46 protein-coding genes (1 of these 46 running past the window's edge) are annotated in these 57,671 nt (G+C 35.8%); 16 read left to right on the top strand and 30 right to left on the bottom strand.

The features are described from left to right. The 5 genes from G525_RS0115775 to G525_RS0115755 form a co-directional block, all read right to left on the bottom strand. Nucleotides 1-343, bottom strand: partial view of an alpha/beta hydrolase gene (locus G525_RS0115775; RefSeq protein ID WP_027127016.1) — the 5' portion only. It extends 314 nt beyond the left edge of the window; only the first 343 of its 657 coding nucleotides appear in the window; it begins with the start codon at nucleotides 341-343; its stop codon lies off the left edge, out of view. Between the two features lie 7 nt (nucleotides 344-350). Beyond that, nucleotides 351-674, bottom strand: coding sequence for a DUF4870 domain-containing protein (locus G525_RS0115770; RefSeq protein ID WP_027127015.1), 324 nt, complete (start codon nucleotides 672-674; stop codon nucleotides 351-353). 1 nt (nucleotide 675) lies between these two features. Next, nucleotides 676-1,929 carry a dihydroorotase gene (locus G525_RS0115765; protein WP_027127014.1) on the bottom strand — a complete coding sequence of 418 codons (1,254 nt, stop codon included), beginning with the start codon at nucleotides 1,927-1,929 and terminating at the stop codon, nucleotides 676-678. Further along, nucleotides 1,926-3,851: a BatA domain-containing protein gene (locus G525_RS0115760; RefSeq protein WP_027127013.1), complete on the bottom strand. Its 1,926-nt coding sequence runs from the start codon at nucleotides 3,849-3,851 to the stop codon at nucleotides 1,926-1,928. The genes G525_RS0115765 and G525_RS0115760 overlap by 4 nt, the downstream gene beginning before the upstream one ends. Nucleotides 3,852-3,958: 107 nt before the next feature. Continuing rightward, the gene (locus tag G525_RS0115755; RefSeq protein WP_027127012.1) at nucleotides 3,959-4,966 is read right to left on the bottom strand and encodes a glycosyltransferase family 2 protein; all 1,008 of its coding nucleotides are present in this window, start codon (nucleotides 4,964-4,966) and stop codon (nucleotides 3,959-3,961) included. A 151-nt stretch (nucleotides 4,967-5,117) separates the two neighbouring features. Between G525_RS0115755 and G525_RS0115750 the strand changes: the two genes are divergently transcribed. Next, a complete protein-coding gene (locus G525_RS0115750; RefSeq protein ID WP_027127011.1) occupies nucleotides 5,118-7,007 on the top strand; it encodes a M61 family metallopeptidase in 1,890 nt (629 codons plus the stop codon). 57 nt (nucleotides 7,008-7,064) lie between these two features. Here G525_RS0115750 and G525_RS0115745 read toward each other — a convergent pair whose 3' ends face one another. The 3 genes from G525_RS0115745 to G525_RS0115735 all read right to left on the bottom strand — a co-directional run bounded on the left by G525_RS0115745 (nucleotide 7,065) and on the right by G525_RS0115735 (nucleotide 10,773). Then, complete coding sequence (locus G525_RS0115745; RefSeq protein ID WP_027127010.1) at nucleotides 7,065-8,546, bottom strand: S10 family peptidase; 1,482 nt, start codon at nucleotides 8,544-8,546, stop codon at nucleotides 7,065-7,067. Between the two features lie 203 nt (nucleotides 8,547-8,749). Continuing rightward, nucleotides 8,750-9,940, bottom strand: a complete 1,191-nt coding sequence (locus tag G525_RS0115740; RefSeq protein WP_027127009.1) for a sensor histidine kinase — start codon at nucleotides 9,938-9,940, stop codon at nucleotides 8,750-8,752. 59 nt (nucleotides 9,941-9,999) lie between these two features. After that, on the bottom strand, nucleotides 10,000-10,773 hold the full coding sequence (locus tag G525_RS0115735) for a TIGR02757 family protein (protein ID WP_027127008.1): 774 nt from the start codon (nucleotides 10,771-10,773) through the stop codon (nucleotides 10,000-10,002). 203 nt (nucleotides 10,774-10,976) lie between these two features. On the opposite strand from G525_RS0115735, the gene G525_RS22310 reads away from it, so the two are divergent. Together G525_RS22310 and G525_RS22305 are read left to right on the top strand one after the other, a co-directional pair. Then, nucleotides 10,977-11,120, top strand: a complete 144-nt coding sequence (locus tag G525_RS22310; RefSeq protein ID WP_157491955.1) for a hypothetical protein — start codon at nucleotides 10,977-10,979, stop codon at nucleotides 11,118-11,120. Beyond that, complete coding sequence (locus G525_RS22305) at nucleotides 11,107-11,280, top strand: hypothetical protein (protein ID WP_157491954.1); 174 nt, start codon at nucleotides 11,107-11,109, stop codon at nucleotides 11,278-11,280. Before G525_RS22310 ends, G525_RS22305 begins: the two co-directional genes overlap by 14 nt. 5 nt (nucleotides 11,281-11,285) lie before the next feature. On the opposite strand, the gene G525_RS0115720 is transcribed toward G525_RS22305, so the two are convergent. Next, a complete protein-coding gene (locus tag G525_RS0115720) occupies nucleotides 11,286-11,945 on the bottom strand; it encodes an ABC transporter ATP-binding protein (protein WP_027127007.1) in 660 nt (219 codons plus the stop codon). A gap of 244 nt (nucleotides 11,946-12,189) precedes the next feature. Between G525_RS0115720 and folE the strand changes: the two genes are divergently transcribed. After that, a complete protein-coding gene (folE, locus tag G525_RS0115715) occupies nucleotides 12,190-12,786 on the top strand; it encodes a GTP cyclohydrolase I FolE (RefSeq protein ID WP_027127006.1) in 597 nt (198 codons plus the stop codon). 51 nt (nucleotides 12,787-12,837) lie between these two features. After that, nucleotides 12,838-13,110, top strand: coding sequence for a hypothetical protein (locus G525_RS0115710; protein WP_027127005.1), 273 nt, complete (start codon nucleotides 12,838-12,840; stop codon nucleotides 13,108-13,110). 38 nt (nucleotides 13,111-13,148) lie between these two features. Here the strand turns inward: G525_RS0115710 and G525_RS0115705 are convergent, their stop codons facing one another. The 8 genes from G525_RS0115705 to G525_RS0115670 all read right to left on the bottom strand — a co-directional run bounded on the left by G525_RS0115705 (nucleotide 13,149) and on the right by G525_RS0115670 (nucleotide 20,800). Beyond that, on the bottom strand, nucleotides 13,149-15,365 hold the full coding sequence (locus tag G525_RS0115705) for a TonB-dependent receptor (protein ID WP_027127004.1): 2,217 nt from the start codon (nucleotides 15,363-15,365) through the stop codon (nucleotides 13,149-13,151). Nucleotides 15,366-15,422: 57 nt separating this feature from the next. After that, complete coding sequence (locus tag G525_RS0115700) at nucleotides 15,423-15,761, bottom strand: hypothetical protein (RefSeq protein ID WP_035479909.1); 339 nt, start codon at nucleotides 15,759-15,761, stop codon at nucleotides 15,423-15,425. Then, nucleotides 15,758-16,255: a DUF6787 family protein gene (locus G525_RS0115695; protein WP_027127002.1), complete on the bottom strand. Its 498-nt coding sequence runs from the start codon at nucleotides 16,253-16,255 to the stop codon at nucleotides 15,758-15,760. The genes G525_RS0115700 and G525_RS0115695 overlap by 4 nt, the downstream gene beginning before the upstream one ends. Before the next feature lie 37 nt (nucleotides 16,256-16,292). Further along, on the bottom strand, nucleotides 16,293-16,724 hold the full coding sequence (locus tag G525_RS0115690) for a DUF6146 family protein (protein ID WP_027127001.1): 432 nt from the start codon (nucleotides 16,722-16,724) through the stop codon (nucleotides 16,293-16,295). A gap of 132 nt (nucleotides 16,725-16,856) precedes the next feature. Further along, nucleotides 16,857-17,489 (bottom strand): DUF937 domain-containing protein, encoded by a 633-nt coding sequence (locus tag G525_RS0115685; protein WP_027127000.1) that lies wholly within the window; start codon nucleotides 17,487-17,489, stop codon nucleotides 16,857-16,859. 93 nt (nucleotides 17,490-17,582) lie between these two features. Beyond that, complete coding sequence (locus G525_RS0115680; RefSeq protein WP_027126999.1) at nucleotides 17,583-18,545, bottom strand: D-2-hydroxyacid dehydrogenase; 963 nt, start codon at nucleotides 18,543-18,545, stop codon at nucleotides 17,583-17,585. A gap of 56 nt (nucleotides 18,546-18,601) precedes the next feature. Continuing rightward, a complete protein-coding gene (gene serC / locus G525_RS0115675; RefSeq protein ID WP_027126998.1) occupies nucleotides 18,602-19,666 on the bottom strand; it encodes a 3-phosphoserine/phosphohydroxythreonine transaminase in 1,065 nt (354 codons plus the stop codon). A 75-nt stretch (nucleotides 19,667-19,741) separates the two neighbouring features. Further along, nucleotides 19,742-20,800: an acyl-CoA reductase gene (locus G525_RS0115670; RefSeq protein ID WP_027126997.1), complete on the bottom strand. Its 1,059-nt coding sequence runs from the start codon at nucleotides 20,798-20,800 to the stop codon at nucleotides 19,742-19,744. 185 nt (nucleotides 20,801-20,985) lie between these two features. On the opposite strand from G525_RS0115670, the gene G525_RS0115665 reads away from it, so the two are divergent. The 5 genes from G525_RS0115665 to G525_RS0115645 all read left to right on the top strand — a co-directional run bounded on the left by G525_RS0115665 (nucleotide 20,986) and on the right by G525_RS0115645 (nucleotide 28,128). Next, nucleotides 20,986-21,339 (top strand): 4Fe-4S dicluster domain-containing protein, encoded by a 354-nt coding sequence (locus G525_RS0115665; protein ID WP_027126996.1) that lies wholly within the window; start codon nucleotides 20,986-20,988, stop codon nucleotides 21,337-21,339. 156 nt (nucleotides 21,340-21,495) lie between these two features. Next, on the top strand, nucleotides 21,496-22,590 hold the full coding sequence (ychF, locus tag G525_RS0115660; protein ID WP_027126995.1) for a redox-regulated ATPase YchF: 1,095 nt from the start codon (nucleotides 21,496-21,498) through the stop codon (nucleotides 22,588-22,590). Between the two features lie 529 nt (nucleotides 22,591-23,119). Continuing rightward, complete coding sequence (locus G525_RS0115655) at nucleotides 23,120-24,985, top strand: DNA topoisomerase IV subunit B (RefSeq protein ID WP_027126994.1); 1,866 nt, start codon at nucleotides 23,120-23,122, stop codon at nucleotides 24,983-24,985. Then, a complete protein-coding gene (locus G525_RS0115650) occupies nucleotides 24,975-25,457 on the top strand; it encodes a hypothetical protein (RefSeq protein ID WP_027126993.1) in 483 nt (160 codons plus the stop codon). The genes G525_RS0115655 and G525_RS0115650 overlap by 11 nt, the downstream gene beginning before the upstream one ends. 7 nt (nucleotides 25,458-25,464) lie before the next feature. Beyond that, on the top strand, nucleotides 25,465-28,128 hold the full coding sequence (locus tag G525_RS0115645) for a DNA gyrase/topoisomerase IV subunit A (RefSeq protein WP_027126992.1): 2,664 nt from the start codon (nucleotides 25,465-25,467) through the stop codon (nucleotides 28,126-28,128). Nucleotides 28,129-28,624: 496 nt separating this feature from the next. Here G525_RS0115645 and G525_RS0115635 read toward each other — a convergent pair whose 3' ends face one another. From G525_RS0115635 to G525_RS0115600, 7 genes are all read right to left on the bottom strand, one after another. Next, nucleotides 28,625-29,389 (bottom strand): 4'-phosphopantetheinyl transferase family protein, encoded by a 765-nt coding sequence (locus G525_RS0115635; protein ID WP_027126991.1) that lies wholly within the window; start codon nucleotides 29,387-29,389, stop codon nucleotides 28,625-28,627. Next, entirely contained in the window at nucleotides 29,382-33,359 is a 3,978-nt protein-coding gene (locus tag G525_RS0115630) for a non-ribosomal peptide synthetase (RefSeq protein WP_035479905.1), read from the bottom strand. Before G525_RS0115630 ends, G525_RS0115635 begins: the two co-directional genes overlap by 8 nt. Before the next feature lie 72 nt (nucleotides 33,360-33,431). Further along, on the bottom strand, nucleotides 33,432-40,073 hold the full coding sequence (locus G525_RS0115625) for a type I polyketide synthase (protein WP_027126989.1): 6,642 nt from the start codon (nucleotides 40,071-40,073) through the stop codon (nucleotides 33,432-33,434). 535 nt (nucleotides 40,074-40,608) lie between these two features. Then, a complete protein-coding gene (locus G525_RS0115620; RefSeq protein ID WP_027126988.1) occupies nucleotides 40,609-41,409 on the bottom strand; it encodes a hypothetical protein in 801 nt (266 codons plus the stop codon). A gap of 66 nt (nucleotides 41,410-41,475) precedes the next feature. Continuing rightward, on the bottom strand, nucleotides 41,476-42,336 hold the full coding sequence (locus G525_RS0115615; protein WP_027126987.1) for a class I SAM-dependent methyltransferase: 861 nt from the start codon (nucleotides 42,334-42,336) through the stop codon (nucleotides 41,476-41,478). Between the two features lie 570 nt (nucleotides 42,337-42,906). After that, on the bottom strand, nucleotides 42,907-43,299 hold the full coding sequence (locus G525_RS0115605) for a hypothetical protein (RefSeq protein ID WP_027126986.1): 393 nt from the start codon (nucleotides 43,297-43,299) through the stop codon (nucleotides 42,907-42,909). Nucleotides 43,300-43,393: 94 nt separating this feature from the next. Continuing rightward, a complete protein-coding gene (locus G525_RS0115600) occupies nucleotides 43,394-43,759 on the bottom strand; it encodes a helix-turn-helix domain-containing protein (protein ID WP_027126985.1) in 366 nt (121 codons plus the stop codon). A 321-nt stretch (nucleotides 43,760-44,080) separates the two neighbouring features. Between G525_RS0115600 and G525_RS0115595 the strand changes: the two genes are divergently transcribed. The 3 genes from G525_RS0115595 (at nucleotide 44,081) to G525_RS0115585 (ending at nucleotide 46,382) form a co-directional block, all read left to right on the top strand. After that, on the top strand, nucleotides 44,081-45,238 hold the full coding sequence (locus G525_RS0115595; protein WP_027126984.1) for a M14 family zinc carboxypeptidase: 1,158 nt from the start codon (nucleotides 44,081-44,083) through the stop codon (nucleotides 45,236-45,238). Between the two features lie 64 nt (nucleotides 45,239-45,302). Continuing rightward, nucleotides 45,303-45,782 (top strand): Lrp/AsnC family transcriptional regulator, encoded by a 480-nt coding sequence (locus G525_RS0115590; RefSeq protein WP_027126983.1) that lies wholly within the window; start codon nucleotides 45,303-45,305, stop codon nucleotides 45,780-45,782. 87 nt (nucleotides 45,783-45,869) lie between these two features. Then, nucleotides 45,870-46,382 (top strand): DinB family protein, encoded by a 513-nt coding sequence (locus tag G525_RS0115585; RefSeq protein ID WP_027126982.1) that lies wholly within the window; start codon nucleotides 45,870-45,872, stop codon nucleotides 46,380-46,382. Here G525_RS0115585 and aroB read toward each other — a convergent pair. Continuing rightward, the gene (gene aroB, locus G525_RS0115580) at nucleotides 46,377-47,444 is read right to left on the bottom strand and encodes a 3-dehydroquinate synthase (protein WP_027126981.1); all 1,068 of its coding nucleotides are present in this window, start codon (nucleotides 47,442-47,444) and stop codon (nucleotides 46,377-46,379) included. The genes G525_RS0115585 and aroB overlap by 6 nt on opposite strands. 98 nt (nucleotides 47,445-47,542) lie before the next feature. Between aroB and G525_RS0115575 the strand changes: the two genes are divergently transcribed. After that, complete coding sequence (locus tag G525_RS0115575; RefSeq protein WP_027126980.1) at nucleotides 47,543-48,709, top strand: proline dehydrogenase family protein; 1,167 nt, start codon at nucleotides 47,543-47,545, stop codon at nucleotides 48,707-48,709. 150 nt (nucleotides 48,710-48,859) lie between these two features. On the opposite strand, the gene G525_RS0115570 is transcribed toward G525_RS0115575, so the two are convergent. From G525_RS0115570 to G525_RS0115555, 4 genes are read right to left on the bottom strand one after another with little or no spacing between them, the layout of a single operon-like run. After that, nucleotides 48,860-51,223 carry a GumC family protein gene (locus tag G525_RS0115570; protein ID WP_027126979.1) on the bottom strand — a complete coding sequence of 788 codons (2,364 nt, stop codon included), beginning with the start codon at nucleotides 51,221-51,223 and terminating at the stop codon, nucleotides 48,860-48,862. Nucleotides 51,224-51,248: 25 nt separating this feature from the next. Further along, nucleotides 51,249-52,022 carry a polysaccharide biosynthesis/export family protein gene (locus G525_RS0115565; RefSeq protein ID WP_027126978.1) on the bottom strand — a complete coding sequence of 258 codons (774 nt, stop codon included), beginning with the start codon at nucleotides 52,020-52,022 and terminating at the stop codon, nucleotides 51,249-51,251. A gap of 44 nt (nucleotides 52,023-52,066) precedes the next feature. Then, entirely contained in the window at nucleotides 52,067-53,956 is a 1,890-nt protein-coding gene (locus tag G525_RS0115560; RefSeq protein WP_027126977.1) for a polysaccharide biosynthesis protein, read from the bottom strand. Further along, complete coding sequence (locus tag G525_RS0115555; RefSeq protein WP_027126976.1) at nucleotides 53,953-55,077, bottom strand: DegT/DnrJ/EryC1/StrS family aminotransferase; 1,125 nt, start codon at nucleotides 55,075-55,077, stop codon at nucleotides 53,953-53,955. Before G525_RS0115555 ends, G525_RS0115560 begins: the two co-directional genes overlap by 4 nt. 334 nt (nucleotides 55,078-55,411) lie before the next feature. On the opposite strand from G525_RS0115555, the gene G525_RS0115550 reads away from it, so the two are divergent. After that, nucleotides 55,412-56,383 carry an ATP-grasp domain-containing protein gene (locus G525_RS0115550; protein ID WP_035479903.1) on the top strand — a complete coding sequence of 324 codons (972 nt, stop codon included), beginning with the start codon at nucleotides 55,412-55,414 and terminating at the stop codon, nucleotides 56,381-56,383. Further along, on the top strand, nucleotides 56,367-57,023 hold the full coding sequence (locus G525_RS21215) for an HAD family hydrolase (protein WP_035479901.1): 657 nt from the start codon (nucleotides 56,367-56,369) through the stop codon (nucleotides 57,021-57,023). Before G525_RS0115550 ends, G525_RS21215 begins: the two co-directional genes overlap by 17 nt. A 431-nt stretch (nucleotides 57,024-57,454) precedes the next feature. Here the strand turns inward: G525_RS21215 and G525_RS21210 are convergent. After that, the coding region (locus tag G525_RS21210; protein ID WP_035479898.1) for an integrase core domain-containing protein at nucleotides 57,455-57,671 on the bottom strand (217 nt) is incomplete at its 5' end.

Genomic DNA, 57,671 nt, shown 5'->3' with positions numbered 1-57,671 from the left:
CTTGACTAAATCCTAAAAGCGTCACGCTGTCCTTATTTATCGGATAGGTTTCTTTAACTTCATCAATAAACTTTGCAATCAAATCGCGCGATTTCAAAGCTTGCTCGTTGTCATTCCATTTGTTCATTTCAGCATCAAAATTAATCGCGTACCATGCATTTCCATAGGGTTGCATAGGGTAGGGTGCTCTTGCCGAAATCACAAACAATTCTTCAGGTAATTCAGAGGCAAAACTAAAAAGATCATTTTCATCACTGCCATAACCATGGAACATGATGAGTACAGGTGCACCTTCTTTTAAAGTTGAAGGCCTTGTGATGTGGTGTAAGGAGAGTGCAGACATAAGTAAATTATATATTTTTAAACCATTCTTGGAATTTCTCGCCAAAAACAGGGATAGGTTTAGATTCTTCTTTTATGGCAAAATAAATTGCATATACCCAGCAAGCAAAAGTGATAATCCAAAAGGCAGTGCCCAAAAGACTGTTGACATATTGTTCTACCAAATTTGAGAAAATGAGCATGATCATTAAACCAATCATTTGTCTAATGTGGAATAGTACAAATGGATTTCGCTTTTCCAAATTCATGATAATGGCTATAATCAGACCAATAAATGTGATGTAACAAAGAATGGCCAATGTTTTGCCATCTTTTATAATAGAGTTTTGCATGCTACTTTAATACCAGTTGGTTATTTGAAAATACGCCATAAACTTTCCCTTTAAGTTGATACCCTTCAAAGATGGCGTTTTTTGAGGTAGAAAGAATCATTTCCTTCGTGAAAGCATAATTTTCAGTTGGATTGAACAAGGTCAACTTTGCTTTTTCGCCCTCTTTAATAATTGTGGATTTCATTCCAAAGCGCTTCTTGCCTTTTGTTAATAAGTCAATGGTTTTTTTTATGGTAAAAACCGTGTTCAAAGCGCCAAACGCAGATTCCAAACCTATGCTGCCGTTCTTAGCATAATCAAATTCTATTTTTTTATGTTCAATATCGATAGGATTGTGGTCACTGGTCACCATGTCAATAGTCCCATCTTTTAATCCTTCAATAAGTGCATCGCAATCTGATTGTGTTCTTAATGGTGGCGTCACTTTAAAACGTGTATCGAAGGTTTTTAATTCATCGTCAGTTAAAATTAAATTATGAATAGCTACACTGCAGCTCACATTCAATTTTTTGGCTTTTGCATTTCTGACCAATTCTACTGATTTGGCTGAGGAAATAGTCGGGATATGCAGTTTTCCGCCCGTATATTCCAATAAAAACAAATCGCGTACGATCTGTAGTTCTTCGGCAAGCGCAGGGTTGCCTTTTAATCCCAAAGAAGTACTCATTACATTTTCATTCATAACTCCAAGTCCAGAAATCTTTGATTCCTGTGGAAATGAATAGATCAATCCGTCAAAATTACTGGCATATTGAAGCGCCAATTTCATTAGATTTGGATTTCTGATGGGTTTTTGGTAATCATAGTAAGCAATAGCCCCGGCGTTTTTCATATCGAATAATTCCGCTAAATCTTCGCCATCACTATTTTTTGTCAAGGCACCAATAGGATGCAGATTGACCACATTGCCCAATGCTTTACTTTTTAAGAATGAAATATCGGCATAGCTATCAATTACAGGATTCGTATTTGAGTTGACGGCAACATCTGTAAAACCTGATCGTGCAGCCGTTTTAAGACCGTTTTCAATGGTTTCACGTTCTTCATAGCCAGGCTCTCCAAAACTAACGCTGCTATCAAACCAGCCTTGGGAAACATGTAGGTTGTCTAGGTTAATTTCCTTGATGTTATTCGGATTTTTGATTTGTTTTGAGATTTGGGTAATCACTCCCTTTTCAATAAGAATATCGCAGGTTTCGTTGTGAAAATCGCTTTTAGAGTCTACTATGGTGGCAGATTTTATGAGTACGTTCATTTAAGAAGTTTTAAGATGAGCATTTCAATAATTAAAAAAGCTATTGCAAAAATAACAAACCATTTCCATAGCTCATTAACATTTGAGATACTTTTTATGTCATCGATTGTTGAAGCGATAGAACTATTTTTTGTGCTGTTGGTCACTTGCGAAAGATTCATATAATTAAGATGGCTTTCATCTCTGTTATAATTATAGCTCAGGTGCTGAATAACGTCATCTTTATTCGTGACTGCAAAAATGCCTGCAGTAGCCGGTGATTCTTCAGTAATTAATTGAACCTTATGACTAAAGGTTTGCTGCAATGGGATAATGGAAGTTTCAGGGTTTACAAGTCGTAAAACAGCGTCTTGATGCACGGTTGTATGGATGTCAATAGTGTTTTTAGTGCCAATAGAATAATATAAGCGTGGTAATTTTAAACTTTGCTTACCGATATTATAAAGAACGGGCACGATGAGAGGTGAGTTTTTAAAATTGGAGTTACTCTCATTTAATGCAGCCGAGAACGTGTAAACACTATTTGAATGATTTAAAAATGCAGCATTATCTTCAAAACTCAATATGTTTTCTCCTCCTGAATTGGACAAATTATAAAATAAATTCACTTTTGGATATTGAAAATTATCCACTTTTTTATCGAAAACATTTGCTAGAAGTGGATGAGAGAAATTGATTTTAGTAATCCGTTTTTCTATTGAATTTTTGGAAGTAAAATTCGGTAACAAAAAATTATTAAATAATTGATTATAAGAATTTAAATCAGTTTGATCTGAAGGAATAATTAAAATACTGCCACCATCATTTGAAAATGAACTTAAAGAGGTGATAAGCGCATTGGGTATGCTTTTTAATTCATTAAGGACAATTAAATTTTGATCCACAATACTATTATAATTCAGCTCATTGTAATCGACAAGGGTCAAATCAAATTCGTCATCGGAATAGAGTTTTTTTAAGAAATCAGATTTTGCTTCGCTAATCACCAATACTTTTATCCGTTTCGTTTCATCCAAATTAAAATAGAATGTGTTGTCATAGGTCAAATTGGCATCATCAATCGTGATTTTTCCTTTAAAAGCTTTATTATTAGGAATTGTGAAAACAGTTGCTGCCTTATCATCTAAGGCCACCGCCGATTTCGCTAAAAGTTGATCGTTTTCAAACAAAGAGACTGACATGGTCTCAATAGGATTCCCTTGGTTGCTCAAATTGACAGTCAATTCCAGTGTTTCTACATTGATTTTGGAAATGTATAAAGAATCAATACTCACATTACTATCGTGTTTGGGTTGTAATTGCACCAGTCGATAATTGACAAGACTATCTTTCTCAATTGCTAAAATTTCATTCCTTTGTTGAAAATCTGAAATTAGGACCAAGTTTTTGATGCTACCCTTGTCCTTAGAAAATGATTTCTTTCCTTTTATAAGAACAGCTTCATAATCTAGTTGATTGGAAGAATAGGAGAGTTGCATTAACTCGTTTTTGACAGCTTTAAGAGTTGTATTTGGAAAGTTAAGGTCGTTGGTAAAAATACTTAAATTCTCATTTTCATCAAGATGCTCAATTAAATCCTGAATAGCGGTGTTTAACAAGGGGCCATTTTTACCTTTGGTCTGCATGCTAAATGAATTGTCCAAATAAATGACAGTTTCACTTTTCGTATTAAAACTATCAGTACTGGCCTGATAGGGCTGAGCAAAAGCAATAATGATACACGCCAAAAGCAGTAATCGTGTCAATAAGGTCAGCCATTTTTTAATTTGGGAACTCTTTCGGGTCTGTAAAGTAATATCCTTAAGAAACTGGACGTTGGTAAAAGCGACTTTTTGATACTGTCTGAGTTGAAATAAGTGGACAATTATAGGAATTATGAGCAGCAGTAACGCGTATAGGATTTCCGGATTTTTAAACTGCATTCCTTTTTTTTTGTTTTAGAGGTCGATCAAGCGTGTCAAATATAAAAAATACACGAGGATTTGCGCCTTCTGATTTTGAGAAATTTAACGTTTATAACTATAGTTTACTAACAAAAGAAGAAATAATCTAGAGCTTTTTCCAAGTGATGGTTTTCTAAAATGGACCTAATTTGTTTTTGTGAAGTTTTATTGGCTACAGTGATGATAATTTGCGGGTTTTTAAAATGGCTTAAAGCAGAGACGGAATAAAGTTCTATTTTATAGATATGTTTTCCAATTTTCTTCGGATTGTTGCAAATCCATAGAAACGGCATTTTGTTTTTCTTAAGAAGTTTAGCGCAAAATTTCCCCTTAAAACCTGCGCCCCATAAAACTAAAGGTCGATTAATATCTCGATCCAATTTTATAAAATAATCTACTTTTAACTTTAAAAAATGGTTGGCTGCGTAATGGTCATCAGTTCTTGAGGTCCTTGAACTGTAATCTCTCCAATGATGGAGGACTTGATCCGTTGGAATGCATTTTAAACTGTGCTTGTAGAATCTAAATGCCAGATCATAATCTTCCGGATAGGTCGTGCTGTCGAAAGCGCCACATGTCATAAAATCCTCGCGATATACCATCCAACATGGTGAAGGAATGACACATTCTTTATAGATTTCAGAATAGTTTGTACCTTTTTTTGTCAGTCCGTTGAGCCATTGTTCGTAATTGGAATACCCTTCGCCAAGGTGGTCTTCACTAAAATAATTCACTAATCCGAGAGCAATGCTTCCTTTACCGTGGATCTTTAAATTTTGGGACATCACTTCCAGTTTGTTGGGAGTCATCACATCATCACTGTCCATTCGGGTGATCAACTGGCCTGAACTCTTGTCAAGTGCTAGCCTTAACGCCTCAATAATTCCTTCGCCGGAATTTTTAAATACTTTAATCCGAGCATCTTTTTGAGCAAAGTCAGCCACTAAATTATAACTCTCGTCTGTGGAATGATCGTCAACAATCAGTAGTTCCCAATGCGTGTAGGTTTGGCTGATTATAGATTGGAGGCATTCGTCCAAAAATCGGGAACTATTTTTAAAGGGCGTCAATATACTAATCAATGGCTGCTGCATGCTGCTAAAATACAATTTCTAATTTAACATAAACTTCACTAAAAGGAAGGTTGGGCATTGTAGTTTTGTCTCATTCTGAAATGCTCATTATTTTCCATGTTCTTAAATTGGAAGAGCATCGAAGCCTATATAATTTTAAACTTAAACGACTATGAAACATTTATTATCAACATTGGCGTTGACCGTGCTCCTTGTTGCTTGTGGCCCATCAAAAAACACAAGTAATGATTTAGCAGTAAGCAATCCTATTGTAACCAATATCAATTTAACCGCGGTGAGCAATGATAAAGTTCCTGTGGTGATCAATCCAGGACGGTTTACTGAAGAAACCGTAACCTATTATTTGCCAAAAGTGGTACAAGGCACCTATAGCGTCAGTGCATTTGGAAGATTTGTAGACGATTTTAAAGCGCTTGATTATAATGGGAACCCCTTAGAATTTACCCATCCTGAAGAGAACACTTGGGTGATCAGCAATGCCCAGCAACTTGATAAAATTGTGTATAATGTTAATGATACTTTTGATATAGAAGACGAAGGTGGTATAGGTGGAGAAACACCTTTTTCACCGGCAGGAACCAATATAGAGCCTGATAATTATGTCTTGAACTTACATGGGTTTATTGGGTATTTCGATAATTTAAAGAATAATCAATATACTTTGGATGTTACCGCTCCCGCAACATTCAAACACAGCTCTGCACTACAGGCGAATGCTTCTAAACCAAATGCAGATGGCACTGCAATTACAAATAGCTATTTTGCACCGCGCTATTTTGACATTACTGATAATCCTATGATGTACGGCGATTTGAGCATTGAAGAGTTTATGGTGGATGACATAAAGGTTGTATTGAGCGTGTATTCGCCAAACAAAACGCATAGTGCAGCAGATTTAAAGCCATCTATGTTTAAGATGATGAAAGGCCAAAAAGCTTATTTGGGTGATATCAATACCACGCCACGTTATGATATTTTCTTGTATTTGGCAGATGATTCTGAAGGTGCACCAAAAGGTTTTGGAGCTTTGGAGCACCATACCTCTACGGTGGTTGTTTTAATGGAAGGCATGTCAATTGACGCTCTTGAAGAATCAATGATTGATATCGTATCTCACGAATTTTTCCATATTGTGACGCCACTTTCTGTGCATTCAGAAGACGTCCACTATTTTGATTATAACAACCCGACATTCTCTAAGCATTTATGGATGTATGAAGGTATAACCGAGTATTTCGCGCAACACTTTCAAGTTTATGAAGGCTTGATCACGAATGATCAGTTTTATGCACAACTGATGGAAAAAATCCAAACATCAGGATATTTTGATGATACCATGAGTTTTACCTTAATGAGTGAAAATATTTTGGACGCGCCTTATGCGGATAATTATATTAATGTCTATTCAAAAGGAGCTTTGATTGGGATGTGCATTGATATTTTGATGAGAGAGGAGAGTAATGGACAACGCAGCATGATCTCTTTAATGAAAGAACTTTCAGGACGTTATGGAACAAATAAACCATTTAAGGATGCTGAATTGATTGCTGAAATTTCCGAAATGACCTATCCGTCTGTAGCAAGTTTCTTAAAAAACCATGTTGAGGGCACAACGCCAATAGATTACAATGTGTTTTTCAATAAGGTGGGATTGACTTTAGGTGATAAGAAAATTGAAACCTCTTATATTCAAGATGGCAGTGGATTTATTTTTGACGGTGACCGCGAGAAAATGACCTTGAATTTTTCAGAAGGTGTTGCCAATAATAGTTTTTGGACTGAAGAAGGCCTTTTGCCTGGAGATATTGTGAAAGAAGTAAGCGGTAAAATTTTATCACTCGAAAATGCACAGGCACTCATTGGCGAAATGTACCAATGGCAACCTGGTGCCGATTATAAGATTAAAGTTGAACGTGACGGAAAGGAACTGGAGTTTAAAGGCAAATTGAAACAAGCCTATACCATCAGTAAAAGTTTGATAGAAGATGAAAACTCAACAACAGCTCAAAAAGAGCTTCGTGAAGCGTGGTTAAAAGGATAGACGACCTTATAGCAAATAAAAAAAAACCTGATGAAGTGAATCATCAGGTTTTTCTGTTTAGTACTTTGCCGCTTTTCCATTAGGAGCAGAGTCTAATATGAATTGCCGTATATCCTCTGTAGCAGTTTTTAGATCTTCCTTTCTTAGGTACATCATATGCCCACTTCTATAGCCTTTAAAGGAAACACGGTCATTCAATGTCCCGCTAGGATCCATTTGTGCTACCGTATATTTAGCCGCAAAATACGTAGTTGCACCATCATAATAACCGGATTGCACCAATACTTTTAAATAGGGGTTTTGAGCCATTGCTAAGCGTAAGCCATCTCGCGTATTATCATTTTGACGGTCCCAAGGATGGACGTCACCAAACATATTATATTTAATATCAGTTTTGAATTTGAGTTCCTCACGAATGTAATAATTTATGGCTGGCGTAAAGGAATGTAGCCAAGAAGTTAGTTCTGAATTATAATCAGGAGAATTTCCTGCGGCCATTTTATCAATTCCTAAATACCGTGAATCCAATCTACCTATCGTAAAGCCTTTATCACGCAACAATTCTTTCCAGAAGAAATTTGTCGGAACATTTAAATTATGATCAATGACTGCTGATTTATCCAAACCCGAATACAAACTCATTTTTTCGGCAATCTGATTTCTTTCTTCATCTGAAATAAAACCGCCTTTTGCAATGGCTGGCATCAAGTTGTTGATCGCATAGGTTTCAACCTCTGGTAGGATATCCAATAAATCCTTTTGCTGTAATGCAGGCGAAAGTGCTTTTTGATACCAAGCTGCCGCAGTAAAATAGGGAAGATTTAATGCCGAATAAATAGGCTGATCGGTAGAATAGATCTTATAATCGGCTGGTGACACTAAAATGACACCGTTGAGATACATCCATTGGCTATTTTGTAACTCTCTTGACAATCCCATAACTCTCGGACCACCATAACTTTCACCGATTAAATATTTTGGCGATTCCCATCGGTTTTTTCTTGAAACAAAAGTGTTCATCCATTCCGCTAAGTATTTTATATCGGCATTGATGCCAAAAAATGTCTTTCTGTCTGGCAGTTTTCCATCCTTATCTTCAACCATTCTAGAATAGCCGGTATTCACAGGGTCGATAAAAACAATATCGGCAACGTCTAAAATAGAATGTGGATTGGGTTTAACGCCATAAGGTTGTACAGGGTAACCTTCATCGTCAATATTTAAAATAACTGGCCCTGTATATGCAATATGCATCCAAGCAGAGGCAGAACCTGGTCCGCCATTAAAAGAAAAGATGATTGGTCTTTTTTCCTTTTCGCTATTACTTTTTTTATAATAGGTATAAAATAAGGTCGCAATAGGTTCGCCTTTAGCGTTCCAAACGGGTTGTGTGCCTGCCGTGGCTTGGTAAGAGAGATTTTGACCATTAATAACAACGGAATGGTTGGTAACAACCTTGGTGTCTAAAGGTGTTTTTTTGACTTGCGAAAAAAGCAAGCTTACAGAAAAGGTAGCAAGTAATAAAAAGTAGTTCTTCATAAAGTTAAAATTTAAAACCTTTAAAGATAAATGGATTTATTGGAAGCTATTTTGAAAAACTGTTAAAATAGAAAATCTATCGCGAAGCCATAAAAAAAAGCATAATGTGCCACCTATTTCCAATTAAAATAAAAATCAGCATGAATGAAGAAACTGATAAGAAAAACCACAATGCACTCGAACAAACCCGATCAAGTATATCTTTATTTTGCAATTGTAAAAGTAAAGACACTTCCTTTACCCAAATCAGAGCTTACATTAATTTCGCCTCCTAATTTATTCACCAAGTTTTTGATTGTACTCAGTCCAATGCCAGTGCTTGGTTTTCTGTTTTTATCAGGAATGGTGGCAAATAACTTAAATATTAAACTCTGCTTGTCTTTCTCAATTCCAATCCCATTATCTGAAACCGAAAATTTATGGAATTTCGGCTCTTCTGCATAGGAAATGGTGATTGCGCGGTGTTCATTTTGATTATATTTGAGAGCATTATCCACCAAATTAATCAATATTTGTGTTAATGCTGACTTATTGATGTTTTCAATGTCATCTTGTCCAGAATGCGTAAGACTATCATTTTTAGTGAGCAAAAGCTGCTTAATATCCTCAGTTAATAAGGAGAGTTGAACGTCTTCCTTTTCTGCCTTGAGAAGTTCGTCAGCTTTATAATGCAATAGGATGCCATCGATATAGTCTTTGAGAATCAAGGCTGAATCTTCAATATACTCCAGGTATTCTAATGAAGAATCGGAATGCTTGCCTTTGAGATCATCTTTCAAAAGATAGGTCAATGAAATAATATTGGCTAAAGGCGATTTCAAATCATGGGACACATGACTAGCAAATTGTTTTAATTCGATATTGTGTTTGGTCAATTCGTATTTTGCAGTCTCCAATTTCAAGTTTTGGCGTCTTAATTCCATTGAATTGACCACCTGTTTGCCCAACGTAATGAGTGCGTATTTTTGTGAATCAGTTAAAACCCTTGGTTTGTGATCAAAAATACACAAGGTTCCCAATGCATAACCTTCTGGATTTATGAGCGGTACGCCAGCATAAAAAATAGCACTTGCAGCTTCAATTAATGGATTGCCGATAAACCGTTCATCCAATCGGGCATCTTTAATTATAAAAATAGGTTCATTTGCTAAAATAGCATGCCCACAAAATGAAATATCTCTAGGAGATTCCTTAAACGGCACGCCATGGTGAGATTTAAAATAATTGCGATCCTTGTCGATAATTGTAATTAAAGATACAGGCGCATCACATATGGTAGCCACAAGACTGGTCATATTGTCGTAATCTTCTTCTGAAAGGGTATCCAGCAATTGATATTCAGAAACGATTTTCAAGCGTTGGAGTTCATTAGCGGGTAATTGGGGGATTTGCATGTGTGTTTTTTTTAGTAATCTTTCGTTTTTATAATCCAAAAATAATTATACAATATAGTTTAAGGTTTTGAAAAACCTTCAAAAACGCCCAAACCAAAAAGAGCGAAATCGTATTTTACCGGGTCATTTTTATCTAATTTCCTTAAGGCCTTGTCTAATTCATCCAAGCCTTTTGCGTCATTTTGCGGTCTTTTCAATAACCCTAAAGACCGGGCAACATTTCCTGAATGGACATCTAGAGGGCATGAAAGTTGGGAAGGAGATAGGCTTTTCCAAATTCCGAAATCCACACCGTTGTTATCATTTCTGACCATCCATCTTAAAAACATATTGATACGCTTTGCTGCCGAATTTCTGAAAGGATCACTCACATGTTTTTGCGTTCTGGGCAAGTGTTCAATTTCAAAAAAATGCCTTTTAAATTGATGAATGGCTGATTGCGTTGAAAAGCGTTCTGAATGTTTAGAAAAAACAGATTCTAGACCGTTGTGATTAGTATAGATATGGTTTAAACTCTTTATAAATTGAATAAAATCGTCTTCGTTGAATGTTCTATGGACAAAATATCTTAATTTTTCTAAATCAGAAGATTCGTGATTTTTCACAAAATCGTAAGGTGAGTGGTCCAGCATGAGCATCATTTTATTGGCGTTGGTAATAATGCTTTTTCGGTTTCCCCAAGAAATGGTTGCCGTTAAAAACCCAGCAATTTCAATATCTTCCTTTTTCGAGAATTGATGCGGAACCTGAATGGGATCACTTTCTATAAATCGTGGATGATTATACTCAGTAACTTTAAGGTCTAAAAACTCTTTTAATTCTTTTTTCTTCAATGGATGCTATGATTTTTCATTCTTTACCCTATGGTTGCCTATAGCGCAATTTCCTTGCCACATTATTTTTCTTAAGCCGTCTAAACCTGATTAGGCCAATTTCATTTAACGCTATCAAAACAATTTTAAGCTCAAATCAAATTTGTGTTTTTGGAATGGTTTAAATTAGTTAATTTAGAGCAATTCATTAAATTTTGATACAAATGAAATCTATTATAAAATTCGGTTTAAAATCAGCGGTTGCTCTTTTTGTGATTGGCATTGGCACCAAGTTGGGCAAGGACGCTATAAATGATTTAAAACAATTTCAGGACGATCGTAAAACCTCAAGCAATGGAAGATACTAATGATATCGTTGATTCAACGTTAAATGTCGTAAGCAACTCAATAAATAATTTTGACAATGTTTTGGGCCATGTGCCACTATATAAAAGTGGTCACAACATTGGTGGTGCCATTAGTAAACTCATTGATTCTATCGTCGATGTTATTCCAGATTTAAAGTAGTTTACTTATACGATTTTTCCATCTACCATTACTAATTTTCTGTCGGCCATATCTGCCAATTCCTCATTATGGGTTACGATGACGAAAGTTTGGCCAAACTCATCACGCAATTTGAAGAAAAGGTTGTGCAAATTTTCAGCACTCTCACTGTCTAGATTCCCTGAAGGTTCGTCAGCAAAAATTAGTTCTGGATTATTGATCAGCGCTCTAGCTACGGCAACACGTTGCTGTTCGCCACCGGAGAGTTCACCTGGCTTATGGTTATATCTATGGCTCAATCCTAAAAAGTTCAAAAGCTCTTTCGCTCGTTTTTCAGCGTCAGCTTTTGCTGTTTTCTTTATAAAAGCTGGAAGACAGACATTTTCCAACGCTGTAAATTCTGGCAACAATTGATGAAATTGAAAAATGAATCCAATATGCTCATTTCTAAACTTGGCGAGATTTTTATCTGACAAGCCTAGAATATCAACATTATTGATATGAAGAGTGCTATGATCTTTGGACGACGCTCTATCTAAAGTACCCAAAATTTGCAACAATGTCGTTTTGCCTGCGCCGGAAGCACCTACTATGGATACAATTTCTCCTTTTTGAATGTTAAGATGCACACCTTTAAGAACATGCAAATCATTGTAATATTTGTGGATATTGGTTGCTTTTATCATAGACTCATAATTGCAAGCAAGTTAGCATTTTGTTTGCTTTTGTACAATTATGGACTGGTATTATTATTAAAAGGAATCCAGACATATCAATATAAATTTATAATCATATAAACATGTCATAATTAATATTTTCGCGTCCAAGAGGGTTAGAGAAACATTTAAGAATTGGACCTAAGTTAAAAAATTTAATGGTTTTAATTTCCACATAATTCCTTTACATTTATCATTAAATAATTTAGAACCGATGGGATACAAGCATTTTGAAGAATATAATATCAAAGTTACTGAAGATGTTAAACAGAGATACGAGCGCATTATTGAAGACCTAGGTGAAGATATTACCCGAGATGGGCTGTTAAAAACTCCTGAACGTGCTTCCAAGGCCATGCAATTTTTAACACAAGGTTATAGTCAAGATGCCACGGAGATTTTAAAAAGTGCTATGTTTAAAGAGTCCTACAATGAAATGGTCATCGTTAAGGATATTGAAGTTTATTCCCTTTGCGAACATCATATTTTACCATTTTTCGGAAAAGCACATATTGCCTATATTCCAAATGGACAAATTGTCGGTTTGAGCAAATTGCCAAGAATTGTGGATGTATTTGCCAGGCGACTACAAGTGCAAGAGCGTTTGACCCAGCAAATTTTAGACTGCATCAACGAGACGTTAAAACCGCAGGGCGTTGCTGTTGTTATTGAGGCATCGCATATGTGTATGATGATGAGAGGTGTACAAAAACAGAATTCAGTGACGACAACGTCCGGGTTTAGAGGTCAATTTGAAAAGATTGAAACCCGCAATGAGTTTTTAAAATTGATCAGTAATAAATTCTCTTGAGCACTTTTGGTATATTTCTTGTTATAATTACATTAAATAAAAATTTAAACAATGAAATTAGATAACCTAAGCAAAAACAAAAAGTTTGTTCTGGGCGTCATCTTTGATGCCATTGGAATGATCACTTTTGTTGATATCATTTGGGCACCTATATCTGGTTACCTTATGACTAAAATGTATGCAGGTAGAAAGGGGAAAGTTGCTGGTGTGTTTTCTTTTATCGAAGAAATATTACCAGGATTTGACATAATACCTTCTTTCACCATTATGTGGTTTTATATCTATGTATTTAGTAAAAAGGCTAAAGTAATAGAAGTAAGATAAAAAAAATCCCTTTCAGCAGTTGAAAGGGATTTATAATTTTATAACGTATAGGTCAGGCCTACATTGATATTTCTACCTATATCGTAGATCCCGTCCGATTTTAATCTTGAAAGATGATTAATGTACGTTTTGTTAGTGAGATTACTTCCCGAAACTCTGATATCCAAATTGTTTTTAAAGAGATTGACCGTACCACCAAAACCAGCACTTAAAAGATTATAGCCATCTGTTGCGGTTTCAAAATTGCTTATATTCAATTGTTTGAAATACGTATTCAATCTCATAAAGGCATATATCTTGTCAATCGATTTGGTATTAAATTCCACCCTTAAAGTATTGGATAGTGAATTGGCAGGAATGAGCGGCAAATGACCTGCATTTTTTTGCTTTCCCGTAACTGTTTCAAAACTGCTTTCAAGATGAAGCCAATCTAACGGATGCGGATGGATGTGCAAGCCAATTTCACCACCAAACAAATTGGCATCTTCCTGTAAATAAGTGTAAACCGGTGTGTTTTCAATAAGTTCTCCGTTTGGTGAAATGAAAATATAATTGTTCACTTTATTATAGAAGGCGTTGGCAAAAATTTCAATATGCTCACTTTTATATTCCAAAGCTAAATCTGCTTGAAAATTTTGTTCATTTTTCAAATTTTCATTCCCAATTTCATAGCGATTGGTGCCTTCATGCGTGCCATCAGAAGTCAGTTCAGCTAAATTGGGAGCACGATAGCCTGATGCAAGATTCAGCCTAAAAGTGATTATTTCTGCCAACTTTGTCTTATAGCCTAGTGCACCATTAAAGCTTGAAAAATCTTTATTTATGCCCGAAAACACATCTATATTTCGGTGATCATAACGTGCGCCGATTTGAATATCTGACTTTTCAAAATGAATGTGTGAGGTCGCCAAAATCCCAAAATCATTGGTGGTTGCATCAGGAATCAATTGTTCTTCACCATAATTGGTATTGCTCTGACTCATGCCTTGAATGCCAACAATCGTTTCAAACTTCCCAAGAGTTGGTAGATTGTATTTCACATCATAATTGAGAGTCTTCAACTTCATTTGCAGAGCAGCCTCCAAATCTTCATGGGCTTCATGGTCATGGTCGACGCTGTCATCATGATGGTGATGGTGGTCTTCAAACTCCTTTCTATCGTTATATAACAATCCTATGGTGAAATCCAAACTTGAATTATTGAAAAACACACTAGATTTGGAGCTTAAGACATGGTTGGTAACCTCTTGGAATGGGAGCAATGGGGTTTTGCTTGTAGTTTGCTCACCAAGCTCTCCGGGAATCCCAAGTTTAGAATGGTTGACATTATATCGGAGTTCGGTTTTAAAGCCTGATTTTTGATAGCCTAAGCCTGTTTTAAAATCCTGTTCTCTAAACCGGCTGTTTGTCACTCTGTAGTCCGCAGTGTTATAATCCGCATGCTCGGCAAGACTTCCCCTAAACAAAAATTTGAAGCGCTCTCCAGAGGCTTTGAAGCCTGCATTTGTATTAAAGCCTTTTGTACTGCTAAAATAATTATAGCTGGCATCTGCAGTCTGAGTATTTGCTCTTGCAAATTTTTCCGGATTTAAATATAAAACACCGCCTAGTGCATCACTTCCGTAGAGTAGGGAAGCAGGCCCTTTTATGACTTCTACGCTTTCAATTCCTGCATCGCTTAAGCCAAGCCCATGCTCGTCACCAAATTGTTGGTTTTCCAATCTCACGCCTTGAGTATATACTAAAACCCGATTGGAACTTAAGCCTCTAATTACCGGTTTGCCGATGCTGACACCTGTAGTGATACTTTCAACGCCTGCAATTGTTGTGAGGCCATCCGCCAAGGTTACTGCGCCTTTTGCTTTTAGATTGGCAATAGTTTTTCGTTCGACTTTCATCACATTTTCACTTTGTAATTTATGAAAAGGAGTAGAAATGATGATTTCTTCCATTTCTATGGCCGACGGAATCAAAGCTAGAATTAAATCGCCAGAAGTAGGAAAGGTAATAGTTTGTGAAAGTGTTTCATAACCCATTATAGAAACTACAACGGCGTAAGCCCCATTTGGAATGTTTGTAAGTGTAAAATTACCTTCATCGTTAGTTGTGGCACCTTTTTCAAGTTGTGGTAAATAGATGTTTGTAAAAATTAAAGGTTCCTCTGTCTTTTTGTCCATTACGGTGCCTGTTAAATTGTTTTGGGCGTAAATAGATGGAATGGCCAATAGTAGGAATACATTGAAAATATATTTCATAGATATGTTTTTGATTAATTTAATAAAGAAGACCTTCTGAACTTATTTCAGAAGCATTTAAATTAAATTAATCCCAGGTGGGCCGCGAAGTGTAAAGTGAAGTCTTTGGTATTCGCTAAGAAAGGTGTATTCTTTCGTGCTAAAAACGTTGATTGGCGTATAATCAATAAAAACAACAAAGTTTTCAGGAATCGTAAAAGGAATATTGAGTTTGAACTTATAAAATTCACAATCAATATCCAATGAGTGAAAATGTGCATTTGCTTCACCATAACACACCTCATGCTGATGATGCTCGAAAATATGGCTTAACTTAACGGCAGAAGGTAACAGAAGTGTTAACGCTAAAATGAACGTCAAGCATTTAAATAGAATATGTTGTTTAAGAGAACTCATTCATTTAAGAATTTTTTGAATCCGAACCGACCCAACATTTTCTTTTCAAAATCCCAAAAAAATCTGAACTGGCCAAATAACCATCCAAAAAAGACCAACATAATTTGATAAAAGATGATGCCCACAATAATGTATAAAATCCAATACACTGTTGTGTTCAGATTTTCTTTAGTTATGCCAATGAAGGCCATTATAGGTTTTCCAATGAATACCGAAGAGGAACCTGTAATTGCAAAAACAATAAATACCCGAATCATTTCCCAACGATATTTTAGGATCCATTTTTTTTCCAGTTTTTTAAATAGGAACAAGGTTAATTTCAGGAGCAAAGAAAAGAGAACAACCGAAAGAATAATAACCAAAAACAAATTAATGCTACCAACAATCAGATTTGCTAATCTATAAGAGCAATAGCCCAATATGAGAATACCCAAGGCTGGAAAAACTAATTGCCAGTTTTGCTGTATTTGCCAGTTTTTTTTGAAATCCTCCATTCTGCTTTTTTGCGCTGCAAAGATACTTTAAATTCCTTTAAATACGAGGGGTAAAAGGTCCCAATCTTTGCTTGTAGGTTAACTGAAAGTAGATGAAGTAATTGTAGAGCTTGTAGTTGACCTCGTAACCATAATCTATTTGGGGTTGATAATCGATTTGCTGTTCGTATAAACTGCTGTTATATCGAAATGGCTGCAAGACGCGTTGATTCCATTCTGAAACGTAAATTCTATTTCTGTTCTCCATGTATTGTTGAGAATAGAACCCCTCTGGTTTTGCCGTAGAAACAAGCCAGGAATTGAACCCTGGTTCTATGATTAGAATTTCATATTCTAACGAATCGTTTGCTATTCTAACGGTATCCTGAACTTTTTGATTACCATTCGAAGTCGTTTTTGCAGTGGATTTAGAACTGTTGCAAGACACAACAAAAAGACTTAAGAGGATAAGTGTAGCAACTGCTTTCATGATAATTTGTTTGCTTCTATAATTTACAAAAATTTACAAATCATGCCCAATAATTCATTCATAGTACGGGCCTTACAAAAAATCGGGCATTTATCCGCACGATTTTAATATAGTGATTATTGCAACCTCCAATTAACTGAACAGTCCTCCAATAACACCGCCTAATCCGCCTTTCTTTTTATTGTCTCCCATAACCATGCCTGCAACATCGTCTATTACGCTACCATCGCCGTCTGCATCAAGTATAGATTCGAGAAAACTACGCTCGCTTTTTGGAGAATTGTCCTCTAGAAGACCACCCAATAATCCACCAAGCCCACCTGGACTATTGACGTTTTGTTGTCTGGCTTGGTTGCCAAGCATTCCCATTAATATTGGCGCGGCAACTTTTAAAATTTGCGCAACAGTTCCATCATCAATTCCTGATTTGGCACTGATGGCATTCTCAACGTTGCTCTGTTTATTACCGAGAACATGTCCTAAAATGTTACTACCATCGGTCATGACGCTGTCATCAACGCCACCTCCAAATAATCCGCTAAGGTTATTTAAAATACTCCCGTCATGGCCATTGTTTAAAGCATCCAGCAATCCTTGGGCTCCTTCAGGCGAAGCTGCATTGCGCTGCATTGCCGTCATTAATACAGGCAGCCCCATAGTTAAAACCTCATGTGCTTTACTTTGGGGCTGATTGGCTTGGTCAGCAACGCCACTTACAATTGATTTTCCAAGATCACTATTTAAAAGATCCAATATTCCAGACATAATTAACTGATTTTAAATTTGAAATGTCAAAATACAAAAAATGCTTGCCATACACTGTATAACAAGCATTTTTATAGTTAAGATGTTAATAACTTAAGCGCTTTCAGTTTTTAACAAGTTGACAATTTGTGATGCCAATTCGGTTCCTATTCTATCTTGAGCTTCATTTGTGGCAGCACCAATATGTGGCGTTAATGACACTTTTCCGTTCATTAGAACAGTAATGGCCGGCGTTGGTTCACTTTCAAAAGTGTCCAATCCTGCAAAGGCTACTTTTCCACTTTCGAGAGCTTTTACAAGCGCAACTTCGTCAATAACTCCGCCTCGAGCTGCATTTACAATGCCTACACCGTTTTTCATTTTTTCAAACTGCTTATCCCCAATTACATAATCCTGTTGTGCTGGAACATGTAAAGTAATAAAGTCAGAGTCTTCAAGAATTTCTTTCATTGGTTGGGTAACAATATCAAAATTGATAAATTGCCCGTCATAAAAATCAACCTTAATGGTTGCTTTATCGACATACATATCGCAAGCAATGACCTTCATGCCAACTCCTAGCGCAATTTTAGCAACTTCTTGACCAATACGTCCAAAGCCTACAATACCTAAAGTTTTTCCTCTCAGTTCTGAGCCTTTGGCATAATTTTTCTTAAGTGAGTTAAATCGTGAATCGCCATCCAATGGCATATTTCTGTTGGCATCGTGCAAAAATCTTACACCGCCAAATAAATGGGCAAACACCAATTCTGCAACTGATTGAGACGAGGCCGCTGGAGTATTGATTACATGTAGTCCTTTGCTGCGAGCATAGTCAACATCAATATTATCCATACCTACGCCACCACGACCAATAATTTTAATACTTGGGCAAGAATCAATAAGATCTTTTCTAACCGTCGTAGCACTTCTTACCAATAAAACATCAATTTTGTTTTCGTTGATGTAATTAATCAATTGTTCTTGGGCAACCGTAGTTGTAATTACTTCAAATCCTGCTTCATTTAATGCGTTGATTCCGCTTTGTGAAACGCCGTCGTTTGCTAATACTTTCATGATAATTTTCGTTTATTAGTTTTTTAGTTTTTGAAGACTACCTACGGCAGTCTTCTTTATGCTTTTGTTTCCAATTCACTCATCACTTCTACCAGTGCTTTTACACTATCCAAAGAGAGAGCGTTGTACATGGAGGCTCTGTATCCACCGACACTTCTGTGACCATTCAATCCGCTGATACCGGCTTCTTTCAACATTGTATCAAAAGTTTCCTTCAAATCGTCATTCACTAAGTTGAAAGTGGCGTTCATCATAGAGCGATCATCCTTAACAGCGAAACCTTTAAATAAAGGATTGAGGTCTACTTCTGAATAGATCACACGAGCCTTCATTTCATTCACTTTCTCAATAGCTTTTATACCACCTAAGTTTTTAAGCCATTCTAAGGTTAACATAGAAGTATACACTGCAAAAACAGGAGGGGTGTTGAACATGCTGCTTTTTCCAATTTGTACTTTATAGTCTAAAATTGAAGGTATTTTGCGAGATACTTTATCTAAAATATCTTCTTTAACAACTACTAGAGTTGTTCCTGCAGGACCCATGTTTTTTTGTGCCCCGGCATAAATAAGATCAAATTTGGAGAAATCCAATTGGCGTGAAAAAATATCACTACTCATATCACATACCATTGGAATTGGTGAATTAGGAAACTGTTTGATTTGCGTTCCAAAAATTGTATTGTTAGAGGTGCAGTGAAAGTAGTCATAATCCTTAGGTATGGTATAGCCTTTAGGTATGTAGTTGAAATTGGCATCTTTAGAAGATGCTATCTCTTGAATATCACCAAATAACTTAGCTTCTTTAATAGCGTTTTCGCTCCAGGTTCCTGTATTCAAATATCCTGCGCGTTTTTCTAGCAGGTTTTGGGCAACCATAAGGAATTGCATGCTTGCACCACCTTGTAAAAATAAAGCTTTATAACCTTTGCCTTCAAGTCCCAATAATTCCAAAGCCAAAGCTCTTGCATTTTCCATGATATCCACAAAATGTTTGCTTCTATGTGAAATCTCCAATAAGGACAATCCAATATTATTATATTCGACAACAGCCTCAGACGCTTTTTTTAAGACCTCTTGAGGTAAAATTGAAGGTCCGGCGCTAAAATTATGTATTTTCATTGTTTTTGGTTTTTGAAAGTTACAAAGGTGCTAAATTCAAAGTGAAATGGTGGTAAGAAATTGATAATTTATCCACTATATTTTTAGTAAAAATGCAATAGTGTCCACATTGTCAGCATAGTCCCACAACTGCGGATGTTGTGTCTGTCCGAAAGCTAGAGAGTCTTCCGTAACGCCTTTAGAGACTATACATTGAATGTTATTGTCGTTGGTTATTAATAGAGATTTGAGCGCCTCTATATCGTTATAGTATTCGTAAAACAACGTTGCAATTGGAGAGCCATAACTTTGATCTTCTTTGATCATTAAAAAACCATTTTCCAACAGATCAAATTCGCTCATCAAATAAACGGCCTTATTGTAATCGTAGTTATTAGCGTATTTATGTTGATTGATAATAGGGTGCCATTCATACAGTCCATTGAAGAAGGCATTAAAATTATAACCTGCCGGTACAAATAATTTAGAAACATTCCTGCAGCCTAAGCCATAATACCTAAAAACATCCTCAGATAATGCTTTTAACTCTTCGTCAGATTCGTCACCGGTCAATATGGCGACAGAATTTCTATTCTTTCTAATGATTGAAGGTTTTCCTTTAAAATAATACTCAAAATAACGTGCGGTATTATTGCTTCCCGTGGCGATTACAGAATCAAAATCCGTTAGTTTTTCCTCTGTAAAAGTTATCTTTCCTTTAAATTCGGGTTCTACATATTCCAAATATTTTGCTAAATAGGGGAGTAGATGCTTGTCATTTGACGATTGCTTTACAATGACGTGATGCCCAGAAATAAGTACAGACAGAAAGTCGTGAAACCCTACCAATGGGATGTTTCCGGCCATGATAATCGCTACTTTTTTGGAAGAAACCCCTTTCAATTGATACTTTTGTAGCCAGGTCTTAATATTACTATCTTTTAGTAACTTAGACCACCCATCTAAGCAGAACGCAATGTTCTCTTGAGTGAACCAACCATTGTGTTCATGAGCTAATTTAATCTGATGTCTAAATCCCTCAAAAAAACTAGCATTTGCAGTGACATGTTCATTTTTCTCAAAACCTTTTGTTGAAAATTGAGCGATAAATTCTCCCAATTTTACAAAAGCATTAATTCTTTGCTGTAAATCCATTCTGTATTTGGTTATGAATAGTTTTGGCGTTATTTTTGCATCGCAAAGTTAGAAAAATGAAATGAACGAGATTTGTTTAAATCTTATCTTTTTCTAAAAGGTTTTAAAAAACACCTGAGTTATTTTTAAACTTATTAAATCGCTTCACTTTTTCTGCTGCTATAATTTTTAACGACTAAGATGCTATGGCAATTATAATAACAGACGAATGTATAAATTGTGGGGCTTGTGAGCCTGAATGCCCAAATACAGCAATTTATGAAGGTGCCGACGATTGGAGATATAAAGATGGAACCAGTTTAAACGGCCAAGTGGTGCTTCCTAATGGCAAGGAAGTGGACGCTGAAGAATCTCAAGAACCTATAAGTGATGAGATTTACTATATAGTCCCAGATAAATGTACGGAATGTGTAGGATTTCATGAAGAACCACAATGTGCGGCGGTATGTCCTGTGGATTGTTGTGTGCCTGATGACGACCATATAGAAACGAAAGATCAGTTGCTCGGGAAGCAAAAATTTATGCACCCAGAAGGTTGATCATAAATAAAAATTTAATCATGAAAAATCCCACGTACTGCTTGGGATTTTTTTATGCAATTAATTCAGATAATTGACTAAATTTGCAGTCGCAAAAAAATGCGATTATATTTAATGATATTCCTGCTGTTGTGGGAATGAAAAACAAGTTTTTCAATGAAAGCCGGAATTGTAGGATTACCAAACGTAGGGAAATCAACCCTTTTTAACTGTTTATCTAACGCTAAAGCGCAAAGTGCCAACTTTCCGTTTTGTACCATTGAGCCAAATATAGGCATTGTAAATATTCCAGATCCGCGATTAGAGCGCTTGGAGGCGTTGGTGAAACCTGTACGTGTGCAACCAGCAACTGTAGAGATTGTTGATATTGCCGGATTGGTAAAAGGCGCTAGTAAAGGCGAAGGTTTAGGGAATCAGTTTTTGGCTAATATTAGGGAAACCGATGCTATTTTGCATGTTTTGCGTTGTTTTGACAATGACAATATCGTTCATGTTGATGGGAGCGTTAATCCAATCAGGGACAAGGAAACCATTGATATGGAGTTGCAGTTGAAAGACCTGGAAACGGTTGATAAAAAACTTGAAAAAGTAAAACGCGCAGCCAAAACAGGTAATAAAGAAGCTCAAAAAGAAGAAGCCGTTTTATTGAAGATAAAATCAAATTTAGAAGCTGGAATTTCAGTTAGAGCGCTAGAGTTCGATAAAGAGGATTATGAGGAATTTGTAAATCCTGCACAATTTATCACGGATAAGCCGGTCATGTATGTGTGTAATGTAGATGAAGATTCTGCAGTCTCCGGCAATGCCTATGTGGATAAGGTGAGAGAAGCGGTTAAAGATGAAAATGCAGAAATATTGGTATTGGCAGTTGGTACTGAAGCGGATATCACAGAATTGGATAGTTATGAAGAGCGTCAAATGTTCTTGCAGGATATCGGTCTAGAAGAGCCAGGTTCTTCAAAATTAATTAGATCAGCCTATAAACTTTTAAAGCAACAAACGTATTTTACAGCCGGAGTTAAAGAAGTGCGTGCATGGACAATTGATGTTGGCGCAACAGCACCACAGGCAGCAGGGGTTATTCATACAGACTTCGAAAAAGGATTTATCAGGGCAGAAGTGATTGCTTATGAAGACTTTTCTAACTTTGGAAGTGAGGCCAAAGTCAAGGAGGCCGGTAAAATGCGTGTTGAAGGAAAAAACTATGTGGTTAAAGATGGTGATGTGATGCATTTCTTATTTAACGTATAAGCCAGGCCCCTCAAAAAAGATCTTAAATTTTAAACAAATCAATGGTTTGAAAGCCTGGACGATCATAACCAACAGATATACGTCGGTAGATTAAACGTTAAATGGCTTGCTTTAAAATATTTACTTAAAGATTATTTCAATTTATCAATTTATTGCATTCGCATTAATATTTCTTTCAATTGATGTCAATTATATGCCTATCTTTAAATCGGATAAAAAACTGAAATTCTATGAAAATTGCCTTATGGATAGCTATAGCTATCATCTTCTTTGTGGTGCTTTATTACGTGTTTAAATTTGTATTTATTACCGCATTAGTTATTGCACTCGCAATTCTAATTATTCCAATTTTATATTTTACATTTAAGAGTAAAAGCTAAAACGCCTACTTACATTGGAGGCATTGATTTGAAAAGTTCAATTTGCTGGCTCGATTATTAAAAACTTTGTTAATTACTTTAGCACATAGCGGTTTTATGTTCTGTTGCGAAATGTTATATTAGCAACCTATCTAAATTTTTACGCTTTTATGTCTCAAGAAACCGACTATACCGAAGATAACATACGTTCGCTCGATTGGAAAGAGCATATTCGTATGCGTCCTGGGATGTATATAGGTAAACTTGGAGATGGCTCATCACCCGATGATGGGATCTACATTCTTCTAAAGGAAGTTTTGGACAATTCCATTGATGAATATGTCATGGGCGCCGGCAAAACCATTGAAATTTCCATACAGGGAAATAAAGTGATAGTACGCGATTACGGGCGTGGCATTCCACTAGGTAAAGTGGTGGATGTGGTATCCAAGATGAATACTGGTGGTAAATATGATTCTAGGGCATTTAAAAAATCGGTAGGACTGAACGGCGTTGGTACAAAGGCGGTCAATGCCTTGTCTAACTTTTTCCGTGTAGAATCTACGCGTGATAACAAGTCCGCTTCCGCAGAGTTTTCGCAAGGTAACCTCACCAATCAAGAATTATTGGATGATACTTCCAGAAGAAAGGGTACGAAAGTATCTTTCATTCCGGATGAAGCCATCTTTAAAAATTACAAATATCGCAACGAGTATGTTGAGAAGATGCTCAAAAACTATGTGTATCTCAACACAGGCTTGACCATTGTATTTAATGGCGAAAAATATTATAGTGAAAATGGTCTTAAAGATCTGTTGGAAGAAAATATCAGCGAATCTGATTTAGCCTATCCAATCATTCATCTTAAAGGCGAAGATATTGAAATTGCGTTAACCCATAGCAAGACGCAATACAGTGAAGAATACCATTCATTTGTGAATGGTCAAAACACAACTCAAGGAGGGACGCATTTAGCGGCGTATCGGGAAGCTTTAGTGAAAACTTTGCGCGAGTTTTACGGTAAGAATTATGACGCTTCTGATGTTCGAAAATCGGTGGTAACTGCAGTAGCTTTAAAAGTTATGGAACCCGTTTTTGAAAGCCAGACCAAAACCAAGCTGGGATCCACAGATATGGGTGGTGACTTGCCAACGGTAAGGACTTTTGTCAACGATTTTGTAAAAACGCACCTGGATAACTATCTACACAAGAATCCAGAAACAGCCGATAAAATCCAACGTAAAATCCTTCAAGCGGAACGTGAGCGAAAAGAATTGTCAGGCATAAGAAAACTCGCGAAGGACCGAGCCAAAAAATCCAATCTGCACAATAAAAAATTACGGGATTGTCGCGTCCATTTTGGAGATATAAAAAATGATCGCTATTTAGAGTCCACCTTATTTATTACAGAAGGAGATTCTGCATCGGGAAGTATCACAAAATCCAGAGATGTGAATACCCAAGCCGTATTTAGTTTAAGAGGAAAACCCTTAAATTCTTATGGCATGAGCAAAAAAATTGTTTATGAGAATGAAGAATTTAATTTGTTGCAGGCAGCATTGAACATTGAGGAGTCCATTGAAGATTTGCGGTACAACAATATTGTAATTGCGACAGATGCCGATGTGGATGGGATGCATATTCGTTTATTATTGATTACTTTCTTTTTACAATTTTTTCCAGAATTGATCAAGGAGGGGCATTTATATATTTTGCAAACACCTTTGTTTAGGGTCCGAAATAAAAAAGAAACCATTTATTGTTATTCTGAGCAAGAACGTCGTGATGCCATCGAGAAATTAAAGCCAAAACCAGAAATCACCCGATTTAAAGGTCTTGGAGAAATCTCACCAGACGAATTCGTCAACTTTATTGGAGACAGCATTCGCTTAGATCCTATTATGCTTGATAAAGATATGTCCATTGAGGCGTTGCTCGAATTTTATATGGGCAAAAACACACCAGACCGACAGGAATTTATTATTGATAATCTTAAAGTAGAACTCGATATAGTGGAGGAGGTTCATGAGAACTAATAATGCGAAGGTTAAAAATATCATTATATCAGTCTATTTTATACTGATTGTGCTTGCTATCATGTTAGCTACGGTTTTCAGTGCTTTCAGTCATTTGACATCCAATCCATTGTTGACGTTTCTTCTTTTACTTGCTGGATTTTTAATTTTATTTTTCTCCGTCCATGCCATTTCAAAATATTTTGAATATGATAGCGATGGTGTAAAAGTGGTCCTGATTAACAAAGGACTTTTATTATCAGAATATTTTAATTACAGGGAGCATTTACTGGAATTTGATAAATCAAGATTGATGGCTTTTAAATTCAAAAACTATCTTGTATATAAAAGCTTGACCTTATATATTAAAAGTTCAAAAGGTCATACAAAAAAGGAAACTTTTAATGTCACGCTGGTTACTAAAAAGAAAAGACGTTATATCAGACAGTCTCTAAGCAAAATGATTAAAAGCAACACTAAACCTACTAATTAAATCTACTTTGGAAGACGATCAATTACAAAATGAAGACGAAAACATTCAGGACAATGGCAGTAATGAAACTATTACAAGAGTTACCGGAATGTTTAAGGATTGGTTTTTGGACTACGCTTCTTATGTTATTCTTGAGCGTGCGGTTCCAGCTATAGAAGACGGTTTTAAGCCTGTTCAACGTCGGATTATGCAGTCTATGAAAGACTTAGATGACGGGCGCTATAATAAAGTAGCGAATATTGTCGGACACACGATGCAGTACCATCCACATGGCGATGCAAGTATTGCAGATGCCATGGTTCAGGTGGGCCAAAAGGATTTATTGATTGATACCCAAGGAAACTGGGGAAATATTCTTACAGGTGATAGTGCAGCAGCGTCGCGTTATATTGAAGCAAGACTGTCAAAGTTTGCATTGGAAGTTGTTTTTAACCCAAAAATTACGGAATGGCAGGCCTCTTATGATGGCAGGCGAAAAGAACCGGTCAATCTACCGGTTATGTTCCCTTTATTATTGGCACAAGGTGGTGAAGGGATTGCTGTAGGACTTTCTACAAAAATATTACCACATAATTTTATCGAACTGATTGACGCGTCAATCCAGCATCTTAAGGGTAAAAAATTTACAATTTATCCGGATTTTCCCACTGCCGGGATTATAGATGTCACCGACTATAGAGATGGCTTACGTGGCGGAAAAATTCGTGTGAGGGCCAAAATATCACAAGTGGATAGAAGTACCTTAGTCATTAATGAGATTCCTTTTAGTACCAATACCTCATCTTTGATTGACTCTATCCTTAAAGCGAACGACAAAGGGAAGATCAAAATCAAGAAAATCGAAGATAATACGTCTTCATCGGTTGAAATTTTAGTGCATCTGCCTTCTGGAATTTCACCTGATAAAACCATTGATGCCTTGTATGCCTTCACTAATTGCGAAGTTTCTATTTCGCCATTAGGCTGTGTTATTGAAAATAACAAACCACTTTTTGTTGGCGTTACTGAAATGTTGCGCCATTCTACCGACAATACGGTTCAGCTTTTAAAACAGAATCTAGAACTCAAACTCGATGAATTTGAAGAGCAATGGCATTTTGCGTCGTTGGAACGCATTTTTATTGAGAATAGGATTTATCGGGATATTGAAGAGGAAGAAACCTGGGATGGCGTTATCACCGCCATTGATAAAGGACTCCAACCACATATCAAGCATTTAAAACGAGCCATAACTATTGAGGATATAGAGCGGTTGACCGAAATTCGAATCAAGCGGATCTCCAAATTTGATATTGACAAAGCGCAACAAAAAATTGATGCCCTTGAAGATCAAATCGCCCAAGTAAAACACGATTTAGCGCATTTAGTTGACTATGCCATAGCCTACTTTACCCGGCTTAAGAACGAATATGGCAAAGGTAGAGAACGTTTAACAGAAATCCGTTTGTTTGATGACGTCGATGCCACCAAAGTGATCATCAGAAACACAAAGCTTTATGTCAATAGGGAAGAAGGCTTTGTGGGCACCTCACTCAAAAGGGATGAATATGTTTGTGAATGTAGTGATATAGACGATATTATCGTATTTACCAAAGATGGTAAGATGATGGTTACCAAAGTAGATGCCAAAACGTTTGTTGGTAAGGATATTATCAATGTTGAAGTTTTCAATAAAAAGGATAAACGCACTATCTATAATATGATTTATCGGGATGGCGCCAAAGGGCCGTCCTATGTAAAGCGTTTTTCCGTAACTGGCGTCACCCGAGATAAAGACTATGATTTAACTAATGGCAGTAAAGGCTCTATGGTTTGGTATTTCTCATCAAATCCAAATGGAGAAGCAGAAGTAATTACTATATACTTGAGACAGGCGGGAAGTGTTAAAAAATTGAAATGGGATCTTGATTTTGCAGATATTCTAATCAAAGGAAGAAACTCGAAGGGAAATCGAGTCACTAAATATGCCATCAAAAAGATAGAACTTAAAGAGAAAGGCATTTCAACCTTAAAACCTCGTAAAATATGGTTTGATGATACCGTGCAACGTTTGAATGTGGATGGTAGAGGAGAACTGATTGGTGAGTTTAGGGGCGAAGACCGATTATTGATTATTAATCAATCTGGAATGGTAAAGACTATTTTACCAGAATTGACCTCACGTTTTGATGACGACATGATTGTGCTGGAAAAATGGATTCCCAAAAAACCTATTTCAGCCATTTATTTTGATGGAGAAAAAGAACGTCATTATGTGAAGCGTTTTCTTATTGATCATGAGGGAAAGGAAGAATTATTTATCTCTGAACACCCAAAATCGCTGTTGGAAATTGTTTCAACCGATTGGAAGCCGATTGCAGAAGTGGAATTCACAAAAGAACGTGGCAAGGACAGAAAAGATAATCTTGAAGTTAATCTTGAAGAATTCATCAGCATTAAGGGTATAACGGCTTTGGGCAATCAGTTGACAAGAGATAAAGTGAATCAGATCAGTCTCTTGGAACCTTTGCCTTATGAAGCTCCTGAAGAAGTGCCAGCGGCAGACATTGAAGTGGTTGATGAAGACACTATATCTCATGAGGACACCCCTAAAAACACGAACTCTCAATCAGATAATGAGGATAATGATGAAGATTCAATAGAAGAAAATGGACAGGGGAAGTTGTTTTAGTATATTTAATTTTTTTAAATGTCAATTGTGCTTGATGAAAAAGTTTATAGATTGACAAATGTAGAATTGTTTGACTTTCTCATAAACGGATCCCATCAATTCGCTCCTCAAGATTTGAGAGACGAGTGGCAAGCTAGAAAATTAGATTCTAAGTAAGAATCTGAGATTGAAGGGGCTTATCATCAATACAAAAAATTCAAGAAATAGCGGCAGGAAGTATCGTTAACCAATAAAGAATATCTCGTCTTATTAGTTTTTCAGTTTTTCTCACTAAAACCAATATGGCGAAATGATCCCCTTTCCCAATCCGAATTTAACCGTTAAAAAGCGCATAGATTCAGCAAAAACTAATGCAGGCTCAAAACATTAGACAATTTGGAATTTTCTTTTGGATTTTGCTCCTTAGTGTAGTGCTCATTATTTTTGAATTTTACTGATAATTTGAAAATTTAAAAAAACTTTTTAATGTAATGGAAATTTATACAACGCTTAATTCTTATCCCAATAAGGTCTTTAATTCATCTGGAGATGGCAATGGGTATAATTTAATTTTATCAATAGCATTTAATTCTCCAGTGAATGCAATGGCTCCAATATAATCGGCGTTTACCTTGAAACTAAATGTATTGATAGTTTTAAACCCACCAATCAATGTAGAAGGTAACGAATGGGAGCCGTCTGTTACGGTAATTTCTGAAAGACTATCATCAATACCTTTTCCGATGGCCTTAACAATGGCTTCTTTGCGAGTCCAGAATCTATAAAAGTAAAGATGTTCAGAGTTACTGGTAACAATTTCATCTATTTCAGTTCTGTTAAAAACATGCGCTAAGATGTCATTATAAACAAATTTCTTATCAATAAATTCGATATCGATACCAATAGAATTTTTAGAGATGGCAATTAAAGCGTAATCGCCTGCATGTGAAACATTAAAAAAAACGAATGGATGCGATGCTAAAAATGGTTTTTTAAGAGAATCAAGTTCAATAGAAATAAGATTTATGTTAATTTTTAAATGTTCAGCCAATAGAAACTTTAGTAAAATTCTGCATATTATAAATTGATTCTTAGTTTTTTCAAAATGGTATCCGTTGGCGCGAATACGTTCTTCAGGAGACAAGAAATCAGATAAATAGATGATTGTTTTTTCAAATTGAAATAGCTCAATTTTATAAATTTTTACGGCGTCATCAACGTCTCTCTCATTCGCGTTTCGAGTTTTAGGTTGAAATGTTCCACAAAATAATTTACTATACACGGTCTAAGGTCTTATTGTCTAAGACATATTGTAAACTTTTGGCCAACGTTTCTACGTTAGGTTCTTCAAACATATCCACATGATTGCCAGGTACCATATGTTTTCGAATTCCTTTTAGTCCCATTTTTTTCCATCCAAGATATTTGTCGTCATGTACAAAATTAATTTCTTCCATAGCTCTAAACAAATCAATCACGAGATCTTGAGGCGTGATCGTATAGGCATTGGTGGCAATTTGATGATTGTGCTCCATTTTATAGGGCACGTTAAACTGCATTTCATATTGCTTCTCTTTTCCATGTTTCAATTTTAAGAACAATCCCGAAACTTGAATTTTTAATAATTCTTTTCTTCGTATAAAGTGCTTTTTACTAGCAAACATGTTAAAGCTTAAATACACTACTTTACCCATTTGGAAAAGATGTGATAGCACTTTTTTTGTGAAGCTGTTTTTGTAAAAATAAGAAGGATAAACATAGGTATCAAATTGTGCGATAATTGTAACTTCTTTCCCTTGTGCTCTTAATTGTCTGGCCATTTCATAAGCAACAATTCCTCCATAAGAAAATCCTCCCAAGGCGTAAGGACCGTTAGGATTTGATGCAACAATTTCAGAAATATAATCTGCCGCCATTTGATCAATTGAATCATGAGGTTCGTCAACGCCACTTAACCCTCGAGATTGAAGCCCATAAACTGGTTGGTCTTTATCTAAATGCTGAGCTAAGGCGTTAAACATTAAAACGTTATGATTTGCGCCATGAACTACATATAATGCTGGTTTTGTTCCTTCTGTCTTTAATGGCACCAAAGAATCCCAAACAATGAATTCACTGTCCATATAGGCCGCTAACTTTTTGACGGTAGGGTGTTTTAATAAAGCAACCAATGGCAATCTATTTCCCGTTTCCTTTTCAAGTTTGGCCATTACCTGAACCCCGATGATTGAATGTCCTCCAAGTTCAAAAAAGTCACTAAAAATATCAATTTTCTCAATTTTGAGACATTCTTCCCATATGGAGGCAATTACTTTTTCTGAGTCCGTAACAGGCGCTGTAAAACTTAGGGCATTCTCTTTGGTAGGCAGATTTTGCAATAACGCTTTACGATCAATTTTACCGCTTAGTGTTGTCGGAAATTCTTTAACTGAAATAAACTGATGCGGAATCATATGAGCTGGAAGTTGATCTTTTAAGATTTCTTTCCAAGAATTAACCTGATTGGCATTTAAAGTTCCCAATTCTGCAAGAATCACATTGGCAATTAATAGGTCTTCACTAATCAGCACCACTGCTGATTGGATACCATTCAAAGAATCGAGTGCTTGTTCTATTTCTTCTAATTCTATACGCTGTCCTCTAATTTTGACCTGCTGGTCAATTCTTCCCAAACAATGGATGTCTCCAGAAGGAAGGAGTTTAGCAAGGTCGCCTGTTCGATAAAGAAGCGATCCAAAATCGGTATCAAACGGATTGTTTATGAATTTTTCAGATGTCAAATCGTCTCTATTCCAATAGCCTTGGGCAACGCCGTCACCAGCAATACAAAGTTCTCCAGTTTTACCTGGTGCTACCAATCTATACTGCTCATCTAGAATATAAAGCTGGGTATTGGCCATAGGGCTCCCAATCGTAATTAATTGATCTTCTTTTGAAATGAGTTTCATTGCAGACCAAATTGTAGTTTCTGTAGGACCATACATGTTCCATAGCTCATTTACGCGTAGAGAGATGCTTTTGGCCAATACCATTGGTAGCGCTTCACCAGTAGAAATGGCTCTGATCGGCAAAGTTTCGTTCCAACCAGAATATAAAAGCATTTGCCATGTTGCAGGAGTGGCCTGCATTAAGGTAATGTTCTCATTTCTCATCACATCCAACAACAATCGTGTGTCTTTTGAGGTCTCTTCATTTGTAATTATCAATTTGGCTCCAATCAATAGTGGTGCAAATAACTCGACCATTGCAATGTCGAAAGAAATTGTGGTAATTGATATTAGAACATCTGATTCTTTAACACCTGGTTTTTCTAAGACACTAAAAAGCAAATTAACCAAGTTCTTGTGTGTAATTGGGACGCCTTTTGGTTTTCCGGAAGAACCTGAAGTGTAAAGGATGTAAACTATATTTTGGATGTCTACCTTTTCGGGTAGGGGTGTGTGAGGAAATTTTGAAAGATTGGAAAAAATCTCTTCTAAAAGCAACAGTTTTGTAGTTGATTGTAAGTTTGTTGAAAATGATTTCGTCGTAATCATAAATTTGGCTTCCGAATCTTCCAACATAAATTCCAGACGTTTGCTGGGATAGGTAGGATCTAGAGGAAGATATGCCGCGCCGCATTCCATAATAGCAACCAGGGTTACCATCAATTCAATGGAGCGAGGTAATGAAACAGCTACGAAATCTCCATTTTCAACGCCTTCAGCTTTTAAATAATGAGCTACTTGATGCACTTGTTTTTCTAAATCACCATATGAGATTTCTTTAGGACCAAATTTCAATGCTATTTTATCTGGATTTATTTTAGCTTGTTTCATGAGTAATTCATGTAACGGTAAACTTGGATATACGGCAGCTGTATCATTCAATTTTGAATAATCTGATGCATCCACTTTTATAATATCACCAATCGTAATACTTGGGTTGTCAACAATTGTGGTGATGATCTTCTCAAAAGAAACCATCATTTGTTTTATGGTCTCTGGCTTAAACAGGTTTGCGTTGTAGGACCATTCCAAGATGAGATGTTCGGCAGACCCGGAAGCATTTAAAAATATTTCAAAAGTTTCGTAAGCCCTTGGATTACTTTTTAAAGTGTAAGTTAATCCTGAAAATGAAACGCCATCATCCATTCCCATATCGATATTGAAGACTACAGGAACCAATGGCACTCGCGAAGGGTCTCTAGCAATATTTAGCTTTTGAAGCAATTCTCCAAAACTAAATTTTTGATGATCATAAGCGTCAAGTAGTTCAGGCTTACGTTTTTTAAGGTATTCACCAAAAGTCATGGTTGAATCAACTTTACTGCGTAAGGGCAATAAATTTACACAATGGCCAATCATTTGAGTTTTACCACTTGCAGCTTGATCAGCGGATGGAAGGCCTAAAACAAGATCCTCTTGGTTGGTTTGTGTATAAAGAAAAATTTCAAAAGCAGATAGGAGGGTGGTCACGAAACTAGATCCAGACTTTAACCCGGTTTTTTTAAGAGAATCCACCAAAGCGATAGGCATAGGCAAATCTAAGCGTTCACTTTTAAAGGTCCTAAATTGAGGTCTTGGAAAATCGGTCGGTAAGTTCAGTTGCGGGACTTCGCCTCTAAATTGATCAAGCCAATAATTTTCATTGATGGTATGCGCATTGCTTGCTAAATAGGCCTGTTGTGAATCGGCATAAGCACTGAAACTTTCAGGTTCTGGTAAGTGGTGATCTGTATTAAGAACATTGGCAGAATAGAGTTCACCAAGTTCTTGAAGCATAATTCCAATGGACCAGCCATCACAAACAATATGATGTCCATTAAGTACCAAATGATGCTCTGTTTCTGATATCTTAAGGAGTCCTACTTTCAAAAGTGGTCCTTTTACCAAGTCAAATACATAATTTGCCTCGGCGGCCAGGTATTTCTTAATAGAGCTGTGAATTTCGGACTCACGTAATTCAGTTAGATTTTTATGATCAATTTGAATTACGCTCTTCTTAAAGACTGTCATGAATCGACCATCAGTGCTAAAAACACTTCTTAAAGCTTCGTGACGTTCTTCTAAATTTTGTATGGCTTTCTCAAGTGCGGCAAGATTTAAATTGCCATTTAAAATTAGAGTTACAGATTCGTTGTAAGCTCTGTTTGCATCATTATCACCTAATTTACAGGCAATCCAAATTTCTGCCTGTGGTTGAGTCGTATAAATTACGCGTTCTACTATTGGCCCTTTAAAAGGGTTGAATGTCTTTTTGGTTTCTATCATGATGATGAATTCATCAGTTTGAATTATGTTTTAAATATCCTATTTAAATATGTGCTCGTCTCAATAGGGCTCCTATAAATCGATTTTTTGAAAGCTGCCTTCATTTTCTACATACCAAGCTGGATTTCCTGATTCGTCTAAGGCTAATTTTGCTCCAGGTTTTGGAGGCTGATTCAATTGGGCCGACGTTTTAATATCAGTATGATTGTCTTCTGCCAAGATAGATTGAAAAACTCCCGCTTTTTTGAGTTGACTGATACTTTCAATAAAGGAATCGATTATAAATGTGACATCTTCATCTTTATAGGCAGTAGTCAGAAAACATGGAAAACCATCCCAAACGTGAATTCCTTTAAGTCTCATGAGCACAAAAACCAATTCAGCGTAAGGAATCTCCTCCAAAAACGATAATCTCCATAACGACCTGAAATGATTGATCTCAATAGGTAACTTTTGATTTTTAAAGAATGTATTCAATTCTGATGCTAAACGATCGGTCATTGCGGACAAATCATCTTGAAGTTGAGGTCCATTTTCCTTTAGATGAAGCAACGACGCTTTTGCACTTGCCAATGCCAAAGGATGGCGGACAAATGTACCAGCAAAATAGGTAACTCCAACTTGAGGATAGGAATCATCTCCAAACTGCCAATGACCACCATCAAGGGCGTCCATGTATTGTCTACTACCGGCTATGGCTCCAATGGATAAGCCGCCGCCAATAACCTTGCCATAGGTGGCAATATCTGCTTTAATGCCATACATGCCTTGAATACCTTGTGGATGCATGCGGAATCCGGTGATAACTTCATCAAATATAAATGCTGTATTTGAAGCTTTTGTGATGTTTCTGACCTCCTTTAGGAACTCTACAGGCTGAAAATCAGGTCTTCTACTTTGTATGGGTTCAACAAGAACTGCTGCCAATTCATGGGCCCTGTCACGGATTATTTGTAAACTCTCCTCTGTTCCATAATCTAATATCAACATGTTTTGAACTGATTCTGGCATAATTCCTGGAGCGGCAGGAAAAGATTTCTTAATACGAGAACCTCTCACCAAAACCTCATCAGTTATACCATGATAAGATCTAGAAAATGCAACAATCAGTGACCTACCTGTTACCGTTCTGGCAATACGCATGGCACCCAACACAGCCTCTGAACCCGTATTACAAAGTGCGGAACGGTCATGTTGTGTCAATTCACAAAGTAATTCACAGACTTCACCAGCTAGGGGGTGTTGTGGGCCAACTTCGTAACCGAGCTCTATTTGTTCGTGCAAAGCTTCTTTTATAAAATCAGGTTGATGACCAAATAAACAAGAGCCAAAACCATTTAAAGCATCAATATATTCGTTGCCATCGATATCCCAAAGTTTATTTCCTGAAGATTTTCCAACCACCAAAGGATAAACCAATTCTTTTGTTAGTGGCTTAAACCCAGAAACAACTCTCGGATCAGACATGTGCGGACGATGTTTTTGAGCATAGGCCTTGCTCCCGGCTGTTTTTTTATTATAATCGGCAATCAAAGTTTCCAAAAAGGATTTCTGACTTGAACTTATATCTGAAGATTTCTTTTCTATTTTAGGTGAAGCTCCAAAAGGTTTTTGATGTTCTTTCTTATCATCCTCAGACAAGACTTCAGCTGAAGTCGATGCCGGTGCCGGTGCCGACTGTTTTTCTTGTTGAAAAACTGGTGGCGCTGTTTGTGTTTGCTGGTTATCGTGTCCCTGAAGCAACTCTATTTGTTTCCCTAGAAGTTGTAATTGTTGTCCTATAAGATTTAGAGCTGAACTGTTATTACTGTAGGTATTATTCGTAGTGTTCTGTACCGGTGGCGCTGAAACTTGAGGCCTGATATTATTATTATTATTATTAAAATTTTCAACCGTTTGGGGAGCAGGAGTTGGTGCATACATCTCTTTTGGCAATGTTTTGTCGAGATGCTCTGCCAAGAGGTTTGGAGTGCCTAATTCGTCATTTAGTTGACGGAAAGTTATTGGCGTATTAAAATCATTTCTACAGGTAATAGCCATTTGGGTCAATACAAGAGAATCGAGTCCTAGTTCAAGGAAATTATGATCGTACTCTGACGCTTCCAATTCTATTCCTGAAGTATTCAAAATGATATCTGATATTTTCTCCAGAAGTGTTGTTTTTCTATGTGGTTGTGCAACGGTATTCATTTGATGCTGTGATTGTATAGGTTGATTATTATTGTTATTGATTTCTACTTCTTGATATTGGTTTGTAGTGACATCCCTCATAATTGGTGGATCTACCCAACACAGTTTACGATCGAAAACGTATGACGGTAACCATACCTTTTGACGTGTTTGCCCTTCATAATATGCTTCCCAATTAGGTTCAACCCCTTTTAACCAAAGTTGGCCTAAAGCAGATAGAACTGTATGATATGAGTTTTCTGTTTCATTTGGAACTACCAAACTTGAAACAGACGTGGCCGATTTGGACTTCTTTTTCTGTTGCGATAATGTAGTTAAAGCGCGCCCAGGACCGACCTCCAATAATACAAGATTGTCTAATTCAAGAACGGTATCCATAGCGTTCGAAAAACGAACCGTAGCACGCAAATGATCCGCCCAGTACTTTGGGTCTGTGGCTTCAGAATCGCTTAACCAAGTTCCCGTTACGGTTGAAACAATAGGAAGACGAGGGATGTTTAAAGTTATTTTTTTGACTTCAGCTTCAAATTCTTCTAAAACTGGATTCATCATAGTAGAATGAAAAGCATGACTCGTCAAAAGTAATTTATTCGGAATTTCTTTTTTACCGAGAATTTTCATGAATTCTTCAATGTCTTGATCTTCACCTGAAACAACACAGAGAAGATCGGAATTTACTGCTGCTATAGAGAGGTTCTCGGGCAGAATTTGAGATAAGTTATCGAAACTTGTCCTAACCGATAGCATACTGCCCTGAGGAAGGTTACTTACCAATTTTCCACGAATAGCAACTAACTCCAAGGCATCTTTCAAACTGAATATTCCTGCCAAATGAGCCGCAACAAATTCACCAATACTATGTCCGCATAATAGAGTTGGTTTAACACCCCAGTTTATCCAAAGTTGTGATAGAGCATATTCAACCATGAATAACGCAGGTTGTGTGTATTGTGTGTCCTTTAATCGTACTTCTGCTTCAGCAGTGTTTTGTTCAGGGTAAATGATATTTCGAATGTCATAATCAAATGCTTTAATTAAAATAGCAGCACATTGATCAATGGCTTCTCGAAAAACGGGTTCATTTTCGTAAAGTGAACTTCCCATTTGTAAATATTGTGCACCTTGCCCAGGAAATAAAAATGCCAAGTTACTAGGGGTCGACTTTAATTCAGAAGATTTTATTGAACTTGTTCCGTCAGATAACAATTGTGTCAATGCACTTTCTGAATGGGATGCCAACACAAAACTCCGCTTATTAAAGGAATCTCTGGTGGTACTGAGGGAATGCGCAATATCTGCTAGTTTATGTTCATTTGATAATTTGATAAAATTGCCAAGAGCCAATTTATAACCATCAAGACTATTTTTTGATTTAGCAGACCAAGTTAAAATTTGTAAAGGTCTACTATTGCCTGAAGCGGCTTGCTTTATTTCAAATTCTTCAACAACGACATGAACATTGGTACCGCCAACCCCGAAGGAGCTAATTCCTGCACGACGAATTTTTTCAGACTCCCAATCACGCAATTCATCATTGACAAAGAAGGGGCTGTTCTCAAAATCAATAGCAGGATTAGGTTTTGAAAAGCCTAAGGAAGGTGGGATTTGACGATGATTCATAGCCAAAATGGTCTTAATAAAACCAGCAACTCCAGCCGCAGCCGTTAAATGGCCCATATTACTTTTTATGGAACCAATAGCACAATAGTTTTTCTGGCTTTGTTCGCCAAAGGCATCATGAAGCCCCTCCATTTCTATAGGGTCTCCAATAGGAGTAGCCGTGCCATGAGTTTCAACATAACTTATGTCCGAGGCAGAAATATTGGCGTCATTGAGAGCTCTGTATATGGCTTCGGATTGTCCTTCTACGCTAGGAGCAGTAAAGCTTCCTTTTCCACCACCATCGTTGCTAATTCCAATACCTTTAACAATTCCGTAGATGTAATCGCCATCTTTTTTAGCGGCCTCTAAGCTTTTAAGGAGGACGACGCCACAACCATCGCTAAACACTGTTCCTTTGCCGTTTTCATCAAATGAGCGACAGTGACCATCAGGACTTAACATGGATCCTTCTTGATATAAATGTCCGCTATTAATTGGAACCGTTACACTAGATCCGCCAGCTATAGCCACATCACATTGGCCATTTCTTATCGCTTCCGTAGCTTGGGCAATGGCAAGAAGAGATGTGGAACAGGCAGAATGCACGCTGACTGCTGGTCCTTTCAAATCTAAATGATAAGCAGTTCTAGTGGCTATATAATCCTTTTCATTGAGAGTGCTTGCTTGGAAATCTCCCACTTGATTCAACAGTTCGGTGTTTGGCAAGATGTTTTTCTTATAGTAAGTATTCATGCCCGTGCCTGCATAAACCCCAATGCTTCCATCATAATGCTTAGGAAGATGGCCAGAATGCTCAAGGACTTCCCATGCTATTTCTAGAAATAAGCGCTGCTGAGGATCCATTACCGAAGCAACCTTTGGATTTAGTCCGAAGAATGCCGGATCAAATTGCTTTGCAGAGGGGATAATCCCGCGCGCTCGTACATATAAAGGATCTTTCCGTAGTTCTTCAGAAATGCTCGGATCTAATTCCTCCAAAGAAAAGAATGATGTGGTTTCTTTTCCGTTTTTGAGAACTTCCCATAATTCGTGGATGGTGTTTGCGCCAGGAAACCTACCTGCCATACCAATAACAGCGACGTCATTAGAGAATCTATTGGTTTTAGTAAGTGCCTTTTTTGATTTAGTGACCTTGTTGGGATCTAGATAATTCGAAATCTCAGCAATTCTAGGAAATTGGTACAATTTTGTTACTGGCAATTTATAATTGTAATCTTTTAATAGAGTAGCCACTAATTTCTGAGCCAATAGGGAAGTACCTCCCAATTCAAAAAAGTTGTCATCAATACCAATTTCCGGAATATGTAATAAATCAACCCACACTTGAGTTACATTCTTCTGGATTCTGCTGGTTGCCGCCTTATAAGGAGGCGCAGAGCTGGGTCTACTATACTGGGGGGTAGGTAAACTCTTCTTGTCGATTTTACCACTTGAAGTTCTTGGAAATTTTTCAACCAACAAAAAATAGGAGGGGATCATATAATCTGGCAAAATATCAGATACTTTTTGACGTATTTCAAATACATCTAAGTTATCCTTATTCGGCTGCATATAGGCAACTAGTTGAGATTGGCCACCCAAATGGTTGAACGCAACGACCACTGTTTGATGAATGCCAGAAATGGAGTTGATTGCTAATTCAATTTCTGCCAATTCTATTCTATGGCCACTAATTTTAACTTGATCGTCCTTACGACCAAGAAATTCTATATTCCCATCAGGTAAATATTTTGCAATATCTCCAGTGCGATAAATTCGTGTATACTTACCATCAGGAGAGTTCCAATTTACAAATTTTTCATCCGTTAGTTCTCTTTTATTCATGTAGCCATCGGCTAAACATATACCTGCAATGCATAATTCTCCAATAGTGCCATTAGGTAAAATTTCTTGTTCATTATTAAGCACAAATAAATCCGTGTTGCTAATTGGTTTTCCTATGGTGGGCAAGGTTGGCCAGTCGTTAGGATTTCCTTCCAATTTTAATTCGGTAACTACATGACACTCCGTAGGACCATATTGATTATAGAGTACGCAATTGTGTAATCTGGTAAAAAGATTAATTACCTGCGGGGTTATTTTTAGTTGTTCTCCGGCAGTCATTATTTCCTTAAGTGATGCTGGGTAATGATTTGTACTCAATGATGCCTCCGCTAAGGCTTGTAGTGCAACAAAAGGCAGAAAAAGTCTGTTAACTTTTTGTTTATCAATATATTCTAAAAGTGCTACCATGTCAAGTCTTAAAGCATCATCGATGAGGACCAAAGTACCACCGTTGCTCAACGTTGCCATGATTTCTTGAAAAGATACGTCAAAACTTAATGGCGCAAATTGCAAAGTGCGCGTGCCATTTTTACAAACAGAATTGTTGTTTTGCCACTTAATCAGATTGACCATGGCTTTTTCGCCCATACATACTCCTTTTGGTTCTCCAGTAGAGCCTGAAGTGTAAAGGACATACGTTAGAGAAGTAGTAATATTTGATTCGACGAATTGAGAACTTGGCGATTTTTGAATTTCATTATTTAGTATTGGTATAAGACCAAGTTCTACAGCATTGCCTTTATCAGTCTTAGTAGTTAAGCAATACGTCAGTTTAGAATTGCTGATTATACTGTCAAGTCTTTTCCTAGGATATCCAAAATCTATAGGTAGATAAGCTTTGCCAGCCTTTAAAATTGCAAGCATGAAGATGATTTGTTCACTACCTCGCGTGGTAGGTACACCTAAAATATTTTCATCTTTTGCGTAACATAGAATAGAGTTATAAATCCGAACCACTTCCTCCTCTGTTTCTCTATAAGTCAACCTGCCAGCGTTTGTCATCAAACAAAGATCATCAGGATATAATCTGGCAGCCTTCTCAAAGAGTTCGTACACATTACTACTAGAGTTGCTCATCTTATTTCAATTTTATTTGTGAAGTATTATTAATTTAAATGTTGACAGTTTATTATTTCTAAAATCGAATTTAATATAATTTAGTATACAAAATATCCTATCAGTCTAAAACTTACCACGAGCTTTAGTTTTAAATTATTTATATTGGATTTCGAGAGGGAATATTTATTAAACTTAAAGAATATTTTAAATATCCTCAAGAGAAATTAGACCAATTGTTTCTTTTTTCGTTCAAAATCAATTAGTCTCCTTCAATTAAAATAGTTTAAGTTAAAACAAAAGAATCCCTTATTAATTAGCCGTATCAAACTTAAACTTTAATCGGTCTTGTTTTAAAAAAGGACATCTTATTTTTGGCCATATTTACTGCGCGAAAATTTTAACCTAACCTCAAAAATAAAAGTTGTAAAAAGATTTAAATGACTTATAATATCTTATTATAGATAACATAGTTATAGTTTAATCAAAGCGATATTAATGACATTAAATAAGTCTATCAACAATTAAGCTTGTTTATTTTAATACTTGTAAAGTGCTAAATATTTTGAACTCTATTTAAATTGAATTTTTTTACAGGATTCATAAAATACATAAAACCTAACATTGTTAAGTAATAGACAATTGAGAATGCGGTGAAGGTTGCAATTCCTCCTGTGCTAGGTGAAATTGATAGTGCGTTTAGGGTGATGTTGAGGGTAAATTGTAATATTAATACGCAAATCCCGCTTTTAGAATGTCCATAAACAATTGTGCACATCCCTGCGATTCCCAACATGAAAATGCCTAAAGATAATATTGGAATGCCAGGAAGAACGCCTTCTCCAAGAATAACTATAGGAATCCACCATAGAGTCCATACAAAACCAACAATTTGACTTGCGTAAAAAGGGTTAATAATTTTAGATAATTCTCGAATGCAGTAGCTAACCCAGACTACCTCACCTAGAAAAGCCCAAACAAACAAGGCTACAACACCTCTAAGGTTTAAGACTCCAAAATTTGTTTTTAAAATGGAAGTCAATTCCACGCCCGAATACAGCCCTTTTAGCAACAATGTAAAAGCACCTACGGAGAAAGCAAACAATAAGCTAAATAAATACCATTTAGGACTAACTCTCCAATTCAGCATAGGCTTGAAAATATCCTTTATACCTGCATTACCTCTGGTATATTTTACTAAGCAAATCAAGAAAAATAAAAGGACACAGAAGCGGCCATTGTTGTATAAGTATTTTGGAACTAAACCTATGGTTCTGGAATAAACAAAAATAACGTTCACCACAGGACCAAGAGCTAAAAATACCCAGATCTCATATTTTCTTATAAATTCTCTCATAATCTTTTAAATGGTGTATACTGTTGATTTTGGAAATTGAAGTGAATTAAGGTCAATATTAAATTTTTAGTTTTTGGCACCAATAAAGGTTTGCTTGTCACTGGCTTTATACCAAGTTTTTTGTGAAAAATGCCATAGACTAAATCCTGCATTTTTAAAAAGTCGAGGATAGTTGTGAGAAAAGGAAGGTTCATGACCATAAAGCTGGGAGCCAGGGTGCAATTCAAAATTGTGATCAGCGCCATTGGGCTCGATAGCAATAAACATTGTTTTGCCCAATTGATTAATTGTTTTCAACATTTCTTGCAAACGTGGCTCGATAAAATATTCTAAAACGCCTCTAGAGGAGACAAAAATTGTTTTATCACGTCCATTGTCTTTAATCCAGTCAAATGCATCTGCTGCCACAAACTCCAGTTTTTCTTCGTTCTCAAACTTCTTGTTATTAAGTTCAATCTGATCTTTACTCAAATCAATGCCAATAAATCGTTTGATACTGGGAAACTCTGAACTCAAATAATTTAATACGTCTCCATTTCCGGTTCCAATTTCAACTAAAGTGCTGAACTCTTCTGATTCATTCGAAAGCTCGACTTTAAGTAAATCGAATATAAAAGTGCAATGAGGGATGAAATCTGTGTTAAATGTATCTTCAGTTTCTGAAAAAAGTTCGATGGCTTTGTTGTTAATCCAAAAGTCTCGATTTAATTGAGCTATGGTATTGTGATCTTGTATTTTTTCGAGCTTTTTCACAAGAGCAGCGCGCATCAACCTTTCATTAATAGTCATGTTCTTCTTGTTTTTATGGATCAAGGTGATTCTGTTTTCCGAAAGTTGACGTGCTTTTTTCGGTTGTAGAAAAACAAGCGCATTTCCTATTGTTGCCGTTATAATCGGGTATAAAAATGATGTGAATTTTTTATTCATTGATTTGATGTTAGAACAATTTGTGACAGTGATTGAGAATAGAGAAATTGAAATTAGTTTTCAAGGCATTAAAATCAAATAACCATCTATATGATGAGCGCGCATGTTGAAAAAATAAACCGATCAATGATCTAGTTTTCAGTTTCCAGGCTCCCTTAGTTTTTAAGTTAAAAAAATAATTTAGGATTGATCTTGACATAATAAATAGGGAACGCCTTAGAACCGAAGTTGCATTAATCAGATATACTGAAAGTAGCATTAGGAGTGATTGGTTTTTATTAAGGAACATATACATTGTAACAACCATAGGAAAACAAAGCAGGTATTATGTTGAAACAAAAATAAAAGACTTGTGTTTTCTTAATTTTAAATTTAGTTGGCTAAATATAAATAATACTATTCTACAGATTATAGTTTATTAAGAATTTTTAGCTAAATGGGAAATATTAACGCTATACGGCTTGAGAGTTCTAGTTATTGCCAATCATTGGCTTGATTTTCAAATAATCTCAAATAATCTCAAAGAATGTCCTTAATTGTGGTGGGAATCACCATTGGGTGTGGTACTGTTTAGTCTATTTTAGTTGCTTCTCCTTTTTCTATGTGCTTTTGTTGACTACCATGCTGAATGGCCAAGCTATATTCAAAAGTATAGGAGTTTTCAGAAGTAGTTAAGATTTTCATGTGGATTGCTTTCTCCTCACTCATGTTCTTAGGGTTGATATGCTTCATAATGAACTCACAATCGTTGATCCATCTAATGGAAGCCGTATCAATTTTGTTTTCGTAATAATCTATGTTTAGACTATCTGTTCTAACAAAGCGTCCTGTTTTCTCAACACCATCTATAGTATATGTAAATTCAAAGGTGCCAGTTTTAAAATCGTTACAGTTTCTTTCTTTGTTGTAGCAGCTTGTCAATAAAAATAAAAAAATTAGCGAAAAAGAAAACAGGAATTTCATGGTCTTGAGTTTAAGCGCAAAACTAGTTAAAAAGAAAGCGATTCAGAAATGAAAAATTTTAAAATATAAATTAAGACCAATCAAAGAGAAATGTCTAGCCTTTTATAAATTCTTTAAAAGTGCCATCCTTATAGAATATAACAATTTTATCGATGCTTTTGTCTCCAGAATCATTTTTTTGAAGCATAGGAAGCTCAGTAACTTTTTCTGGTGGGATTGGTACTTTATTAGGTTGTGATGGAAATTCGCCTTTTCCGTTCAGAAGCCAATAGAGTTCAACTTCAGGATAGGAGGTTAAAATTTTTAAAACAAAATCCAAACTAGGTTTATTCCTTCCAGATAGAATATGTGAAATGCTGGAACGCTGGACACCTATTTTGTCCGAAAAAGAGGAGGCCGATTCAGCGTAGTAATCAATCACTTTTTGAAGCCTTTTTGCAAAATCATCATTGTTTATCATTGTAAACTCGTATCGTCTTTTAGTGTAGTTACAAAGGTAAACAAATCATCGGAATGATAGCTAATTCTGCTTATTGAATATTTCAAAGGGTTAAATATGGTTGAAGTAAAATTTTATATAATAGTGTCTAATTGTCTGAAATACAAATTAATAATTGATTTACATAAAAGTCTTACTTTCATTGGGTTCTATGGTCACCAAAAACATCATGATATTTATGCTGCTTGTATAGTATTGTAAACAATTGCACAATTAATTACTGTTTACATTTGTAAATTATCATTTGTTTACATTTGTATCGAAATCAATTACAACATTCCAATGGCCTTAGAAATCAAATATCAGCAATACTGTGAGACCTCACTTTTTGGTCGTTATATTAACGCTGATCATATCATAAATCTGCTTAAAAAACACAGTGCATACTTTGAAATTTCTGTTATCGGTAAATCTGTTTTAAATGAAGATATTCATTTTGTAAAAATTGGAACTGGAGAAAAAAAAATTTTGATGTGGTCGCAAATGCATGGCAATGAAAGTACAACTACTAAAGCAGTTTTTGACTTAATGAATATCATGACAGATTCTGAACATCCTCTTGTTGGAAAGTTGTTAGAGACGTGTACAATTGGCATTATTCCGATGTTGAGTCCTGATGGCTCTCGGTCTTATACGCGGTTAAACGCAAATCAGGTGGACTTAAATAGAGATGCCCAGCGCTTATCACAGCCAGAAAGCAGGGTTCTGAGAGCATGTTTTGATAACTTTCAGCCCAGCTTTTGTTTCAATCTTCATGGGCAGCGAACTATTTTTAGTGCAGGAGCTTTTAATAAGCCCGCTACTGTTTCCTTTTTATCACCAGCGCAAGACAACGCATGTACTGTTACGGAAACCCGTAAAAAAGCTATGGATATTATAGTTAGGATGAATGAGAGCCTCCAAAATCAAATCCCCAACCAAGTAGGTATTTATGATGATGCGTTTAATATCCATTGCGTTGGTGATACTTTCCAAACTTTAGAAGTGCCAACAATACTTTTCGAAGCGGGTCATTGTCACGAAGATTACCATCGAGAGAAGGTTAGGGCCTTGATCCTGGATTCACTATGGGTCGGGTTGAAGGAGATAGCCTTTAATGAAATTCAAGGGGTTGGTGAGGAGGCCTATTTTAAGATTCCACAAAATGAAAAGTTGTTTTATGACATTATTGTCCGAAACGCAAAGTTGAGAAAAGGGGAAAGTTATCAAATTTTGGATATTGCCGTACAATTTGAAGAGCGACTTGATCGAGATCACATCATATTTATTCCCAAAATCGAGAAAATAGCTGACTTAAGTGGTTTTTTCGGCCATAAAGAGATTGAAGCCCATGGGGAGTTGGTGTTTACTGAAAATTATAAAGAGCTAAATGAGGGTGTCGAAATCGATTTCGTATTGATAAATAACAAAAAACACCAATTATATGAAGAAATTAAGTAGTTTTTGATGTATTATCTTCAACAAATTTCTATTATTTTTGTAAAAAATTTAATATTTCACAAAAATGGGAAAGTTCAAGTTGGATGAGATTGATCATCAAATTTTAGATATGTTAATTGATAATACCCGGATTCCATTTACGGATATTGCTAAAAAATTAGTGATTTCTGCAGGCACGGTTCATGTGCGTGTTAAGAAAATGGAGGAAGCAGGGATTATCCAAGGGTCATCGTTGACATTGGATTACAAAAAGTTAGGCTATTCATTTATCGCTTATGTTGGGGTGTTCTTGAATAATACCTCACAGACAAAGTTCGTTTTGGAGCGTATAAATGAAATTCCGTTTGTTACGGTGGCACATATTACAACAGGCAAATTCAATATTTTCTGTAAGGTAAGAGCAAAAAACACCTCTCATGCCAAGGATATTATCTTTATGTTGGACGATATTGAAGGTATTTACAGAACGGAAACTATGATTTCATTGGAAGAGAGCATTAATGATAAAAAGCGATTGATGCACTCTATTTTTAATGAGTTGTAATGGTGTTATCGTGTTCTAAAAAAGCATACCCTTTGTTGAGAAATCATTAAAGGGTATTTTTATATATAAAAAATAAAGTAGCTAATTTTGATTAAAAGAGAACTCAGGTCAGATGAATATCATCCGTACTATCAGCCTATTGATAAGCTTGGAGATGAGGATGTTCTAGAGCTCTTGAGGTTTCACTATAAGGAGGTTGTCACATTTATTCGCAGTCTAAATGATAATAGACTGAATTATCGCTATGCTGAAGGCAAGTGGACTGTCAAGGAAATTATTCTTCATATAATTGATACGGAGCGCGTCTTCTCCTATCGTGCGTTGTGCATTGCCAGAACTGATAAAACTGAATTGCCTGGATTTGATCAAGATGCATTTGTTTTAAATAGCCGTGCGGCTGAAAGAAATATTGAGAGTCTGTTGTCCGAATATGAAAGTGTGCGTTTGGCAACGATAACCTTGTTTGATAGTTTTGATCACAAGGCCTGGACGCAAATTGGCACAGCAAGCAATAGTTCGCTTTCTGTGAGAGCTATTCCTTTCATTATTGTTGGTCATGAAAAACATCATCTTAATATTATTAAAGAGCGCTATTTATGATGCATAATAATCAAAAGCTTTCATTATCAACTTGTTATCAACAAGACAATCTATTTTAGGCACGCCTATTTTTTCAAGCAATACAAAATTGATATTGCCATGTTCGTTTTTTTTGTCATATTTTAAAAGGTCGATGATGGCGTCATAATCGGAAGGTTCAATAAGTATCCTCTTGAATATATTTAAAAACGTCGATTTAACGGATTCCAGATCGCCCTCAGGAAATCCTAGTAATTCAGATGAAATATAAGTTTCCATGATCATGCCAATGGCAATAGCTTCACCATGAAGCAATTCTTCCTTATCCTCTTCGATCAAAAAGTACGATTCAATGGCGTGGCCTAAAGTATGCCCAAAGTTGAGAGTTTTGCGTAATCCATTCTCAAGTGGATCAATAGTTACAACGGTGTTTTTAATTTGAACTGATTGGTGAATTAAAGTATCCAAATCATTTAAGGTCAATCCATTTAGATCCAAAAACTTATTCCAATAAGAAGCATCATAAATAAGTCCGTGTTTCAACATTTCGGCCAATCCACTTTTTAAATGGTTTTGAGGAAGCGTGTCTAAAAAACTCGTGTCTACAAGTACCATGTCTCCAGAAGAAATTACCCCAACTTGATTTTTAAGAGCACCTAGGTCGACTCCGGTTTTGCCTCCTACCGAGGCGTCAACCATCGCCAAAAGAGAGGTTGGGACGTTAATATATTTTAAGCCACGCTTAAAGGTACAGGCTATAAATCCGCCCAAATCAGTCACAACGCCACCTCCAACATTAATAATGAGACTTTTTCGGTCTGCACCCAATTCAGAGAGCGCATTCCATACGCCAACGCAGGTATCAATATTTTTATTGACTTCTCCGGCGTCAATTTCAATGATTTCACAATCCAAATCTGTTTCCAGATTTGACATAAAATGTGGTAAGCAATGAACGTGTGTGTTATTATCAACGATAATAAATATTTTCGAAAAACGATTGTCTTTCAGGTAGTTGTTTAGAGCTTTGTATCCTGTAGCATTAAAGTGGACAGCATATGAATCGGTAGTAATTGAAGTCATTATTTTGATAGCTTTAATAAAGGATGAAAATAAGCAGTTTTTAATTAATTAATAGCGAATGAATAATTAAATTTGCTTTTATTTTTTTAAATATGGCCATGTCAAAAATTTTTGAAAACACCGAAATTGCTTTTAGCCTTAAAAGTGATTCAGAGCTTGAGCGTGCTTACTTTTTGTTCAAGATGATTTCCCATGAACCTTTAGTTAGAATAGGCACAGCAGCTGCTAATTTCGCTCTAAAGGCTCATCTGCCTGTGGAAGGGTTGATCCGAGCAACCGTGTTCGACCATTTTTGTGGAGGTGTCAACGAAGATGATTGCTTACCGGTTATAGACAAGATGTTCGATAAGGGCGTGAGTTCTGTTTTGGATTATTCCGTTGAGGGCAAGGAAATAGAGTCCCATTTTGATGCAGCCATGGAAAAAACCTTAAAGATTATTAATTTTGCTGACGAGAAAAAGTCTATGCCAATTGCAGTATTTAAACCTACTGGGTTTGGAAGGTTCCATTTGTTTCAAAAGAAAGGAGAGCGAAAGCCGCTTACAGCGCAAGAACAAGTCGAGTGGGAGCGCATAGTGAACCGTTTTGATAAAGTTTGCAAATTGGCCAAAGAAAAAGATGTTGAAATTTTGGTTGATAGCGAACAAAGCTGGATGCAGGATGCCGCCGACGAATTGTGCGAAGACATGATGCGAAAGTACAATACTGACATACCAATCGTTTATAACACCTTTCAATTATACCGTTGGGACCGATTGGATTACCTTAAATTACTTCATGAACGTGCTAAGAAGGAAGGTTTCATGATAGGAGCAAAAATTGTGCGGGGCGCATATATGGAGAAAGAACGTGAGAGAGCCGATGCTAAAGATTATGATTCTCCAATCTGCGCCACCAAGGAAGCCACTGATTTAAATTTTAATGAGAGTTTGGACTATATCCTTAGAAATATTGATACCATTTCAGTATTTATAGGTACACATAACGAGCAAAGTTGTTATTTGGCGATGCAAATGATGGCAGATCTGAATATTGAAAAAAGTGATAATCGGGTATGGTTCGGGCAGCTATATGGAATGAGTGACCATATTAGTTTCAATTTGGCTGCAAACGGTTATAATGTAGCCAAATATGTTCCATTTGGTCCTGTCAAGGATGTTATGCCTTATTTAATTAGAAGAGCCGAGGAGAATACTTCGGTTGCAGGACAAACGAGCAGGGAGCTCATGTTGCTAAAAAATGAAAGACAACGACGTAGGTTATAACAAATGAAAAAGGTGAATATCTAAACTATATTCTTTTAAAAATAACTATCGGATATTTGATTCCCGTTAAGAAGGGCGCACTTGCAATAAAAAAAAAGAGACTATTTCAATCTTCACGAAATAGTCTCTTTTGTTAACTGGATTATTGGATCAAGAAAATTGATACCATTTTTTATTTTTAGTAGGTTCCGTTCCATAACCGTAACCATACCCTGAACCTTTTTTATCAAAATTGGTTCCGTTTAATAACAAATGCATATTGGGTAGTCTATTGTCTGTAAATAGTGGTTTAGCAACTGCCACCAAATGTCTTTTATCAATATTATCAGCACCTACAACATAAATAAATAAATCTGCAAATTTAGAGATTAAAAGTGTGTCACTTACTAATCCAGCGGCAGAAGCATCAACGATGATATAATCATATTTATCTTCAAAATAATTGAATAGCTCCTCAACTCTCTTACTCATTAAGAGTTCAGAGGGGTTAGGAGGTATAGTTCCCGAAGCTATGACATCGAGATAGGGATTCCCTTTTAATTTGGTTACAATGTCATCCGGGCTTATTTTTTTATCAGCTAGGTAATCGGATAAACCAATTTTACTTGACGGCTTTTCCTTTAAATATTGCATGATTTTTGGCACTCGAATATCCATTTCGATAAGTAATACCGTTTTTTCCGAAAATGAAATAGAAGAGGCTAAATTTGTACTGGTATGTGATTTGCCCTCTTGCGCTCGAGTAGAAGTAATAAAAATCTTTTTTGCAGTATCGCCATGATTCTTTAAGACAAAGTCGATATTCGAGCGTAAAATCCTGAAAGATTCTGCCTTTGGCGAATAATCAACTTTGCTTATAAGCTTCATTTTCTTACTTGTCTGAGGAATGTCACCAATATACGGAACTTTTAAAATTTGCTGTAAGTCGTCTTTGTCATAAATTTTAGTATCTAACAAGTCGCTAACAAAAATAAAGCCTATTGGAATTAGCAATCCAAACAATACCGCTCCTAAATAGGTCAACATTTTATTAGGGGCTACCGGTGAAAATGTTGAATATGCTGTTTCAATCACTTTGGCATTAGGTGTGAACATACCTAGGCTTATTGCTGACTCTTCACGTTTTTCCAATAAAAACATGTAAAGCGATTCTTTGATACTTTGTTGGCGTTCAATATCGCGAAGCTGTCGTTGTTTAGTTGGCGCAGTATAAAGCTGGCCACGAATTCTTGCATCTTCTTTATTTAGACTATTGAGAGTAATCTGGCTTGTTTTCTTCATGCTCTCTAAAGAACTCTCCAAATTTGCTTTTAAGGCGTCAATTTGATTATTTAAATTAATTACAGTTGGATTTTTCTCACTTGAATTTTTCAATACATTGTCGCGTTGCGCAACAAGTTCATTATGGGTCTTGGTTACTTGATTAATGTTCGAATCTGCTATACCGATGTTGGATGGCAAAAGATCAGAACTCTTATTATTATCTTTTATTTCTTCCTGCAGATAATCAATTAATTGAATAGTATTTGCTGTACTGTTTATTTGAAATTCATTCTGTTTTTCACTTTCTAGATAGATATTGGCTTGCGAACCAAGAGCGGTCAAATTATTTTTTTTCTGAAGTTGTTCGGCTGTAAAGTCTACATCTTCTAATTCCTTAAAAACCAACTCTAATCGGTTGTTTATAAAATCTGAAGTTACCTGAATGACCTCCTCTTTATCGTTAATGACATCATTATTGTATTCCTTTATAACTTCATTAAGAATATCTATCCCTCGTTCAGGAATATTATCCCTTAATGTGAGCTTAATGACGGACGATTCTTTTTCGATAGATGCTAAAATTAATTGTTGGTATTTATTGACAATTGAAGAAACCGGATTTATAGTAATTTTTAAATTACTACCTATACTTGGACTTCTTTTTCCAGTATTTGGAACAATGATCAGGTCACCAAATCCAGTCTTAATGCGATCTCCAAAAGAAAATATTTTTCCATCAGAATCATTTCTATCAATTAACGATTTTCCATCATCTTTAAACATTAAAAACTGTGATGCTGATTTAATCTTAATGAATAACGTAGTATCTACTTGGTGTACTATTGAATCAAATGCAAAAAAATTTAATTTTACAGGTGGGTTTTTGTAAACTTCTATCTCTTTAATCTTGCCTTGTTCAAAGTATCTTATATTAAGATCCAAATTTTTAACGATATTGGAAATTATGGTTCTGGAAGTCATAACCTCAATTTCATCCATTATTTTGGTATTTCCATCAGAAAAGAGGCTGCCTTTACTTAATTCTGAAATGCTTGGAAGTTTTTGAGACTGTTTGTCATCTTTTATTTTAATTGTTGCTGAGGCTTGATATTGATAAGTGGTATATCTAAGATATGCGAAGGCTAAACCGATAGCAATCACTACAAATAATAATATTAATTTCCATCTAGAAAGATAAAGTTCAATAGTTTTCTTAACTTCGTTAGTAGATGTTGACGAATTTGATTCCATAAATGTTATTATATTAAGCTCTATTTTATTTTATCAAAAATACGGCTGCAATGGTAGTTAATGTGCCTATCGCAGCAATTAGTACAGAGTTATTTTGATTATAACTTGATGATCGTATTTTGGCGTTATTTGGTTCCACTACAATGACATCATTTTGTTGCAAGTAATAAAGCGGAGAACTGATAGAATTGACTGAGGTCAAATCAATTTTTGCGAATTTTTTTTTGCCATCAACTTCGCGAATCAAAAGAAGGTTTTTTCTTAGTCCGTAAATTGTTAAGTCGCTTGCTAAACCTAGAGCTTCCGTTAAGGACAGACGTTCATTTTCAATGGTATATGTGCCTGGTCGATTGACTTCTCCGATAATAGTTACTTTAAAATTAACAAGACGAATATTTACAATTGGATCTTTAGCATATTCACTGATTTTTTCTTTTAGCATCTCGGTCAGTTCTATTCTAGTCATCCCCGCAATATGAAGAGTGCCTAAAACAGGGAATTCAATATTTCCATTGTAGTCAATCAAATAATTTTGCATGCGCTCACGACCATTTGCATTTATAGGATCAACACTTTCGGTAAATGTAGTTAAATTGAAAGGCTTTGCGGCTAATGGATCCGCTGCAGAGACAATAATTGTTAAAATGTCATCGGGTTTATAAATTAACTGTTCAGCTGTAGAGTCTATATAACCATCTGTTAAAGGTTCATCTTGAAAATAGATAAGATCTTTACGTGATGCACAGGAAGTGGCCATTATTATTGATAATATTGATAATATGACAATATTTGTTTTCATGTTTGTTTCTTTATTTTGTTTTTGAGTTTGTATTCTTAACCACTTTATTTATTATCTAAAACTTCGTAGGTTGAATTATTTGATATGTATTCTGGAATTAAAAGCTTTATCGCTGACACTATTTCTAAAGGTTGGGTTAATGAATTTATAGAAGTAAGTTTATTTATTTGTTTTTCTATGCTTAAAATATCGATATGTCGCGACTTAGCAATCATTATTTTTTCATGATAAGTTTTGGTTGTCTTTTCACCGTCCGCCAAAAGTTCCTCATATATTTTTTCTCCTGGCCTTAAACCGGTAATTTTGATATCAATGTCTTCAGGGTATCTTAAACCAGATAAAATTATCATATTGGTTGCAAGATTATAAATCTTGATAGGCTCACCCATATCAAAAACAAAAATTTCTCCACCATTGCCCATTGCGGCAGCTTCCAAAACAAGCTGACATGCTTCAGGTATTGTCATGAAATACCGCGTAATATCCTTATGGGTTACGGTTAACGGACCACCTTTTGAAATTTGTTTTTTAAATAATGGAATTACAGATCCATTTGAACCTAGAACGTTACCGAATCTAGTAGTTATAAATTTTGTATGTCCTTTTCCCTTAAGACACGTCACATAGAGTTCTGCAATCCGCTTAGTAGCCCCCATCACGTTTGTTGGATTAACTGCTTTGTCTGTAGAAATTAAGACAAATTTATCGACACTATGTTTAACAGCTGTATCTGCTACATTCTTCGTGCCTAAAATATTGACGCTAACTGCTTCAAAAGGGTTGTTTTCCATTAAAGGCACGTGCTTATAGGCCGCGGCATGGAAAACGACTTTAGGTTTATACTGATTAAAGATTTGGTCGATTCTATTTATATTGCGCACGTCGGCAATAATGGCTTCTACATTTTCAAAGCCCTCTTGTTTAAATTCTTGCTGAAGATCATAGAGCGCGGATTCAGAATTGTCAATAAGTATTAATTTTTTGAAGTTATATAAGCTAATCTTTCTACAAATTTCACTTCCTATAGACCCAGCTGCGCCTGTTATCAGGATAATTTTATTTTCATATTCCTCTGTCAGGGTAGGATTCGCTATAGAAATAGGTTCTCTTCCTAGCAAATCTTCAATATTGACATCTTTAATTTGACCAATACTTAAATCACCATCAATCCAGTGCTGGACAGGTGGAACGATTTTAACGTGTAGTCCCAGTTCAAACAAATGGGCTGTAATTTGTAGTAATCTCGAAGGTTCAATATTTTGAATAGAAACAATGACCTCTTTGATGTTGTTTTTTGAAACTAATTCCGTGGTTATTTTATTTAGACTGTAAACGGGTAAAAGATTAATCTTCTTTCCAACTTTACTTTCATTATCATCTATAAAACCTATAACGTTGTAACTATTAGTCGGGTCGTTGCTAATTGCTGTATAGGTTATCATTCCTGAATTACCAGCGCCAAATATCAATACGTTTTTAGTAGCTATGAAATCATTGGTTATGGAGTTATAGACAGATTTAATAAATAACTTGAAACCTATTAAGAAGAATACATTGAGTAATAAATGAATGTATATAATAGATCCTGGAATATCATATATTTCACTAAAATTATATTTTCGACTAAAGAATGTAGATATAATGAGTACAGTCGCTAAAATATTCGCACCAATAATGATGTTGATAATATCTTTATAGCCAATAAATCTTACCACCCCTTTATGAGAACCTACAGCTAAAAAACTTACTATGGCGGCGAGTAAAACAAAAGGAATTTGAGCCATCATCAGTTGGAGATCAAATTCAATTTTAAAATTAAATCGTATAAGGTATGCAAGAAAGAAAGTAAACGCTACAATCATCAAATCGATGATCAGGATTAACCATTTTGAAGCATATCTTTGGGATGTTTTATGTAAAATTTTGTAGATCATACATTAAAATACGTTGAAATGACGGTCAAAACTCTGTCAAGTTCAATATCGGTTAAATTAGACCCGCTAGGTAAGCAAAGACCCCTATCAAATAAATCGTCAGAAACACCATTGAGATATCTTGGTGCATCTTTAAAAACTGGCTGTTGATGCATTGGTTTCCATAGCGGTCTAGACTCTATGTTCTCCTTTTCTAAAGCGAGTCTTAAGCCCTCTCTCATCTCTTTGTTTTTTAGTAAAATACAACTTAGCCAACGATTTGAGAAATAGTGCTCAGGTTCTTCTAAAAAAGATATATAACCGTTTTGGTTAAGAGCATTTTGATAAAAAGCATAATTAGAACGGCGTTTTTCAACATGACTATCTAATACACGCATTTGGCCCCGTCCTATACCAGCAACAATATTTGACATTCTATAATTATATCCAATATGTGAATGTAAGTAATGCGGTGCATTATCTCTTGCTTGAGTTGCTAAAAAAACTGCTTTTTCTTTATCTTTTAAAGTCTTTGTTACTAACGCCCCACCTCCAGAAGTGGTTATGATTTTATTTCCATTAAAAGATAATATAGAAAAATCGCCAAAAGTCCCACAGTTTTTGTCATAGTATTTACTGCCCAATGACTCGGCACTATCTTCAATAATTGGAATCTCGTATTTTAAACCAATTTGATTAATTGCATTGACATTATAGGGCATCCCGTATAGATGTACAGCAATAATAGCTTTCGGTTTAATACCTTTCGAAATTCTATCTTTTATGGCTACTTCAAGTTGTTCAGGGCACAGATTCCAAGTGTCTTTTTCACTGTCTACAAAAACAGGAGTTGCACCTTGATAAACTATTGGGTTTGCGGAAGCCGAAAACGTCTTACTTTGACAGATCACTTCATCTCCAACTCCAACCCCTAGTAGGATAAGACTTAAATGAAGAGCTGATGTGCCAGAGGCCAATGCTGCGACTTGACAATCTTGTTTTAAATAAGTTTGTAAATCGATTTCAAATCCATTTACATTAGGACCTAATGGAGCTACCCAATTAGAATCGAAAGCTTCTTTAATAAAGGATAGTTCAGTACCACCCATATGTGGCGATGACAGCCAAATTTTTGGTTTCATAAGTTAAAATTGTTAAGTAAACTATGATGGTTACTATTCAATTTCATGTCAAAGGGGATCTGGGACACGATCAAATTTTGATAAATATCTATTATTAAGTTCAAACACCACTAATTAAAACGATAAAGAGTAAATATTCACGATATTAACTTTAGTTTTCAGCGAAAATAGTAATTTCTCCCGTTTAATTAAATATATTTTGAATGGATACAAACTAAATGTTACAGTATAAATCAAGTTTTTATACTGATTGTATGATTGAGTTTGTTTTTTCTATATTATATTTATCCTCTGTAATTATCTATTGGATAATTAGAGTTACTAAATGAGAACAATGAATATTTTAATAACCTCCGCAGGCCGTAGGGTTTCCCTCGTAAAATCTTTCCAAAAGGAACTAAAAAAAATAGATCCTAATGGAAAGGTTTATGCTTCTGACTCCAGTCCCATCCTTTCCTCTGCATGTCAGGTGGCAGATAATTTCTTTAAAGCACCTCTACTTGATGATTCTAGTTACTTTAATATTTTATTAGATCTTTGTAAAGCGCATAATATTTGCTTAATTGTTCCAACCATTGACACAGAATTGCTCGAACTTGCACAAAATAGAGATAGATTTAGAAAGCATGGTATTGAAGTTGTTATATCATCTGCCGAATTTGTATCAAAGTGCAGAAATAAGCGGTTAATCCATGAATTCTTTAAAGATCATAAAATTAATGTAGCTAAAGAATATTCTAAAGACAATTACACACTTCCTCTTTTTATTAAACCCATCGATGGGAGTAGGAGTATCGATAATTTTATAGTTCTCTCAAAAGAAGATTTTACAGAATATCATTTTAGTAATGATAAACTTATGTTTTTAGAGTATTTAGATCAGGAATGTTACGATGAATTTACGTGTGATCTATATTATGGTAAGGATAATAAATTAAAGTGTGTTGTTCCCAGAAAGAGAATTGAAGTGAGGGATGGGGAGGTCTATAAAGCCTTGACTAGCAATAATGCTATAGTGCCTTATGTAAAGAAAAACTTGAGTTATATTGATGGCGTTGTGGGCTGTCTTACAGCTCAATTCTTTCTGAATAAAACCGACGAGGAGCGAATTGTTGGCATTGAAATAAATCCAAGATTTGGTGGAGGATATCCCTTAACATATTTATCTGGTGCCAATTTCTCAAAATGGATTATAGAAGAGTATCTATTGGGAAAAAGCATTGATGATAAATTTGATGTTTGGGAAGATAATTTATTAATGGTGCGCTATGACGCAGAAGTTCTGGTTCATGGATATAAAGGTTGATCACGAAACGGTAATTGTTTTTGATTTGGACGATACCTTATATAATGAGTTAGATTTTTTACGATCCGCATATGCATCAATTGCCAGATCTTTAGAACCTGAAAATTGGAAACAGTTATTCGCTTCGATATTTTCTTTGTACAGAAGTAATGGCAATGTTTTTGAGTTTCTATCGAAAACTTACGGAGTTGAAGTGACTTCATTACTAAAGATGTACCATAACCATCAGCCTAATATTCAGTTGTTTGATGGTGTGCTAGAGATTTTTAAAGCAATAAAAAGTAAAAATGGAAGAATCGGAATAATAACGGATGGAAGATCAAAGACACAAAGAGCAAAACTTGAAAGTTTAGGGATATTAAATTATATTGACAGCATTATTATTTCTGAAGAAATTGGTTCTGAAAAACCAAGCTTAGACAATTTTAAGGCCATTGAGAGCTCTCTGCCCGGAATTGTTTATTATTATATAGCTGATAACTTAAAAAAGGATTTCATTGCACCAAATGCCTTGGGGTGGAAAAGCATAGCTTTAATTGACATGGGTAAGAACATACATTTTGAATCACATAAGTACATTGGCGACATCTATTTGCCTCAAAGGTTTATTCTTGATTTTGTGGAGCTTAAATTTATATAAATAAGCTATCATTCAATCAACAGGCATCAATTTTCCACAAACTAGCAATTGGTTCTTGGCATTGGGCTTGTTTAGTTCTGTACTAGATAAGGGACATTTTTAAATGGATGGAGGCTAAGTTTTCCGGCAATCTCGTTAATTTCAAGACTGAGCTTGCTTTTATATGCACTAATCGATAAGGCTATGACATTGTAGTTCTTTTTTGCCTTTATAAAACACCAATCTGATGTAATTGTTTATATTTTTTCTTCACAAATCAAATTAGCTAATCATTGGGGCTAGTCCTCGCTGATTTAATTTGAGTTGCTCTTACTAATTGAAGATGCACTGTAGGCTTCCCCAGTTTAGAACTGTTTGTTAATCCAAATATATAATTTTTTCCGTTTTAAAATGAATTGGCTTTCTCTTCATATTTCTGTTTAAAAGCCAATTTATTTTAAAATGAGCCCCGCGGCAGCGGCATGTTGCCTTTTCGCATATTCTATAGGCGCAATATTACCCAAGGAATCATGAGGTCTATGATGGTTATAATCATCCATCCATATCTGTGTCTGTTCCCTTACCTGGTCTATGTTATCAAAAATGTATTTATTGAGGACACCTCTTCTATATGAACCATTGAACCGCTCTACAAAAGCATTTTGGGTA

Origin of the sequence: Gelidibacter mesophilus DSM 14095, from assembly GCF_000423005.1 — a bacterium.
In the GTDB taxonomy this organism is placed as follows: Bacteria; Bacteroidota; Bacteroidia; order Flavobacteriales; family Flavobacteriaceae; genus Gelidibacter; species Gelidibacter mesophilus.
The sequence above is the reverse complement of the archived record's forward strand: the minus strand, read 5'-3'. Positions and strand labels throughout refer to the sequence as shown.

Coding starts and splice junctions, on each gene's coding strand:
- G525_RS0115770 (WP_027127015.1), bottom strand. CDS start 674: ATGCAAAACTCTATTATAAAAGATGGCAAAACATTGGCCATTCTTTGT.
- G525_RS0115765 (WP_027127014.1), bottom strand. CDS start 1,929: ATGAACGTACTCATAAAATCTGCCACCATAGTAGACTCTAAAAGCGAT.
- G525_RS0115760 (WP_027127013.1), bottom strand. CDS start 3,851: ATGCAGTTTAAAAATCCGGAAATCCTATACGCGTTACTGCTGCTCATA.
- G525_RS0115755 (WP_027127012.1), bottom strand. CDS start 4,966: ATGCAGCAGCCATTGATTAGTATATTGACGCCCTTTAAAAATAGTTCC.
- G525_RS0115750 (WP_027127011.1), top strand. CDS start 5,118: ATGAAACATTTATTATCAACATTGGCGTTGACCGTGCTCCTTGTTGCT.
- G525_RS0115745 (WP_027127010.1), bottom strand. CDS start 8,546: ATGAAGAACTACTTTTTATTACTTGCTACCTTTTCTGTAAGCTTGCTT.
- G525_RS0115740 (WP_027127009.1), bottom strand. CDS start 9,940: ATGCAAATCCCCCAATTACCCGCTAATGAACTCCAACGCTTGAAAATC.
- G525_RS22310 (WP_157491955.1), top strand. CDS start 10,977: ATGAAATCTATTATAAAATTCGGTTTAAAATCAGCGGTTGCTCTTTTT.
- G525_RS22305 (WP_157491954.1), top strand. CDS start 11,107: ATGGAAGATACTAATGATATCGTTGATTCAACGTTAAATGTCGTAAGC.
- G525_RS0115720 (WP_027127007.1), bottom strand. CDS start 11,945: ATGATAAAAGCAACCAATATCCACAAATATTACAATGATTTGCATGTT.
- folE (WP_027127006.1), top strand. CDS start 12,190: ATGGGATACAAGCATTTTGAAGAATATAATATCAAAGTTACTGAAGAT.
- G525_RS0115710 (WP_027127005.1), top strand. CDS start 12,838: ATGAAATTAGATAACCTAAGCAAAAACAAAAAGTTTGTTCTGGGCGTC.
- G525_RS0115705 (WP_027127004.1), bottom strand. CDS start 15,365: ATGAAATATATTTTCAATGTATTCCTACTATTGGCCATTCCATCTATT.
- G525_RS0115700 (WP_035479909.1), bottom strand. CDS start 15,761: ATGAGTTCTCTTAAACAACATATTCTATTTAAATGCTTGACGTTCATT.
- G525_RS0115695 (WP_027127002.1), bottom strand. CDS start 16,255: ATGGAGGATTTCAAAAAAAACTGGCAAATACAGCAAAACTGGCAATTA.
- G525_RS0115690 (WP_027127001.1), bottom strand. CDS start 16,724: ATGAAAGCAGTTGCTACACTTATCCTCTTAAGTCTTTTTGTTGTGTCT.
- G525_RS0115685 (WP_027127000.1), bottom strand. CDS start 17,489: ATGTCTGGAATATTGGATCTTTTAAATAGTGATCTTGGAAAATCAATT.
- G525_RS0115680 (WP_027126999.1), bottom strand. CDS start 18,545: ATGAAAGTATTAGCAAACGACGGCGTTTCACAAAGCGGAATCAACGCA.
- serC (WP_027126998.1), bottom strand. CDS start 19,666: ATGAAAATACATAATTTTAGCGCCGGACCTTCAATTTTACCTCAAGAG.
- G525_RS0115670 (WP_027126997.1), bottom strand. CDS start 20,800: ATGGATTTACAGCAAAGAATTAATGCTTTTGTAAAATTGGGAGAATTT.
- G525_RS0115665 (WP_027126996.1), top strand. CDS start 20,986: ATGGCAATTATAATAACAGACGAATGTATAAATTGTGGGGCTTGTGAG.
- ychF (WP_027126995.1), top strand. CDS start 21,496: ATGAAAGCCGGAATTGTAGGATTACCAAACGTAGGGAAATCAACCCTT.
- G525_RS0115655 (WP_027126994.1), top strand. CDS start 23,120: ATGTCTCAAGAAACCGACTATACCGAAGATAACATACGTTCGCTCGAT.
- G525_RS0115650 (WP_027126993.1), top strand. CDS start 24,975: ATGAGAACTAATAATGCGAAGGTTAAAAATATCATTATATCAGTCTAT.
- G525_RS0115630 (WP_035479905.1), bottom strand. CDS start 33,359: ATGATAGAAACCAAAAAGACATTCAACCCTTTTAAAGGGCCAATAGTA.
- G525_RS0115625 (WP_027126989.1), bottom strand. CDS start 40,073: ATGAGCAACTCTAGTAGTAATGTGTACGAACTCTTTGAGAAGGCTGCC.
- G525_RS0115620 (WP_027126988.1), bottom strand. CDS start 41,409: ATGAGAGAATTTATAAGAAAATATGAGATCTGGGTATTTTTAGCTCTT.
- G525_RS0115615 (WP_027126987.1), bottom strand. CDS start 42,336: ATGAATAAAAAATTCACATCATTTTTATACCCGATTATAACGGCAACA.
- G525_RS0115605 (WP_027126986.1), bottom strand. CDS start 43,299: ATGAAATTCCTGTTTTCTTTTTCGCTAATTTTTTTATTTTTATTGACA.
- G525_RS0115600 (WP_027126985.1), bottom strand. CDS start 43,759: ATGATAAACAATGATGATTTTGCAAAAAGGCTTCAAAAAGTGATTGAT.
- G525_RS0115595 (WP_027126984.1), top strand. CDS start 44,081: ATGGCCTTAGAAATCAAATATCAGCAATACTGTGAGACCTCACTTTTT.
- G525_RS0115590 (WP_027126983.1), top strand. CDS start 45,303: ATGGGAAAGTTCAAGTTGGATGAGATTGATCATCAAATTTTAGATATG.
- aroB (WP_027126981.1), bottom strand. CDS start 47,444: ATGACTTCAATTACTACCGATTCATATGCTGTCCACTTTAATGCTACA.
- G525_RS0115575 (WP_027126980.1), top strand. CDS start 47,543: ATGTCAAAAATTTTTGAAAACACCGAAATTGCTTTTAGCCTTAAAAGT.
- G525_RS0115570 (WP_027126979.1), bottom strand. CDS start 51,223: ATGGAATCAAATTCGTCAACATCTACTAACGAAGTTAAGAAAACTATT.
- G525_RS0115565 (WP_027126978.1), bottom strand. CDS start 52,022: ATGAAAACAAATATTGTCATATTATCAATATTATCAATAATAATGGCC.
- G525_RS0115560 (WP_027126977.1), bottom strand. CDS start 53,956: ATGATCTACAAAATTTTACATAAAACATCCCAAAGATATGCTTCAAAA.
- G525_RS0115555 (WP_027126976.1), bottom strand. CDS start 55,077: ATGAAACCAAAAATTTGGCTGTCATCGCCACATATGGGTGGTACTGAA.
- G525_RS0115550 (WP_035479903.1), top strand. CDS start 55,412: ATGAATATTTTAATAACCTCCGCAGGCCGTAGGGTTTCCCTCGTAAAA.
- G525_RS21215 (WP_035479901.1), top strand. CDS start 56,367: ATGGATATAAAGGTTGATCACGAAACGGTAATTGTTTTTGATTTGGAC.